Here is a 57,671-nt window from a genome sequence, read left to right on the forward strand (position 1 = left end):
TATTTGTAGTTCAAATCTCCCCATCCAATGTAGTTAATCTCCATTGTTGCGTTGATGTCTTTTTGAAGCTTTTTGTTGAGCTCTTTCATAACGTTTGGAAATTCAGCTGGTGCATCACCCAAAAGATAACCAACAATCTTGACAGGTTTTGACACATCAATGCTCGGGTCAAAACCGGGTGCAGTTCTTTTCGCCTTTGTTTGCGCACCAAAACCAACCGCAAACATTGAAATTAAAAGAGTTGAGAGGACAAAACATACTGTCAAGGTGATCGCTAAAAGCCTGAAGTTCTTTTTCATCACGCAATCAACCTCCCTGATTCATTTTAATCTATACCAACAGGCATTATAAAAAGTACCTGTTGATACCATTTTTTAGCCTTTTACAGCACCAAGTGTAATGCCTTTGACAAAATACCTTTGAACAAACGGGTACAAGAAAATTATTGGACCTGTTGCAACAACTGTCATCGCAAGCTTTAAAGTCTCTTTTGGCATGTCTATTCGCACAACATTTTGCAGAATATTTGCCGCAACATTGACACTTGACAGGATTAAATACAGCGTATACTGTAGAGGATACAAGCTCTGTTTTTCGATGAACATCATCGGCGTCCACCAGTCGTTCCAGTAATTGAGAGCTATAAAAAGTCCAATAGATGCCAAAGCTGGTTTTGAAAGTGGCAAAACAATTCTCAAGAATATTGTAAAATCTCCTGCGCCGTCAATCTTTGCTGACTCTATCAAAGAGTCTGGAATAGAACCTCTAATAAAGTTGCGGAGAATCAAAATGTAAAACACATTGAAAAGTGGCACAAGTATGAGAACAAGTACATTGTTTTTTAAATGATAGTAATTTGCCAATATTATATAGTACGGAGCAAGGCCGCCGTTAAAAAGTGTTGTGAAGTACAGGAAGAAAGCTAATATATTTCTATATTTTACATCTTTTCTGTACATAACATACGCAGCCATTGTGGAAAGAAACAACGACAAACTTGTGCCAACGCTTGTTACTACAATGGTTACCAAGTAAGCTCTGAAAATTCTTTGAGGGTTTTGGAAAATGAGCTTATATGCACTGAGTGAAAATTCTCGTGGAATTAGAGTGTAACCGTGGTTTATGATATAGTTTTCTGAAGCAAACGAACTTACCACAAGCACAACAAAAGGTATGAAGGTAAATAGCCCGATTATTGTTATAAATATATATCCGACAATGTTAAAGAGGATATAATCCTTACCCTTTCTCAACGTTCTCTCCCCTTTTAAGTCAAGATTTAGAACAGTGCATAGTCTTTGTCATATCTTCTGACAAGCCAGTTGACAAGCATTATAATCACAAAGCACAGCACAGACTGATAAGCACCTGCTGCTGACGCCATCCCAATATCCTGAACCTGCATGAGACTTCTGAACACAAGAGTGTCTATGATATCTGTATAGTCAAGCAAAAGACCGTTATTACCTATTATCTGATAAAACATATCAAACTCGCCACGTAAAATTCTTCCAAGCGCAAGTAAAATTAATATTATCATTGTTGGTTTTAACATCGGGATTGTGATATAAAAGATTCTCTGGAAGATATTTGCGCCATCAATTATTGCTGCCTCATAACACTCTTCGTCAAATCCCATTATAGCTGCAAGATATAAAACGCTTCCGTAACCTACCCATTTCCATACATATAACATTGGCAAAAGGAAATACCAGTAAGTAGGATTTGAGTAGATATCTATAGGCTCACCACCAAGGTTTTTTATCAAGGTGTTAATAAGACCATAATCATAGTTGAAAAAGTTATACATCATAGCTGCCACAACAACCCATGATACAAAATACGGTAAAAACATGACAGACTGGATGAACTTTTTAAATATCTTACCTGCAAGCTCGGCTATAAAAATTGCGCACGCAACTGAAAATACTGTGTATGCAGCTAAAAAAGCTAAGTTGTAAAGAATAGTGTTTTTTGTGACAAGCCAAGCTCTGCCCGAAGCAAAGAAATACTCAAAGTTTTTGAAGCCGTTCCATGGACTGAAAAGTATTCCATCTCGATAGTTGAACTCTTTAAAAGCAAGAACAATTCCACCCATCGGTATGTAGGCAAACAGAATGTAGTAAATTGCTACTGGTAAGAACATGGCATAAAGTACCTTGTTCTTTTTTATTTCATACCAAAAACCATTCTTTTTCAATTTCTGCCACTCCCTTTGTAGTGATTGAACAAATCATTTATTTTCGCTTCTTCTATTTCTTATTATAAAAGGTCAGTTAAAAATTCATATCAGACAAAATTAATATTTTCTTTGTAAAATTAAGATGATAAAAATTGCAAAAAAATAAAAGCTGGCCTTTCAAAACCAGCTTTCCTATCTTTTTGAGCATTGCAAGGAGAAAAAATTATAATGCTGCTGTGGCTATTCTTCCACAGGAAACAGGACTTTTGCAACTGTTTTCTCGTTGATTTTGCTCTCGTAAAACAGTCCAGCTTCATTTCCAAAATAGATTTTCAATCTCTCGTTTATATTTTTTATACCAAAACCATGTCCTTTTGACGTCTCAACCTCTCCCTTCTTTATCTTTTCAAGAACTTCTTTAGAGATTCCAACGCCATCATCAATAACATATATCGCAGCCATTTTGTCATCTATTATTTCGCCTTTTATGATTATAGTACCTTTCTGCTCGTCTTTTTCCAAAATTCCATGGTGAATAGAATTTTCAACAAGCGGCTGAAGTGTCAGTTTTGGTATCCGCGCTTGTAGGAGTTTTTGTGGAACATCTATCTTAAGGTCAATGCAGTTGTCAAACCTGTAATTTTGAATCATCACATAGGCTTTTACATGTTCTATCTCATTTTCCACTGTTACAACATCCTCACCCTTGCTAAGACTTAACTTATAAAACTGAGAAAGAGAGGTTACAAGCCTTGAAATATCTTCATTTTTGTTCTTAATTGCAATCCAGTTTATAAGGTCAAGGGTGTTGTACAAAAAATGAGGATTTATCTGTGACTGAAGAGCTTTGAGTTCCAAATTTTTCTTCTCCTTGCCAAGCTGGTACTGCTCATGCAAAAGTTCTTTTATCTTCTTTAGCATATAGTTGAAGGTATATATGAGCTGCCCCACCTCATCTTGAGAGTGGGAATCCAGCTCTATATTGAAATCACCTTTTTCGATAACCTTTTTCATATTATGAGTAAGTCTTTTAATTCTTGATGTGCTTGACGTCGCTGCCCAGAAAGCAAATATCAATGTAAAAGGTGCAATCAAGAATATCATGAAAAAGACCTGTTTAATAGTCTTTATATTAAGCTCATGAATCTCTTTGTAAGGTGTAACCAGTACAAGATACCAATCTGTATCACTAATACTCCTTGTTCGAACAAGAAGTTTCTCTCCCCCTACCTCCATCTCAACAACATTTGCCTCTTGAGATGATATATTCTTTTCTATCCCTTTTATTATCTCCCCAATGGATAAATTTGTTCTATTTAAAGAACGTGCAACCACTTCACCATTTGAATTGACAATAAAAGCAAGTGTTCTGCTTGTAAACAAAGCCTGATTTAGAATTCTTTCAATTTCAGCAATTGAGATATCCGCTCTGAGCGCAGCTCTGTATTCACTAATATTCTTAGGGTCTGGAATCAGTCTTATCAAAGACACAACATCTTTTCGCGCAACATTTAGCATTTTGGGAGTAACCCAAGCAAAAAGCTCCCCTTTTAAAACCATCTGCTGATACCATGGAAGCTTTTCAATCCGCTCAAAGAGAAAATAGCTATCTGTCTCGCTGAGCTTAGCCAATCCCTGTGTCATATAAATTGAGATGCTGAGTATGTCAAAATTTTGGCATGTGCTGTAAAAAAGTCTTGTAAATCTCTGGGAGTCTACAAGCCAGTTACCTATATTTTCGTAGTAATAGTCATCAGGCCTGTTTACAAGCTCTTGCACAGTTGAATCAAGAGCTAAAATGTTCAGTACATTTTTGACTGATGACACCCTGTTTTCTAAGAAAGAAGCTGTCTGGTCCACAATCTTGCCAGAAGAATAAATAGCCTGTTTTTCGACATCCCTTCCAACAATAACGTAGTTCATAAAAGAAAATATGCCAAATGATATTAAAATAACAAACATATATGAAGCAAACAATTTGTATTTTATACTCATATTTGAAAAAGTATTTGCAATCCTTTTCATACATAATACCTCTCTCTAAATTCAGATGGAGTCATTCCAACCTTCTTTTTGAACAGGGCTGAGAAATAATTCGGGTCTCCAAATCCAACTCTCTCTGCAATCTCATATAGCTTGATGCTATTATCTTTTAGAAGCTGCTTGGCTTTTTCAATTCTGACTTCAGTTATATAATCGTTGAGTGTCTTACCAGTTGCTTTTTTGAACATACTACACAAATAATTTGGACTGAAATAAAAATGGTTAGCTATCTTTTGAACACTCAGATGCTTGTCATAGAAGTTTTCTTCAATAAACCTCATTATCTGATACACCTTTCGATTTAAATTGCCACGTGTTGTAAATAGCTCAAATATTCCATCAAGCGTCTCATAAATAACCTCTTTTAACTGGTTTAAAGTAAGCTTTTGTTCTATTTCGCGCCATTTTTTTGCTCTCCCAGCTTCATCTAAAAGCTGTGTTATTTTTCTTTGTCTCCCTACTTGGTATGCAATCAAGAGCATCTCAAAAAATATATTTTTTACCTTTTCAATCTCAACGCCTTGATTTGACTTAAGCCAAAAATACAGCTTCTCTATCTCATCTTTAGCCCTCTTTACATCATCCCTTTTTAGATATTCCTCAAATTTTTCAAAGTCAAAATTAATTTCCTGTTCTCTTTTGTCTACAAAATCCTCATATGTATACGAATTGCCAAAACCATTATAAAATACATTTTTCTTGAGTATCTTGAGCATATTTTCAATGCTCTCTTTTACTTGACTTGCCTTTATCGAGGTAGCAACCATCAGGCAAATCTCTCCTTTTTGTAAAAAAACCTCTTTTAGTATATTCGCTGCCTTGTTTATATCAATCTCACTTTTTTCGCTGTAAATAAGAACAAAACTGTTCTGTGATAAAAACGAAAATAACACAGCAATTCTTGATGTAAAGTCTTGACCCAAAACTTGGTTATATATTTCTTTTGATACTATTCCATCCAGATGGTCCTCTTCAGCCTTCCAGTCTACAAATCCTACAATAACATCTAATGTTGAGGTTAAAAAATGTTCGGCAGCATACTTTTGGAAAATGCTATAATCTGTGTGGTCTTTTAACAGCTGCTGAACAAGCTGTGTAGCAGCGTAATATATACTCTCATTGTAATGTTCTTTCAGCCTTTCTTTTTCTTCCTCTTCTTTTCTCTCAAACTCTATAATCTTCACAACTTTTTTCATTGTGCTTTTAATCTTTTCTATATCGAGAGGTTTTTCAATGTAGTCAATTGCATTCAAACGGATGGCTGACAAAAGATACTCCTTTTCTGCATAGCCACTTATAAAGACTATTTTACATTTTGGAAAAATATTTTTTAACCTCTTTGAAAATTCAATGCCATCCATCCGTGGCATTCTTACATCGCACAGCAGAATATCGGGAGTGTAACTTTTTACAATTTCCAAAGCTTCTTGACCATTTTTAGCACTCTTAATTTCTCCAATCCCAAGCTCATTCCATGGTATCAATGTTTCAAGACTTTCTCGGGTTATCCTCTCATCTTCTACAATCAAAAGCTTAAACATTTTATTAGCTTTCCTCCCAACAGAGAAAAAAGGTTAAACTTGCACAACTTTTTGTAGGCTTTCTACTTGAATATTATACACCATGTGAACTCTTTAAGTAGCTAAAAAATAAAAAAAAGCCTGTCCATCTTCCTTTGCACCTTATAAAGTGGACAGGCAACAAGTTTTTTAAGTGCTTATTTTGCTTTGTAAAAGCAACGTTTTGGTGACTCTATCAGACCTTCACTTTTTAGTTCCTTGATAGCTTTTTCAACCTCTTTTTTGTCAAGCCCTGTCTTTTGAACAATATCCTGAGTTTTCATCGGCTCTGGAGAACTCTTCAAAGCCTCTAAGACCATCTCTCTTGCGCTCATAAAAGTCATCTCCCCTCTAATATAAATTCCTTACAGTATCTTTTGCTTTCAATACATTTTTATACCACCATTTTGCTTCTTTATAACAGCATCTTCACCTTAAAGTGATATAATTATATATGTAAACTCTGCAAAAGAAGGAGATGATGAGCATGAAAAGCTTATTATCTTCTTCATACATTTTGATGTTTGATGAGTATTATTCTTTTCAGCCAAGACTTAAAGAGATGTGCACTTGCATTGACCTCAAAGACCTTTCTTCAATTAGATACATGTGTTCAAAAAAGGTGCTTGACTCAATCTCAGAAAAGATAAAAAAAGTTGAAAATTCCTTGTTCTTTCTTGGCGCTGGCGAATATCATCACTTTACATATATGCTCTTAAAAAAATTTGATAAAACCCTTTCTTTAATAGTCATAGACAAACACGTTGACTATTCAGATACATACCAAGGATTTATAACATGCGGTTCATGGTTAAAAGATGCAGCAGGATTAAATCAAATTGTCGAAATCTTTGTTCTCTCAGAGGAGAAAAAAAATGTGCACAACAGTAAAATCAAAATTTTTTCACCACTTGAATACAAAAAAATAAAACCTCGCCTACCAGTTTATATAAGCATTGACAAAGACATCTTGACAAAGTCCTCAATAAACACAACTTGGGACCAGGGACACTGCCAGCCAAAAACCTTAATCGAAATAGTTTCACATTTCTCATCAGCTTTTGAAATAGTTGGAGCAGATATTTGTGGTGAACCACCTGCGCAGTTTTTCTCACCTGAACACAAAAAAAGCGAAGATATAAATTTAAAACTCCTTCTACTGCTCACAGCAAAATCTCAAAGTATTGTCGCATGAAAAAAGCTGGAAGGAGCTTCCTTCCAGCCTTTAGTTTACAATATTGGTCTTATTCAGTGAACATATATTTATTTAAAATCATCTCAAGAAGTTCTTGCTTGCCAGATTTATTTTCTATCTTGTCAAGAGACAGAGCATATTCCTCTAACATCTTGAAGTTTGCTTCACCGCTTACAATCTTAGCGCCGATTCCTTCTTTGTAGCTCTTGTATCTCTCATCTATAAATTTATCAAATACGCCATTTTTAACAAGCTTATACGCAATCTTGAAGCCTTTAGCAAAAGCATCCATACCAGCAATGTGACCAATTACTAAATCTTCAAGCTCAAATGAACCTCTTCTTACCTTTGCGTCAAAGTTGAGTCCGCCTTTGTCAAAGCCGCCCATCTTGATAACCTCATACATAGCAAGCGTGGTAAGTCTTACATCTGTTGGGAACTGGTCTGTATCCCAGCCCAAAAGCAAATCGCCCATGTTAGCATCAATTGAACCAAGCATGTTGTTTATTCGCGCAAATCTCAACTCATGGTGGAAATCATGTCCTGCTAAAGTTGCATGGTTTACCTCTATGTTGAGCTTGAAGTATTTGTCAAGATCATACTTTTTCAAAAATCCATATACATGAGCAGCATCAAAATCGTACTGATGTTTAGTTGGTTCTTTTGGCTTTGGTTCAATCAAAAACTGACCGTCAAACCCTATCTCTTTTGCATAGTCAACTGCCATGCGCAAAAATCTTGCCAAGTTGTCAAGCTCAAGCTCCATGTCGGTGTTCAAAAGTGTCTCATAACCTTCTCTTCCGCCCCAGAACACATAGTTTTCGCCGCCAAGCTCCTTTGTAACCTCTAACGCCTTTTTCACCTGCGCTGCTGCATATGCAAAAACATCGGCATTGCAGGATGTTGCAGCACCATGAACATATCGCGGATGTGAAAATAGGTTTGCTGTTCCCCACAAAACTTTTGTTTTGCTTGTCTTTAAGTATTCTTTGATCATAGAAACTATCTCATCCAAGTTCTTGTTTGTTTCTCTTAAATTTTCTCCTTCAGGTGCAATGTCTCTGTCGTGGAAGCAGAAAAATGGAACATTTAGCTTTTCAAAAAACTCAAATGCGGCTTCAACTCTTGCCTTTGCGTTGTCCATTGGATTTGAGAACCTGTCCCACGGACGAACAATTGTAGGTTGTCCAAACGGGTCAGCTCCAGTTGCACAGAATGTATGCCAGTAAGCAACTGCAAAACGAAGGTGGTCTTTTAAAGGCTTGCCGTCAATGATTTCGTCAGGATTGTAATACTTGAAAGCAAATGGATTGTCTGATTGTGGACCCTCGTACTTTACTCCTGGAATATCTTTGAAGTACTTCATTTTATAAATTCACTCTCCTTCTATAATAAATAATTTTTTTAACTAAACCTTATTTTTTAAACATGCCAGTACGCGTACTTAGTTTGTTTATTAAACAAACTAACATCATTATAATATATATTCTTCATTTTTTCAAAAAATCCTTCTTTCAAAACAAAGATTATTTTGCAAAAAATAATGGCAGATTGTCAGTTCAACTTGCACGATGAATGTATTTTGTTTATAATATAACTATAAATTGAATAGAATTTAGGTGTAATATGAGGTGATACAAATGGAAAAAGAGGTTTTAAACTTTGAAGAAGCGGCTGAGTTTCTGGAAATCTCCACAAAAACGCTCAATCAAATTTTAAAAGATGAAGATATACCAGCAAGAAAGATAGGCAGAGAGTGGCGTTTTTCTAAACACGCTTTGCTTGATTGGCTTGGAAGAGGATCATCAAAAGATTATTTTAAAAACCAGACCATATCTCGTTTTGAAGAGACAAGAAAAGGAAAGACTGAAAACCTCATTTCTCATGCAAAAGAGATTCTTGACACAATTTCCCGTGAAAAGTCAATTACCATTGAAGATCGAAAGTTTGATTTTCCAGATAATGTGGAAATGGAAGTCAAAATCAAGAAAAGAAGCGACAGTATAAAGTTTGAGCTCGAATTTGAATGGCAAACTGATGAGAAAGGAGAGATTGAGAGTGAAGAATGAAAAGAACAATCTTGAGGAAAAGAAGATTCTTGGCATACCCTGGAACGCTTTTATATTCGGTTTTGTAAGTTTTCTCAACGACTTCTCAAGTGAACTGACAATCAGAGCTCTCCCTCTCTTTTTGAAAAACGTTTTAAATGCAAAAACCTCTGTAATAGGTCTTATTGAAGGTGTAGCAGATTCGACCGCAACAATCCTAAAAATCTTTTCAGGGTACCTTTCAGACAAGCTAAATCAACGAAAGTGGCTTGTAACCATAGGTTATGGTCTTTCTGCACTTTCAAAACCACTTTTATATTTTGCTAACAGCTGGGTATTTGTTTTGGTAATAAGGTTTCTGGACAGGGTTGGAAAAGGCATAAGGACCTCTCCTCGTGATGCCTTGATTGCCAACACAACCAGAAAAGAGGAACTTGGAAAGGCATTTGGATTTAACAGAGCAATGGATCCGGCAGGGGCAATTTTAGCTTTGATTGTTGGTAGTTTTATAATATACCATACATCTAAAAACACCTTGAAACTCACAGAGCATCTATTTCAGATTCTTGTTTTAGTATCAATTTTTCCAGTCTTTATTGCACTTTTTTTAATAATTGCATTTGCAGTAGATAGCAAAACTCAAAATCATTCTGCAGCAAAGGTCAACCTGTCTTTGAAAGGATTTGATAGAAAATTCAAATTATACCTTCTAACAATCTCCATCTTTACCCTTGGAAATTCTTCAGATGCTTTTTTAATCTTGCAGGCTCAAAACAGAGGATTGACAGTTTTAGAGATATTTTTGATGCTGGCTGCCTTCAATTTGATAACAACTCTTAGCGCTTACCCTGCTGGAATTTTGTCAGATCGAATAAAACGCCAATATTTGATTGTGATGGGCTGGATTGTATATGCCTTGATATACTTAGGCTTTGGACTTGCAACGAAGACATATCAAATAGTTGCTCTGTACATTTTGTACGGTCTTTACTATGGACTTACAGAAGGTGTTGAAAAGGCACTTGTTGCAGATTTAGTTCCCCCTGAAAAAAGAGGTACAGCTTACGGTCTTTACAATGGCGCTGTCGGAATTTTCGCATTTCCAGCAAGTTTGGTTGCAGGACTTTTGTGGCAATATATAAGTCCTTCTTCACCATTTATATTTGGTGCTATCCTTGCTATTTTTGCCTCAATGATGCTACTGAAAGTAGTGAACATGAAGCAAGAATAATTTTAAGTTCAAAAAAATGAGAGGGGCTATTTCTTGCGTGCCCCTCTTTTTATTCGCTTACTTTTTCACCTTTTAGTTTTGCACCTTCTTTGTATTCAGAAGGGCTGTAGCCAGTGTAGCGTTTAAAAAGCCTTGAAAAGTAGTGCGGGTCTGGAATACCAACCCTGTCTGCAACTTCGTACGTTTTAAGGTCGGTTGTGAGCAAAAGCTGTTTTGCCTTTTCTATTCTATACTCATTTATAAAGTCTGAAAGGTTTTTTCCTGTCTCTTTCTTGAACAGCCTGCTCAAATATGAAGGACTTACAAAAAATTTCTCTGAAATCTCGCTGAGTGAAATCTCGCCTGAGTTGTAGTTTTCTTTTATGTAATCTATTACCTTTTTTATTAAACTGCCCATTTTGTTTAGGTTGTGTTTTTGGACTTCTTCAATTGTACGCTGGATAGATATTCGCAAGATGCTACTTAGTTCTGACAAACTTTTGCATTTTATAATATCATTAAAATAATCAATGTGTTCAAACATCTCTGGATTGTCAGGTTTATTGATGGCCGAAGAAAGCTGAGCTTTTATCATATTTATTTCAATGAGCAGAAGATAGTAAAAATTGAAGATATACTGTTTATCTGCTTTTGACTTTTTCAAGGTCTCTTCGAGCTCAAGCAAGAGACTATTTATATTTGAATAATTTCCGTATCTGACGCTCAATAAGATTTCGTTTTTCAGGTTTTTCAACTTTCTGTCATCAACATACATAAAAAAGTGAGAAAGGTCCTTGTAATATATGATATCTTCTTCATCAAAGTAAAATCTGTAATTTATCGCATCTATGCATTCCTTATATTTGTCTGGAAGCTGCACAATGCCCCTGCCCCACGTACTTACTGCAAGTGTCAAATCAATATTAAAACACTCCACTGCTGCTTTTTTTAGCTGGCTCAAAAGCTCAAAGAACCTCTTCTCTTCTTCTTTTTCAAGTTCTTTCTTTGAGCTTACAATATACACTGCCTGAGAGTTATTTAAATAAATAGTATAGATGGTAAAATCGTGGCTCAAAAAATCATTTAGCATATTTGATATTCCCAAAAGGTACAAATGAGTATTCTGTCTTCCTCTTTCTTCTTTTGTACTGCACTCAGCTAAAATCATCAAGAAACTGCCAATCTCAATCTCATAGAACGAAGCCATCTGAAGAATTTCATCTTCATTTGAAATCATCTCAAATATGACATTGAACAAGAAATTCTCTCTTAAGATTGGTAGTTTTTCTTTCAAAATGCTATTTATCTTTTCCAGCTCCTCAACTATTGTCTTTTCTTTCTTTATCTCGTTTATAGCTTTTTGCACCACATTTATTATATCTTCTACCTTGGTTGGTTTTAGAAGAAAATCAAAAGCACCGTATTTTATAGCTCTCTGGGCATATTCGAACTCTCTGTAAGCTGTCAAAATTACAATCTTGCACTGGGGAATAATCTTTCTAATCCTATCAATGAGTTCAATTCCGTCCATATTGGGCATTTTGATGTCTGTAATAACAATGTCAGGTTTTATCTCTTCAATCACCTTTAAAGCCTCATCCCCGCTTGAAGCTTCAGCGCAAATTTCACACTCCAAATCTTTCCATCTTATTACATTTCTAATTCCTTTTCGAATAAGCATGTCATCGTCAACTATTACAATTTTATACATCTTCCTCTTCCCCTTCGCCAGAAAATTCCTGTAAGCTTTCTTCTACCGCTCTGCTGAGCGCATCTAACAGAATTTCAATTTTTATAGTAGTGCCTCTCTGTGGTAGGCTTTCAATTGAAAAGCTTGCATCCTTCCCATAGATGAGCTTTAGTCTCTTTACCACATTTACAAGCCCTATTCTTGTATAGGACCTTTCCTCCTGTTCAAGCAAGACCTCACTGTTATCTTCTAAATCTTGACGTATCCCCTTTAATTTTTCAGGTGGTATTCCCACACCATCATCTCTTACAATTATGGCAAGCTTATCGTTCCAAATATAACCACCCACAAATATTCTGCCAAAACCTTTTGGACGTATACCGTGAAAAATGGAATTTTCTACAAGAGGCTGTATAAGAAGTTTGGGAATTCTAAGTTTTAAAGCTTTTCTGTCCACATCCACTTCAAGTTTTAAATTCTCTTCACCGAAGTTTATCTTCAAAATTGAAATATAAGAGGTTATGTATTTTATCTCTTCCTCTAAGGTTAAAAACTTCTCTTCTTTTAGATTCACCTCTAAAAGCTTTGAAAGCGCAATTACAACATCGCTTATTTGGGATACGCCATTTAGCTGTGCAAGCCAGTTAATCGATTCCAAAATGTTAAACAAAAAATGGGGATTTAGCTGGGTTTGCAAAACTTTTAGCTCAGCCTCTTTTCGTGTTATCTGTTCCTTGTAAATTGAATTTATCAGATGATTTATTTTTACCACCATACTATTAAAGTTATCAATTAGAATACCAAGTTCATCCTTTCTGTCAAGATTCTCTATTATCTTGTATTCTCCTTTTCTTATTCTCTTTGTTGCTTCCACGATAGCATTAATTGGTTTTAAAAAGTCCATTGAAAGCATCAGCGACATTGCTGATGTTATCACAAACGACAAAAAACACAAAACTATAAGCCACATCCTGAGTTTGTCTATATCTCTGAGCAATACTTTAACTGGAATAGAAGTAACTATGTACCAGTCTACCTGTTTTATTGGCAGAATATTGACAATGTACTCGTTAGAAGTATATGTAACAACGCCGTTTTTATTTTTTACTTGAGACATAAACTTGAGTATTTTTTCTCTTTTTATTTCACCCTTTGTTGAAATAAATATGCCATTTCCTACCACCGCAATTGCCTGACTTTTTTCTGCAACAAGTTCAGAAAATGTCTTGTCAAAAAGCTCTGTGTTTATCATGACAGCTAAAATTCCTTCAAACTTTAATGTCTGGGGATTGTTTATGCACCTTGTTATCAAAACTGCCACTTTGCTTTCTTTGTCTTTTTTCAGTAAAGCTACATACCAAATAGGCTTTCCACTTCCTTTTGCAGCTATGTCATATACTTTTTCTAAAGAAATCTGAGACGGTATTATTTCGTCAAGTCCTATTTCTTTTGAAGTGTTATCAACTATACACAGCTTCTTCTCTTTTGTAAATACTCCTATTGACTGTACATCCAAATGCCCTAAGATTATTTTTCGAAACTTGTTTGTAAGTGAAGCAACATCATCATAGTAATCCACATTTTTCATTGATTTGTCCAAAACATTGTAAAGTTCTGTTTGATACAAAATATCCTGAGTTATGCTATTGAGTTCGTTTATCTTGTCAACAATGCGCAGTCTTGCTGTTTTTATAACATCAGAGGTGTATCCTACATATTTTTTGAATATCAAATCTGACGAAATTCTAAAGCTCAAAACCCCAATGAGGATTATTGGAATAAATATTTGAATGTATGAAACTGCTAAAAATTTTTTGTCTATGGAAATGGTACGATAATATTTTATTAAATTTCTAAAAATTGGCTTTATTTTAAACATTCTCATTCACCCAATTTTTCCATATTCTCTTCCCACGCTTTGATTGCTCTTTCCCAAAATAACTTTGAAGAAATTGTTCCCTGTAGATAATAAGGAATATTTTTGGTTATAACCTCTTCCCAAACCATTCTGTCAACAAAATGGTCAGGCGGTGCAACAAGCACATCAGCTTCTTTTATAAGCCTTTCCACTTTTGAACGCAGAGGATTTTTGACATTGGGCGGGTCTTTTATCTTTACATTTGAAATCAATCCCGTTCTTTCAACAAATATTCTTGCAACCTTTTCGGAGGTCAAAAATTTTAAAAGTTTTATCGCCCAGCTTCTCTTTGTTCTATCTTGCCAGGCTTGACTGCTGACATAAAATGTCCCCGCACCAAGACCATAAATCAAATGCTTTTTTCCAGTATCATTTACCTGGGGGAAAAAATATATGTCAACTGTTTGTGGGTCACATTTTGGTATGAACCATGAACCCTGAACAATCATTGCTGCCTTCTTTGTCAAAAACAAATCATTTCGTTGTTTGCTGGTAAGTGAATAGTAGTTTGCTGGAAAGGCACCTGCCTTGTAAAGAACTTTTAAATAGTCAAGGGCTTTTATGTAAGGTGATGAAAATTCACCACTCTTGATCGGATTTTCTACATCATGCTTTGTTCCTATCGAAACAATAATGTTCTGGTATATGTATGTCCCCTCTGGCTGGGCATTGAAAGCAATTGGAATAATCCCTTTGCTCTTTAGTATTTTTGAGACACTTATCAGCTCAGCTAATGTTTGAGGAACTTTTAAATTGTATCTTTCAAATATATCCTTGTTAACAAATAGGCACTCAACTATTGTTTCAAGCGGAACACCATAAATTCTTTTATTGAAAGTTACATACTTCCACATGTTTGGATAAAAACTTTGATACCATCTTATATCTTTTTTAAGTACATCCGTTAAATCAGTTATTTGGTGCCTTTGAATTAGTAAGTCTCTAATAGATCCTGGAAAAAGACCAAAAATATCTGGAGGGTTGCCAGATGCAAAGTCTGTCTGAAGTTTTATCAAAAAATCATCACCAAACAGAGATTCATTGACGATAGTTATGCCGGCATTTTCTTCTTGAAACTTTTGAAGTACAAACGAGAGTGTGTCGGCATAAGGGTCACTCCCACCCCATGGACTTAAAAATCTTATTTTTGTATTAACTTCTAACTCTTCATTTTCAATAGTCACACTTTCTTCCACAGTTTTTTGAGTATTCAAAATTAACACAATTATTAGCACAAGAGTAGTTACAAGAGGTACAAAAAAACTTATCGATAGAATATGTCTTTTATTAAATGAATCTTTCATAAAAATCACAACCCTAAAAACTTTAAATATGAGCACTTTTACTTTTATTTTAGCTCATATTGATACAAAATCACAATCTATTTCTTTTCAAATATTAGCAACAAACGGGATACCGGTGCTCTAACTTTAGCACCAGCATCCCGTCTATAAATTTTTTAACTATTTCTTTCTTCCTGTCTTCTTAAGAAACTCATCATACTGTCTTTGTGCTTCTTTTATAATAATGTCAACACCTGCTTTTTTGAACTTGTCAATTGCCTGTGGAATGTATCTGTCTGGATCAACGCTACCTGTTTCAAGCATTGGTATATATTGTTTCCATACATTCTTGCATGCTGCAACCTGTGTTTTTACCTTTGAGTCATCAAAGTTGAATCCAAGGCTAAGAAGAGGTAATGCTTTCTTATTATACTCTTCAAAGTTCTTCCACTTGTTCGGGTCTTCATTTTCATAGATGTAGTTTATAAACTGATTTCCAAACATCCAGCCAAGACCAGGGCTATAGTCTTTTGCTTTTGGTCCCGGAGCAATAATGCCTTTTGCCTTGTCTTTAAATACGTAGTGCTGACCTTCAATACCGAAGTTTACAAGGTTGTTAAGATACTTGTCTGTGTTGAAAAGTTCAAGGAACATTAAAGCTCTTTCTGGATTCTTGGATTTTGCATTGATTGCCTGCATAGAACCAATAGCTTCTCTTGTTGACATAACAGGTGGTGTGATGTCTATCTGTTTCCACTGGTACCCTGTTGAGATGGACATTTCAGCATCTTTGCCAGGCTTTAGCGATTGTGGCATTACAAAAACTTTTCCAGCTTTCAAATCAGACATCCAGTCTGTTACACTTGCTGCATCTTTTCTTATATAACCAGCTAAGTAATATTTTCTTACAGTCTTAAAGAGTGCCTTTGTATTTGGCTGCTCAAGCTCATTAACAATTTTTGTGCTCTTGTTGTTCGGGTAAAGTGATACAGGAACATCATCGTCAACAACCTTATCCCAGTCCAAAAGAAATCTTGGGGACTCACCAGCATATGCTCCAAGTGGATATATACCTGGCTCTTTTTGCTTGATTACTTTAAGATATGGCTCTAAATCTTCTAATTTTTTGACTTTTTTAAACATGTCTTCTAACTTATACTTCTTTACCAAGTCCATTCTAACAATGAATCCCCAGTTGTGAGCTTTCTCTTTATTTGCTGGAATTGCATACAGAATTCCATTAATGGATGCACCTTTTATAAAATCATCGCCAAGAAGTTTCTTTGTCTTTGGTGCATACTTTGAAAGAAGGTCATTTCCAGGTTTATTGAGCGGCAAAAAAGCACCTTTTGCCACATTTGTTCTGTAATTGTTTGTCCATATTGCTGTAAAACAGATATCAAATGGCTCACCTGCTGCAATCTTTGTCTGGAGCTTATCATTGTACTCGCCCCAGTCAAACATTGTCATCTTGATTTCAGCATTGAGCTTTGGTTTGATGTACTCATTAACCTTTTGATTGATTAAATCCCAGTCTTTTTGCGGAGTTCCGATGACATACCAAGTAAGCTTCACATAAGGAAGCTTTGAAGAAGATGCACCAAATCCTGTCATAACTCCAATCACACTTGTGAGCACAAAAGCCACAACAAGCATCCCTACAAGAAGTTTTTTGGGCTTCACAAAAATCAACCTCCCGCCTTTTATTTTTTTGTATATAAGCTTCAGCTTGCTGCAACCAAAACTGCAGCTCTGAAGCTTATACCCGTTTTAATACCATTACATATCAGCCTTTGATAGCACCAATGGTAAGCCCTTTTACAAAATAGCGCTGGAAGAATGGATAAGCTAAAACTATAGGACCCATACCCAAAACAGCCATTGCCATTCGCGCAGACTCTGCCGGCAAATCTTTGAACGGACTGTTACTTACAACAGAAATTTTTGCAGCTATTTCTGCTAAATACTGAATCTTTTGTTGAACTCTGTACATAAGATATTGAAGATTATACAGTTTTTCACTCTCCACTAGCATGAACGGAAGCCACCAGTCGTTCCAGTATGTGATAGCTGCAAACAGAGCAATTGTTGCAAGTCCAGGCTTTACAAGCGGCACAACAATTCTGAAAAATGTTGTAAACTCTCCTGCACCGTCAATTTTTGCAGACTCTATGATGGAATCAGGTAAAGACATCGAAAGATATGTCCTGAAAATCAGCACATACCACATATTCATCACATAGGGTAGAATCAACGCATATATAGTATCTTTTAAGCGAAGGACATTTACGCACACTATATACCAGGGAACAAGCCCGGCATTGATTAACATTGTGAAAAAACCGAAGAATGTGAAAAACTTTCTGTATTTAAAATCTTTTCTGAATAAAACATAGGCATACAATGAAACAACAAGAACACATAATATTGTACCTACAACTGTAACAAAAATAGTTAGAGCATAAGCGTGAACAATTGCTGCACCTTGTGCTAAAACGAACTCATATGATTTTACACTCCATTTAACAGGCCACAGTCTATATCCACTTTGTCTAATTTTGTTATCATCACTAAGAGAAATTGATATAACAGCCCACAGTGGAACCAGACACGCAAGTGTTACAATCCCGAAAAAGATGTGTAAAATTGCTTCTGAAACTGTAGATATTTGCAAAAATCTGCTCTTTGACTGCATATCTTATCATCACCTTTCTAAGCTGTTTGTTTGTCAATAAAAGTTTTTTCATTAAAACAGTGCTTTTTCCGGGTCAAGTCTGCGAACGATGAGATTGGATGTGAGCACCAGAATAAATCCCATTATTGATTGATAAAAGCTTGCGGCAGATGCCATTCCTATATCGTTCATGCCCATGAGAGTCCTATAAACATAAGTGTCAATCACATTTGTGACATCAAAAAGAGCACCGCTGTTCATTGGAAGCTGATAAAAAAGTCCAAAGTCTGCATAAAAGATTCTGCCAATACCCAAAAGGACAAGCACAACAACAAGCGGTGACAAAAGCGGAATTGTAATGTGTCTTATCTGTTGCCATTTTGATGCACCATCAATCAAAGCAGCTTCATAATATTCAGGGTCAATTCCTGTAATTGCTGCCAAATATATGACTGCATTGTAACCTGTATATTTCCACAAATTTGCAAGTATTAATATCACCGGCCACGGTTTTGTTTCAAAATACCAGGCAATTGGCTGCAAGCCCAGCTTCGGAAGAATCATTGTGTTGAGAATCCCCAAGTCTATACTCAAAAACGCAAATGCCATATATGCAACAACAACCCACGACAAAAAATATGGTAAAAACATTACTGACTGGTAGAACTTTGCCATAAATCTTGCTCTCATTTCACTCAGAGAGATAGCCGTTGCAATTGCTGCCAAGTTCCCAAAGACTATAAATGCAAAGTTGTAAAGAAGGGTGTTTCTTGTAATAATAAAAGCATCAGGTGTTTTGAAAAGAAACTCAAAATTCTTTAAGCCCACCCACGGACTTTTGAGTATACCCAAATCATAGTGTACATCTTTGAATGCAATGATGAGTCCAAACAGAGGTAAGTATGAAAATGCTATCAAAAGAACAACCCCTGGCAATGCCATTAAAAATAGAGGAAAGTTCTTGTTAAGTTCTCTCAAAAACCCGCTTCGATATGTGCGCTGACCGTTTGCCATTTTTGATGCCGTCTCCTTTCTCAACTTTTTTATTGAAACTTTTGACTTAGTTTTTCTTGAGGTTTTCGATTATAGTTTACATCCTATTTTTCTCAAAATGAATTGACAAAATTGCAGTCTTTTTGTGAATTGTTGATATTAAAATGTGCAATATTTTGTCATATTGGAGTGTCAAAATAATATAAAAATAGCTGCCAGCATTTAGCCAGCAGCATTTGTTAAAAATTTTTTTCAATTTCATGTATCATAGCTTGCCTGCTAAGTTCAAGAGGTTATAGAAAATTGTTGCCGCCTCCCCTCTTGAAACGCTCTTACTTGGTGCAAATGTTCCGTCTGAATACAGGTCAATAATACCGAGCTGAATAGCTAACTTCACGCTTTCTCTGTATTGAGGATTTATAAGCCCTTCATCGGCAATTTGAATATCGTCTGTGCTAACTTCTATTTTACCTGTCAATCTTCTGTACACTTCAATTGCCAAAGTTGCTGCTTCTTCTCTTTTCATAATCCTTTCAGGAAAGATTCTATTTTTCTCTTGTTCAAACAAACCATTTTTAAACGCCGTATAAACCACATCCGAATACCAGGCATCATTCTTTACATCAGAAAACCTGCCGTCATACTTTTCGATTTTCAGGTTCAATGCCCTGACACAAAGTGCAGCAAATTCAGCCCTTGTAATGTTTTTATCTGGCAAGTACTTAAATGCTGAAATTCCTTTTATGATTCCTTTAGAATAAAGTTTGGCGACAGCATCATAAAGGCTGCTCTCAAAATTGATATCTTCAAAAAGGACATTGGTACATCTAACATTATCTATAAACATTTTTCCCTTAAAATCGCTATTGCCATCTGCGATGACTACTATTACATCTCTCAAAAGTGTATCTTTGCCCAAGATTTTACCATCCTGTATTTTATCTAAGTCAAAAAATACATTGAATTTGTAAATTCCGTCTTCTATCTTTTTTGCACTTGAAAGTTTTGCCAAGTCGATATTAAAACTGTCTTGTACTTGAGCCCAGTAACCTAAGGAAGGTGGTGAAAAAGCTAAAAATATCTGAATCATACCTTTTGAAGCTCTATCTGGCTTTAAATAAAAATCAAAAGCTAAATATTTGTTATCTTCCCTTTTGGCATTTATCTCTTTAAGTATAAGTCTTGCAGCTGTTGCCCAGCCATCTTGTGGTTTTTTCTCTGGATACTCAATCTCAAAAGATAGCGCTTTTGAACCATTTACACTTTCGATGGTAATAGGGCCTTTCACACCAGACGGACTATCCCAGTCCCAGCCCTGACGCGTGTCATCTTCAAACGTGGATGGTAAGACTTTTTCGCCTAAAGGTGCACTTTGTCCTTCTTTTATTTGGCTATCCCTCTCAATTGGCTTATATGCAATTCCTTTTATCCTTGCTCTCACATACTCTCCAGATATACTCAGCTCCTTTATATCCCACACTTTATCATCGCCAGGATCAAGTGATGTGGCATCATGCATGCCACTTATATACGGAACAAAAGCAGCTGATGTTTCATTTTTGTTTGACAGTGACCAGTTCACCCAGCTAATATAGTTTGCATTTAAATACTCAAGCCACTTATCCGCCTCATCAAGATATGGTCCACCATCACCGCTTGCCAAACTTGTTCCCCATTCACTCACGAAAATTGGTACACCATTTTCAAATGCCTTTTTCATGTTTTCAAAAACATACCCATCAACCTTGTGAGTTCCAGAGTAAAAATGAACTGAATACATAACATTTTTATCATTTATAGGATCTTGAATTGCAAAGTCAGGTCTTTGGCTCCAATTGGGCGAACCTACAATTATAATGTTCTGATTCCCCAAACTTCTGAGCATTTGTATAATGAGCTGTGCATAAGCCTTTACCTTTTTCCAACCATCCAAACTATTTTCTACTCCCGGTTCATTTGGATTTGGTTCATTGCAAAGTTCATATATTATGTGATAGTCATTGGGAAACATCATAGCTATCTCTTTGAAAAAGTCTTTTGCTCCTTTATAAATTTCAGCATTCGGGTCACCGGGATTTAACACGTGCCAATCAACAATTACATACATGTCATTCTCAATAGCAAGCTTAATCCCTTCTATAACTTTTTCTTTGATACTCGGATTTGAAGCATAGCCGCCCTCACCAACATACATCGCAAGCCTTACAACATTGCACTCCCAATCTTTTGAAAGAGCCTCAAATGCATTTTTGTTTATAATATCACCATACCATTGAAGTCCATGTGTACTCATGCCACGAAGCTGGATTATTTCACCTTTCTGGTCAGCTAAATACTTTTTCCCGTCCTTTTCAATAATCTGCAGTCTGCCGGCAACCGATGGTTTTTTAACTGCCTGATTGCCAAGAAGATTTGGATATTTTTCCTTTTCATACGGTATGCTCTGGGCAAATACAGGTAAAACTCGTAAAATAGAAACAATCAAAATAACCACTATCAAGAGTAGACCAGACTTTAAAATAATTTCTCTCATAATGTGAATCCCTCCTATGTAATCGTTATCATTTTGTTATAAAATTAATATATTCCATGCTCAGGAAGTTTTAAATTAAAAAAATTTCATATCTGTTTTAAATTTTTGACCTGATATTTGTAGCATCTTGCTCTAAGACAAGGTAAAAATTTTGCAAAAAATAAGGCTCCTGTCCCAACAAAAATCTTTAACTATTTTAGGACATGGAGCCGCAAAAAATTCTTTTTTTATTTTACAACATCAACCTTGATGTGAAGCTCTCTGAGCTGTTTTGGTTCAACCTCAGAGGGTGCATCAGTCAGCGGGCACGACGAATCTTTTACCTTCGGGAACGCAATTGTGTCTCTGATAGAATCCAAACCCAAAAGCAGCATGCAAAGCCTATCAAATCCATAAGCTATACCACCGTGTGGTGGTGTACCGTACTTGAAAGCTTCAAGCAAAAAGCCAAACCTATCCTGTGCCTTTTCCTCTGTAAATCCAAGGGCTTTGAACATTCTCTTTTGAATCTCAGGTGAGTGAATTCTGATAGAACCACCGCCAATTTCTGTACCGTTTAACACAATATCGTATGCTTTTGATCTTACTTTTGCTGGATCAGTTTCTAAATATTCTAAATCTTCATCCATTGGCGAAGTAAATGGATGGTGTTTTGCAACAAACCTGCCCTCTTCCTCTGAATATTCAAAAAGTGGAAACTCTACTACCCACAAAAGATTAAACTTTGACTTGTCAAGAAGGTTTAACTTTCTTGCTATCTCAAGTCTCAAGTTTCCAAGAACATCAAAGACAATTTCATCCTTATCAGCAGAAAATAGCAGCAAATCTCCAACCTCTGCACCAAGTCTCTTTAGAATTTCATTTATCTCCTCTTCTTTTAAAAACTTAACAATAGGAGATTTCAGACCATCACTTTCAACTGCAATCCATGCAAGACCTTTTGCTTTAAAGTTTTTTGCAAACTCAACAAGTGCATCAATCTCACGCCTTGAAAATGTAGCCGCACAGCCCTTTGCATTGATAGCTCTTACTGACCCACCTTTGTTTGCTGCATCAGAAAATACTTTAAATTCGCAGTTTTTTACAATGTCAGTAATATCAACAAGTTCCATTCCAAAACGAGTATCTGGTTTGTCTGAGCCAAACCTTTCCATTGCTTCCTTGTAGGTAAGTCTTGGAAGAGGAAGTTTTAAGTCTATCCCCAGCATCTCTCCAAAAATGGTCTTGAGAAGTTTTTCATTTATCTCAATAACATCGTCAACATCAACAAACGACATCTCAATGTCTATCTGGGTAAACTCAGGTTGTCTGTCTGCTCGCAGGTCTTCATCTCTAAAACATTTTACAATCTGAAAATATCTGTCAAACCCTGCAACCATCAAAAGCTGTTTAAAAAGCTGCGGTGACTGTGGCAGCGCAAAAAATTTTCCCGGAAATATTCTGCTTGGAACTAAGTAGTCTCTTGCACCTTCTGGAGTGGATTTTGTGAGCATGGGTGTTTCTATCTCTATAAACCCATTTTGAGAAAGAAAATTTCGCACAACCTGATAGAGCTTGTGTCTGAACATCAAATTTCTCTGCATATCAGGTCTTCTTAAGTCCAAATACCTGTATTTTAATCTTACTGCTTCATTTACATTTATCCCCTCTTCAATCGGAAAAGGAGGCGTCTCAGACTTGTTAAATATCCTCAGTTCTGTTGCTCTTACTTCTACCTCGCCTGTTTTTATCTTTGGATTTACTGTCTCAGGTGGTCTTTTCTCCACAATACCTCTAACACCGATACAGTATTCGGACCTTAATGAGTCAGCCTTGTCTAAAAGTTCTTCTCCCATCTTCTCATCAAACACAACCTGTACAATACCTGTTCTGTCCCTCAAATCAACAAAGATTATCCCGCCAAGGTCACGTCTTGTATCAACCCAACCTGTTAGCACAACTTCTTTTCCAACATCCTCAAGCGATACTTCTGCACAGTATTTTGTTCTTTTAAACCCCTTAATACCTTCCACACCTATCACCTTCTTTTAAATTTTTTAAAGTTATAAAAACATCCTTGTTATTTTTGAAGTTTTTCTTTTAAATACTGACAAACATTTTCTATTTCTACTATTTCCTCTGAAGATGTCTTCATATTTCTAATCTTACAAACACCTTTTGTAATCTCGTCATCTCCGATGATTATAGAAAACTGACAGCCAATCTTGTCAGCATATTTCATCTGGGATTTTAAGCTTCTTCCCATCTCTTCAATTATAGTGGAAATTCCTTCAAATCTGAGTCTACTTGCAATCTCAAAAGCTTTTTTGAGGCTATTTTCTCCTACTGTTGCCACAAACACTTCTGGGACCCGCGGTTTTGCAGGAAGAAGACCATTTTGCTCAAGCAGCATCAAGAGTCTCTCAACACCAATTGCAAAACCAATTCCTGGAATAGAATTCCCACCTATCTGTTCTATTAAATTGTCGTACCTTCCACCGCCACAGATTGCAAGCTCTTTATCAGAGACAGTAGCCACAATCTCAAAAACTGTCTTTGTGTAGTAGTCCAAGCCGCGAACAATAAATGGGTCAACCTTGTATAAAACCTTTGCCGAATCTAAATAAGTTTTCACACTTTCGAAATGGCTTTTACAATCATCACAAAGATAATCAATTGGTTTTGGTGCATCTTTTGCAACCAGCTTGCAACCCTCTTCTTTGCAGTCCAAAATTCTCATTGGATTTTTGTCAAGCCTCTGGTGGCATGTGGTGCAGAGCTTTTGAGAATTTGCCGAAAAATACTCCTTTAAATTTTTCACATACTCCTTCCTGCACACAGGACACCCGATGCTGTTGATATTCACAGTAATATTGTCAAGCCCAATGCTTGTAAAAAAATTGTAAGCAAGTGAAATTACTTCAGCATCTGTCACAGGCGAAGAAGAACCAAAATTCTCAATTCCAAACTGGTGAAACTCTCTAAACCTTCCGCCTTGCGTATTCTCATACCTGAAAGCTGAAATAATGTAGTAAAACCTTTGGGGCATCGGACGTGACGCAAAACCATGCTCGATAAATAGTCTTGCTGTGGATGCTGTCCCTTCTGGCCTTAAAGTGATGCTCCTTCCACCCTTGTCCAAAAAGGTATACATCTCTTTTTGGACAATATCAGTGGTCTCGCCTACACCTCTTTGGAAAAGCTCTGTGTACTCAAATGTGGGAAATCTAACTTCCTGATATCCATAAAGCTTGCAAACCTCTCTGAATTTATTCTCAACATATTGCCACATATAACTTTCTTCCGGAAGCACATCCTTTGTTCCTTTTGGTGCTTGGATTTTCATTTCCTACTCTCTCCTCAAAATAATTAAAAAGATTAGAATTTGCAATATTTAAATTATATATTAATTCAATTTGGGGTTTCAAGTGATGAGACCTAAAAAATAATCAAAATATAGTAATACTTAGACAAAGCTTGCTAACCAAATTCCCACACCAGCTGCAACTATTCCAAAAATGATAGAGACAAGTACATAAATAAAGGCTTTCATGTGTTTTTCTCTCTTTATATACCTTGATGTTTCAAGCATAAACGTAGAGTATGTGGTGAACCCGCCAAGAAGACCAGTCATCAGAAAAAGTTTGTATTCACTCGAAAGATGCTTTGTTGACAAATATCCTATTAAAAAACTCCCTATCACGTTTATAAACAATGTAGCAACAGGATGGTCTTTGTCCATTACCTCTCTAAATATTTTCCCAACTATATATCTCAAGATTGCTCCAATGATACCACCTGCTCCAACAATCAGATAGTTCATGCTGCCTCGTACTCCTCTTTTTGCTGTCTTTCTGAAATAACCCTTGCAAGTTCAAAGCCAAAAATTGAAGCTAAAAGCCCAAGTACAATGGATAAAAGAGGATAGACAATCGCAACAGTAAATTCTCCTTTCATTAAAAACCTCACAATTTCAAGTACAAATGTAGAAAAGGTTGTAAAGCTGCTTATAAAACCTGTTGTTATCAAGTGTCTTAAGGCGGTTGAAATCTTTATGTGTTCTACCGTTATCTCTGCAACAAAGCACAAAACAAAACTGCCAATAACGTTTATAAAAAGTGTTGCAAATGGAAAGCTGCCAAGGCTCAGCTGAGATATAAAAAATCTACAAATAGCACCAAAAAAAGCTCCAATAGCAATTGCAACAATGTTTTTCATATACCTTTGCCTCCTTCAGTAAAATCAAAGTAATCAGCAGGAAATTAGGCCTATAAAATACAAAAACTCCTACAGATGTTGCTCTTTTGCAGCATCTGTAGGAGTCATCAGCCCTCATTGGCATTTGTACGGCGGACTCCATCGCCGTTAGCAATATTATATCATCGAACACAGTGGATTTCAATATAGACTTTTTGTGACTCTTCCTACTTCTCATCCTCAGGTTCAATGTGGATTGTAATATACGAATTTGGCAGAACTGATTTTATATCCTTTTCTATCTGGTTACAAAGGTTGTGAGCGTCGATTAAAGTAGTTGAATTTTCCATTCTAATGTGAACATCAATCTCGCGCCTGTCTCCACTTTTCCTGGTTCTGAGCTTGTGAAAGCTTGTAACCTGAGAGTATCTTCTTATTATATTCTCAATTATCTCAATCTCGTTTTGAGGAAGACTCTTGTCAACAAGATCACATAGAGCTTTTTTAGTCAAATCAACAGAAGCTTTTATTATCATCAGGGCAACAATGATAGCAATTATCGGGTCTATAATGTACATATGTGTAAGTTTTATTGCAACAAGCCCTAAGAATACTCCAAATGAGGTAAACACATCTGTGAAAAGATGCATTGCATCTGCTTCCAAAGCCACAGAATCTGTTTTTTTAGCCACTTTAAAAAGTTTTGTGGATATAAAAAGGTTTATAACGGCCGAGATTAGCATAACCAAAAGCCCTGTTTCTATTTTCTCAATTTCTCCCCTATTTATAATCTTTTTTATCGCTTCATAAATAATCATAGCTGCTGCTAAAAATATTAATATTGCCTCAAATGCACCAGAAACATTTTCAAACTTGCCATGACCAAAAGGATGGTCACTATCTGCTGGTTTTCTTGCCTGTTTGATGGAAAAATATGCAACCAAGCTTGCTAAAAGGTCAATGCCAGAGTGAATTGCCTCTGATATAACAGACACAGAACCCATAATGCTACCTGCAATAAGTTTGAATAAAACCAAGGCTGTATTAGAAAAAACTGATAAAAGTGCCGCACCCTGCTTTTCCATATACCTTCACTAAAACCCCTTTCATCATAAGCTTCTTCGCCAACACTATTAAAACAATAAAAAAATCCTGCCAAGACTCATGTTTTGTGTAAAAACATGGGTCCCGCAGGATTTTTTCATCCCTGCTGCCTGGTAAAATTCCCAGGCCCGAAAAGAGCTTTTGAGCGCTCTTTTCTGACCACTTCGAAAATATTAAATTTTTCATATTACTTGAGCTTTATTTTAACATCAAAGAGGTCTTTTGTAAAGACATTTTTGGCATCTGAAAAACTATTTATGGTTGTAAAAAGAAGCTTTTCACAAATGATTTCAACCATGTTAATAGGCAAATTGATAAAGGGTGTCACGTTATATATACATATATCTTTCAGAGGAAGAAAATCAACACAAATCTCAGAAAGAAAAAAGAACTTCTTCAAAAATTCAAAATCTTCTACCACACCCTTTTCAGGATAGCACACTATCCCTCTTTTTAACGCATAAGCTGTCTTGTCTAACTCTCTGAACACAAACACTATATCCGCATTTTCAAACAATTTCTCTTCTTCCCAGCAGTTTATTATAACTGTTCCGAACTCTCCCAAAAGTTCATCAGCTATTTTTGTCTCTTGAAATGAAGCAAATGAAGTATAAAGAATATCTGTATTTTCCGCAAGCTCATATAAAAGTCCATTTTTTTTAGCTTTTTCAAGTCCAATTATTCCTATTTTTCTATTTTTTAAACGTTGACCGTATTTTTTTAATATTTCTCTTACAATATAATATGCAATAAAACAATTAATGTTAATATTTTGTTCATATGTCCAATCAAAGTGTATTACTCTTCCTCTTCTTTGCTGGTCAATAAAATGTTTTATTTTTTTATGTTTCTTTGAAACCTTTTCCATTTTCGGAAATATGAAAAATTCTAATCTCATCTCTATTCCACTAATTAGCCTTATATACTCTTCGAACTTAGGCTGGGAATTTGCAACTAAAATTTTTCTTAAAAATAGAGGAAAAAACCTTGCATATTCTGGAAGAAAAATTCTACGTTCACCTTCTAACACAAAAGTAATAGTATAAATTTTTATCAACCCAAGAAAATATCTTCTACTAATAGAATATTTCTACCCTGGGTTTAAAATCAATCTCTTTTATGAGCTTTTCTATCTCTTCTTGACTCATATTTTCCAACTTTTTACCTGTTAGAGCAACTAAAATTGCCTCAACAACATTTGTCCCAAAAGATCTTCCGTCAAACTCAGGCGTTGTAGTAACAAGCATCTTTAGCTTTCTTCTTTTAAGCTCTTCAACATCCTCTTTTGTAATGGTATTTGTGATAATTATCTTTCCTTCCAAACTATCTGGCATGTACTTTTGAATGTATTTATAATCTCCCGCAATGATGTCTGCTATTTCAAAATATTTCCAATACTTTCTAAGCTTTTTAGGGTTTTCTTCTTTTTTGTCATCATTGGGATACAACATCCTAAATGGTAATTTTATTATCAATGGGACAAGCAAAGCTGCAAGATAGTAAAATACCTTGAGACTCTTTATCATAAGTGGAATTCCTAAGGCAAACAGGGCATCACCAAGCAAAAGCTTACATCCAGCTTCATATAGTCCCTCTGCAAGCTTGTATCTATCAAGCGCGCATACAACAAGTGCAGTTTTTCCTTTGAAATCTATTATGCTGTTGTCTTGAAGATATTTTATAACCCATTTTTCAAAGGTATTTTTAACACCTGTGCCATCAACAAGAGGCGTCTTTTTAGCAGCATTTTTTATAGGAATAGCCTCTCTTATGACATAATTTTTACCTCCACCGTAAAGTACAATGTCAATTCCTCCCATACCAAAGGCATCTACCTTGCCATCTAAGGACTTTATAATCTCTATTGCCTTTTTTATATCTCCATCTGTCCCTATTCTTTCAATCTCAAAGTCAATACCCATTATTTTGGCTTGGGTTTTGTGATCTCTCTTGCTCGAACCAATGCTGACACTCACTACCCTTTTCATGCAAAAAACATCTCCTTTTCCTTCTTGCTACTTCACAATAGAATCTAAGATTTTTTTCAGCTCTTCAACATCAACTTCAACATCATATTTGAGCGGAGATTTTCCCAGAGGTATTGTAATGACCTCACAATCAAGAAAAGCTTTGAACCAGTTTAGTCTAAAGTCCGAACCCATGGCAATTACAATGTCAAACATTTTAAAATTATTTATATATTCACCCATGATATTCAAAAGTTGAGCAGCAGAAAGGGAGTTTATAAAACTATTTCTTTCTTCTTCTGTCATTAAAAGATAGTAGTTTATTCCGTAGCTCTTCAATACCTGTTCTACTTCATCTTTGTTTTTTACAGGAAATCCGATTGCAGCAATATTTTTGCCCTTGCGTACTTCTCCAAGCCCTTCAAGCTTTGAGATAAAAGACCTATCTATTTTCAGCTTTTCGGAAACCTCAATCTGCGAAAATCCTTTTTGACGAAGGTCCAATATCTTCTTGACTTCATCCACTATTTTTTGAAGACTTAAGACCTTATCACCAATCCTGTAAAAGTCCATTTCTTCATCACACTCAACCGCCATTTGTTTTATTCTATATTATCACAAAAGCCTTTTTATGTTAACATTTTTGTGCACACAGTTTTTAAAAAAATTTTAGCTTAGCAGTTTTTTAATATCCTCTTCAGAGACCTGTGAAAAGTCGAGGTAAAACTGTCCAACTGCCCAAAATGGCTCGCTACTTACAATATAAAAAATGCCATCACATTCTTTTTCCAGCTCTTTTAACGTCGAAGGTGCAATTACCGGTGTTGCAACGTATATTTTTTTAGGATTTAGTTTTGAAAGAAACCTTATGCATGCTTTTGTTGTTGCACCTGTTGCAATTCCATCATCCACTATTATTGCCACCTTGTTTTCCAAGCTTTTATACTCAACAGATCCCCTGTACCTAATTATTTGGTCTTTTAAGCTTTCTAAGACTCTTTTCTTTTGGTGTTCTATATATTCGTCTCTCATAGAGAAATATTCTACATATTCATTATTTAAAACCACATCTCCATTTATATCCACTGCGGCAATAGCAAACTCTTTGTTAAAAGGGACACCTATCTTTTTTGCCAACACAATATCCAAAGGGATTTTGAGCCTATCTGCAATTACTTTTGCGACAACCACCCCACCTCTTGGAACTGCAAAAAGAACCACATCCTGCCTTTCTTTAAATAGCCTCAGCTTTTCTGTGAGCTTCTCACCCGCATCAACTCTATCTTTGAAGAGCATTTTCAAAATTCACTCCTTTTTTATAAAAAAACAAGCTATTGATTACAACAAAAAAAGGCACCTACATTTATTTTACCACATTGGTGCCTTCTAAAAATCGCTTTAATTTTGAAACCCATAATTTTACACTTTAACAAAGAAACTTAGTCTTCAATCAACACCACCCTTGCAGGTGCACCGTCACAGTCTTTTAGTTTCAATGGTAATGCCACATACCTGTATTTCCCTCTACATACCTGTGAAAGGTCTAAACCTTCAATAATCACCACATCATTGGAAAGAAGTAGCTTGTGAACAGCAAAATCGTTTGAGTTAAATTCCTCTATCGAAAGACAATCAATCCCCACAACCTGAACTTTCTTTTCGATGAGAAACTGGGCTGCATCTAAGCTCAAATAAACATACTTTTCACAGAACTCTGAGGTGTTGCTAAGATACTGAGAATTTTTGGTCTTGAAAAATATCCTATCACCATACTCTATATCCTTGCTTTCAAGAAACTCTCTGGTTATACTATCGTCTTCATACACCTCGAAAACCTTGACTTCTCCTATCAAGTATTCCAAAGGAATCTGGTCAACTGTCTTACCATCCTTTATAAAATGAGCTGGTGCATCAATGTGCGTCCCTGTGTGGGATGAAAGTATGAGCTTGCTGACATTTGCCACTTCTCCTTTTTCAATGCTATAAACCCTTGATATTTGCGGATTTGGGTCACCAGGAAAATATACCATACTATTAGAAATTGGAATACTGACATCTATAATCCTCATTTTCAAGCCCTCCTTGAAATTTAACATTTTTTAAAATAATAAAAAGGGGCTTCTGTCTAAAGCCCCTTTTGCTGACAAACATTTCAAACTTATATTTGGTATTTTGCTTTTTCTTCCTTGATTAGATTCATTACAAACTCTATTGCTTTCTCAATTTCAACTTCAAAAGATTCTTTTGTTCTTCTATTTCTAATCTCGAGCTTTCCTTCTGATATTTTCTTCCCAACAGTAACTCTGAACGGAATTCCTATCAAATCTGCATCCTTGAACTTAACACCCGCTCTTTCATCTCTGTCATCAATCAAAACCTCAACTCCATTTTTCTGAAGGTTTTCATAAATCTCAAATGCAATCTTGTTCTGATTTTCATCCTTTACATTTACAGGCACAACAATTACCTCATACGGTGCGACTGTAATTGGCCAGATTATACCGTCCTCATCGTGCATCTGTTCAATGATAGCTGCAGCTGTCCTGTTAATACCAATACCATAACATCCCATTATCATGAGCTTCTTTTCGCCTTTTTCATCTGTGTACACGCAGTTAAATGCCTGTGTATACTTTGTACCAAGCTTAAATATGTGTCCAACCTCAATTCCTCTTTCAATTGTCACCTTTTGAGAGCGGCATTTTGGACAAAGGTCGTCTTGGGTTATATTCCTGAGGTCTGCAAACTTTGTTACTTTAAAATCTGAGAGATTAACATTCTTTATATGATAATCTGTCTTATTTGCGCCCACCACAAAGTTTTTGAGATATTTTATCTCGTTGTCTGCATACACATCTATCGAAAGGGCAATTGGTCCGGCAAATCCCACCTTTGCACCTGTAATTCTTTCTACATCCTCTGCCGATGCAAGCTCAAGGTCTGTAGCTCCTAAAAGATTTTTTAGCTTTGTCTCATTTACCTCTCTATCTCCCCTCACCAGCACTGCAACAAACTTGTCATCTGCCTTGTAAATCATTGTCTTTACAAACCTTGTGCTGTCAATGCCCAGGAAGTTCACAAGCTCCTCAATTGTCCTCACATTTGGAGTGTAGACTTCCTGTTTTTCTTTAAGCTCCTCATTGTTTTCAACAGGCTCATCCAAACACTCTGCCTTTTCCAAGTTTGCAGCATATCCGCACGCTTTGCAATATGCAATCTCTGCCTCACCAACAGAAGATGGAACCATGAACTCGTGTGAGCTTGCTCCGCCCATTGCACCTGTGTCTGCTTCCACAATCTTTACATCAAGCCCACATCTCTTGAATATCCTCACATACGCATCATACATCTTCTGATATGATATGTCCAAGCCTTTTTCATCAATGTCAAAAGAATAAGCATCTTTCATTGTAAATTCTCGGCAGCGCATAACACCAAACCGCGGCCTTCTTTCATCGCGAAACTTTGTTTGAATTTGATACAAAATTTTTGGAAGGTCCCTGTAAGATGAAATCTCATTCCTGACTATATAAGTAAATGCTTCTTCGTGAGTAGGTCCCAAACAGTACTCCCTTTCATTTCTATCTTTTATTCTAAACATCTCTGGTCCAAATACTGCCCATCTACCAGACTCTTCCCAAAGCTCTTTTGGCATAAGTGCAGACATATGAACCTCTTGAGCTCCGCTTCTATCCATCTCTTCTCTGACAATGTTTTCTATTTTTCTTAAAACTCTGTAGCCAAGCGGAAGATACACATATATGCCAGAGGAGAGCTGTCTCATAAAACCAGATCTTAACATAAGCTTATGTGATTCTATCTCTGCATCTGAAGGTGTTTCTTTTAGAGTTGGCATGAAAAGCTCTGAAACTTTCATCTTCCCTTGTTACTACCCCTTTCTAAACTTTAGTTTTTTAGCTTACAAAAAGCTTTTCAATTATCTTTTTTCTCATCGCCCTCTCTAAATCCCAGTGGCGAAGAGGTTTTGTCTCTGTCACAATTCTGAGTGTATATTCTATCCAGTTTGTGTCCACAATACCCACAATCTGTGGTGGTGTTACAATGTCTTCTTTGAATTCTTCTTCAATCTCTTTGAACACCTCTTGGAGCTTCAAAGACACCTCATCAAAGTTCATCTTTGTGTTGAGCTTAACATCCACAATTGCCTTTGAGTTGTGTCTCGACCAGTTTGTAATGGCACCTATGGAACCATTTGGAATAATATGGATTGAGCCGTTGTAGTCCTGAATTTTAATTGTCTTTATTCCCATTTCTTTTACAGTACCACTTCTTCCATCGATGGTAACATAGTCACCGACAGACAGCTGATCTTCTATAATCAAAAAAAGACCTGCTATCACGTCGCGAATTAAACTCTGTGCACCAAAACCTATCGCAAGTCCACCTATCCCTGCAACAGCTAAGATTGTTTTGATTGAAACGTTAAAGTTTTCAAGAATGAGCACAATCACTAAAAAGTATATAGAGTATTTTATAATACTTTTGAAAAGTGCTGCAAGAGTGTCTATCCTCTTTTGATTAATTGGAAATACAGAACTTCTCTGTTTTTTCTTCCATTTTTCCAGTATTTTGTTAGAAAACTTTAAAAACAAAAAACCAATAACCAAGATGACTATCGAATAAATTATTTTCCCACTATATTTCAAAATTATTTCAGACAGCTCCCCAATACTCAAATACATCACCCTTTCAAAAACCTCTCAAAAAGCCTTTTTTGAAGAAGATCATCCTTTACCATAAGCTCGGGATGCCACTGCACACCTACAAAAAAGCTTCTGTCTTTTTTTGAAATTGCCTCCACAATGCCATCTGTTGATACTGCCTCTATTTCAAACCCAGGTGCTACCTCTTCTATTGCCTGATGGTGAAAAGAGTTTACCAGAATCTTTCGGCATCCAAAGATGCGAGTGAATAACCCTCCAACAACTTCTACAGTGTGATATCCATACATACCATCAAGATTCTGGTAATGAGAGATGGAGGATTTTCTCTCTATGTCCTGTATCAAAGTCCCACCAAACGCAACATTCATAACCTGCACGCCCCTGCAGATTGCCAAAACTCTTCTGTCCATCTCATATGAAATTCTCATTGCTTCAAACTCTATTCTATCTCTCAAAAGATTGATTCTTCTTATTCCTACTTGAGGTTCTCTGCCATAAAATTTAGGGTGAACATCCTCACCTCCGCAAAAAAGAACACACTCACACATCTGTATGTACTCTCTTAAAAGCTCGGTTGATAAGACACTTATAGGAAAAATTATGGGTTTTGCATTTAACATTAAAAGTACTTCTATGTACTCATTCATAACATAAAGTTTTCTATTGTCTGCATCAAACCCGCCAAATATAAGAACTTTCATTTGACTTGCCTTATTCACTTTGAGTTCTTTAATTTCCATTCTATGATTCTCTTTGCCACTTCTTTAATAGGCATCTGGTGGTCCATACTGAGCTTTTGAAGCTTTTTCATAGCACTTTCCTCATCAAGCTTTAGCTCCTTCATCAAAATCCCTTTTGCCCTTTCAACAAGCTTTCTTGTTTCCAAATCATCCTGAAGCTTTCTTATTTGCTCTTCTAACTTTCTTAATCTCATCCAATTTTTTACAATAGTCTCAACAAAAGATATGAATGCCCATTTATTAAATGGACTGTACAAGAAAATGTTGAACTCATCATCTTCTAAGATTACACTTTCTATATTAGACCTTTGTGCCTGGTTTGCCAAGATGACAACAGGACATATTCTATCATTTTTTAGAATATCTATCATCTCCACCATACTGCCAACACTAAATCCATACTCCATAACAACAATATCTGGTTTTAAAACCCTTATCTTTCTTAGGCAATCTGCAAAGTCCGAAGCAGTGTCAGCAATGGTATAGCCATTTTCAATAAGGGTACTTTTTACAACAGAAAATAATTTTTGGTTCTTTATAGCCAAAATGACCTTGAACATCTCTATTCTTTGCTCCCTATCAAGCTTATTTAATAATTTTAACACACTCCTTTTTCTTTTTCTATAAAAACATCACTAAACCTTTTTGGGCTAAATTAATCAGTTTTTCCACTATAGTAGTATCGAACTGGCTGCCGGCACACCTTTTCATCTCGCTTAAAGCTGTCTCCTTATCAAAAGCTTTTCTATAGGGTCTATCAGAAGTCATTGCATCATAAGCATCGGCAACAGCTACAATCTTTGCAAGAAGGTCTATTTCTTCATCTTTCAATCCAAACGGATAACCTCTGCCATCCACCCTTTCATGGTGCTGAAGCACAACCTTTTTGATTCTGTCCGTAAACTCTAAATCTTTTAAAATGTTGTAACCTATTAAAGGATGTTTTTGTATTTCCTCATACTCATGAGCTTCTAAAGAACCTTTCTTGTTCAGTATATCCTCTTTCACACCAATCTTTCCTATATCATGAAGCAAACACGCAACCTTTAGAACATCTTTTTCTTCCTCTGAAAGCGAAAGCTCATCGGCAATCTTTAAAGCAATGCTTTGCACTCTTTCGCAGTGTCCTTTTGTATACACATCCTTGTACTCAATTGCTTTGGACAAGCATAAGATTGTTTCATAGAAGAACTTTTCAATTTCTTGATTTTTCTTCTCCAGTTCTGCCTTTGATTTATTTAACTCCTCAATTGTCTCTTTCAGTTTTTCGTTCATGTAAGTGCTTTTTTCATACAAATCTTCTATTTCTGATTTCTGTTTTTTGAGATTTGAATAATAAATGGCATTTTTTATGGCTATAGTAATAAAATTGCACAGGCTGATATAATATTCAACATCTTCGCTTGAAGTGCTTTTGCATTCAATTCCATAAAAACAAATACCTTCACATCTCTCTTCTGAAACAATCGGAATAGCTACTTTTACCAAGTTATTATTTTCTATCTTGTAAGCAATATTGATATCCTCTCTTGCTCTGCTCAGAAGCAGCTGTTCATGTACATCTTTTTGCCCAAACTCGCTCAAGATTTTGAATCTTTTATAATCACTATCATGATAAATGCTCATGCGAAAAAATCTTAAACTTCCATGGCTATACTCACCTATAACCTCAACTATATTTTCTACATTCGAAAGACTAATAATCTTAGTTGAGAGCTCAAAAAAATTTTTAAACCATTCATTTTTTTCTCTTAAGTCCCTTTCTGTCTCAATTAATCTTTTTACAATATTTGTCATCTCTTTGTTCAGTCGGATACTATCAATATAATTTTTTTCAATACTATCTTTTTCCTCTTTTAGCTTTTTAATTATGACCTTTTGTTTTTTCTCAAACACTCTATATCTTTTCAATATACTGCCATATCTGAGAATATAAAAGACTGTAAAAAATACCATCGCAAAGAACAGAGTTACAATTTGAAGATATTCAATGATAGGTTTTTTAACATGAAAAAAAATTTCGGCAACCTGAACTGCCAGTGGAAAACATATCAAGAAGAAGAGAAAAAACTCAAAAATCCTCATCCATAAATTCTTTTGTAGTTTCAATCTTCAGTCCCCCTGTCAAAAAAGTCACACACCTTATTATTTCGACAAAAGGCACAAAAATCCTTCAAACAAAATGACAAAAAAGAGAGCCAAACACGGCTCTCTTACATGTTAAATAAATCTTTTACTCTTGGATATATGCTATTATAAAGTTTATAAGTCTTTCTATATACTTCAAATAAGTCTTTATTTGGACTACAGCTTTCAACCTTCTGAATCATAGTATCGCAAGCCTCTTCGACCTTATTATACACCCCTGCACCAACAGTTGCCAAGATAGCCGCACCAAACGCAGGTCCTTCTTTGGAATTCAGTGTCCATACATCCATCTCAAATATGTCTGCCTGCATCTGTCTCCAGAGCTTGCTCTTTGCACCACCACCTGAAACTCTCACCTCTTTTACCTCAATGCCCATCTCATGTAAAATATCAAGACAGTTTTTAAGTGAAAATACAACACCTTCCATGACAGCTCTAATGAACTCTCTTCGTGTATGCTTTGCCGTTATCCCAAAGAATATCCCCTTTGCGTACGGGTCCAAAATGGGCGTTCTTTCCCCCATCAAATATGGCAGGAAGACAAGTCCATCTGAACCAGGGTTTGCAAGTTCTGCCTCCTGGTCCATCAAAATGTATGGGTCTTTGTCAATAAACTCAAACGCAGCCTTTTCGATATGAGCAAAGTTGTCTCTAAACCACTTAAGAGAAAGTCCGGCACCTTGTGTTACACCCATAACGTGCCATTTTCCCGGCACTGCATGACAAAATGTGTGAACCCTTCCCTGTGGGTCAATCTTAAACTCGTCAAGATGGGCAAAAACAACGCCAGACGAACCAATTGTAGATGAAATCACACCCGTCTTTACTATGCCATTTCCAACAGCACCTGCTGCCTGATCTCCTCCACCTGCAACAACAAGCGTCCCTTCCCAAAGACCTGTAATCTCACTTGCTTGCCTGCTCACTTTTCCTGTAACCTCTGGCGACTCATAGACTTTTCCAAGAAGATCTTTGTCTATCTCAAGCTTTTCAAGTACCTCATCAGACCAGCACCTGTTTTTAATGTCCAAAAGCTGCATACCGGATGCATCCGACACATCTGTTGCAAACTCGCCTGTAAGCTTAAATCTTATATAGTCTTTGGGAAGCAAAATCTTGTAGACCTTCTCATAGTTTTGGGGCTCGTTGTTCCTCACCCACAAAATCTTTGACGCTGTAAAACCTGTCAGTGCAGGGTTTGCTGTAATTTCAATAAGTCTTTCCTTGCCAATCTTTTCTGTTATTTCATCACATTCTTTTGCCGTTCTCTGGTCACACCAGATGATTGATGGTCTTATAACGTTGTAGTTTTTGTCAAGCATCACAAGCCCGTGCATCTGCCCGGTAAGTCCCACAGCCTTAACTTCCTTGGGATCTACCTTTGACTTTTCAAGCACAGCTTTAATTCCTTTAACGCTTGCATCCCACCAGTCTTCTGGATTTTGCTCAGCCCAGCCAATCTGAGGCTGATAAAGAGGATACTCAAATGTTGCTGTTGCCAAGATGTTCCCTTTGGAGTCAGTTAAAATGGTCTTTGTCCCAGATGTTCCAACGTCAATTCCAATAAAATACATCCAAAACACCTTCCTTTCTTGAATTTTTTCTTGAATTTTTATATTGAAAATATATTTTACGCAGACTGTCTTATTATAAGCTGAGTGTCAAGAATATATTCACTTTCAAATTTTTTGGTCGGGTCATCTATTTTTTCAAAAAGAATATCACAAGCTGTCTTTGCCATAAGGTCAATTGGCTGGCGAACTGTTGTAAGTCTTGGCATTTTGCTGAGCTGAAGCCCTACCAAATCCACATCGTCAAACCCGACTACCTTCACATCATTTGGAACAGATATTCCCATCTCATCCAATGCGTACATGCTTGCATATGCCATAAGGTCGTTTGCTGCAAATATGCCATCTATTCTTTTGTTTTGTAAAAGCTTTTTCGTATTTTCATATGCCTTTTGAAACATAAAATCTCCCTCGATGACAAGTTCCTGATCAAATTCTACTCCAAAGTCTCTTAATGCTGCCTTGTATCCCTCATATCTTGCAACACTTTCAAAAGACTCAAGTGGACCTGATATATGTACGATTTTCCTGCAACCTTTTTCGATAAGGTACTTTGTTGCAATGTAGCCACCTTGCAGGTTATTTACATTTATCCTCGGAACATTTGTAAATTCAGTGTTGTTTTCTGCAAGAACAACTGGAACATTGTTAGCATGCAAAAGTTTTAACGCTTGCTTATCAATGCTTTTATATCCAAAAACTATGACTCCATCCACTCTACCTACCAAGAATTTGAAGTAGTCAATATTGTCTATCAGCTGACAAAATATAGCCCCGTATCCCCGCTGGGTTATATATTGGTTGAGTAAACCCACAACTTCACTGTAAAACCAGCTGCTGAGCTGTTGGATTATGATTCCTATTGTATCTGTCTTTCTTCTTGCTAAATTTTTAGCTGTTACATTTGGAGTGTAATTTAAAGCTTTAATAGCTTCCAAAACAGCCTTTTTCTTTTTCTCAGATACATTCGCTGTTCCATTTATAACTCTTGATACAGTTGCCTTTGAAACACCAGCTCTTTTTGCAACATCCTCAATTGACGGCAAATACTCTGCCCCCTTTCATTTTACTTTTTTAATTTTATCAAATACAGGTGTTGTAAGCGATTTCGATTATTCTTTGATATATACTTTATCACATTGGTAGTTGGTTTTTCAACAAAAATTAATAAATGATATCTAAGGATACTAAAAAATTTGAGCAAAGAAGTGATATTGATAATTGCGGATATTTCTTTTTTTAAATAAAATGGAAGTAAACATAATACAGCAGAAGTTTTTCACACGCTTTGTAGGAGGATTTTTAAATGAATGAAAAACTAATTAAAATTTATAGAATATTTTTCTATTCTCTTGCTACATTAGCAGTTATTGGTTCGGTGATTAGTTCAGTTTTTGCAAAAAATGTTTTCTATACTTTAGGAACCATTGTTTTGGCTATCGTTTTAATTGCAATGATAGAATTTATTCTTTTCCCTTTTGTTTTTGGAACAAAGTTTACGAAAAATTTTAAAAAATTTTTAGGGTTATTTTTAGCTTTTGGCATAATTTTGAGTATAATTGTGTTTTTGATTGTAGGAATTACAAGCAAAAAATTCGAACTAATTTATCTTGGCCTTCCATTGTTGGCCTTAAGCCTTGCTGTAGTTTACAAAGTTTGGATAAGGTAAATTTTGCTATTGAAATTTTGAAAACTTATGAATATAATGAAGTATAAAATCGAATATAAGCTAATGGTAAAAGTCCATCCTTCGGGGCGGGGTGAAATTCCCCACTGGCGGTAAAAGCCCGCGAGCAAAAGCTGTCCTACTTGCAGCTTTTGCAGAACCGGTGAAATTCCGGTGCCAACGGTTACAGTCCGGATGGGAGAAGGAGTGGATGTGTAAGGAAGATTTTCTTATACATCATAAAACACAAGCTTGCAAGCCTCGAAGGTGGAAAAACACTTTCGAGGCTTTAATTTTTTTGTGTACAAATTTCTGGCAGAGGGGAGGATACTTTTGAGGTCCCTTTCGCACAGTTATTACATGAACATGGCACTTGAGCTTGCAAAGAAAGCCTCACCTTTGGTGCTGCCTAACCCAAGAGTGGGATGCGTGATTGTAAAAAACGGAACAATAATTGGAAAAGGATATCATCAAAAGTATGGTGAAAAGCATGCAGAAGTTTTGGCAATCGAGGATGCAATAAAAAATGGCTATAGTCTCAAAAACGCAACAATGTATGTCTCTTTAGAGCCCTGCTGTCATTTTGGCAAACAGCCACCTTGTACAGAAGCAATTATAAAAAGTGGGATTAAAAAGGTTGTGATTGCCACAAGAGACCCAAATCCCTTTGTCAATGGCAAGGGTATACAAATTTTAAAACAACATGGAATTGAGGTTGTAGAAGGCGTGTTGGAAAAAGAAGCAGAAAGTATCAACAAAGATTTTTTTAAGTACATGAAGACAGGCATTCCCTATATCGCTATAAAAGTTGCCCACAGTATTGATGGAAAAATTGCAACACCCTCAAATAAGAGATTTCTGTTTAATACTGAAGAAGAAAACGTCTTTGTGCACAGCCTTCGTCAGAAATATATGGCCACTTTGGTGTCTGTAAATACTGTAATTTCAGATAATCCAATTTTAAATGCAAGGTATGGCCAGATTGTAAGGCAGCCCATAAGAGTTGTGCTTGATTCAAAACTTCGAATTCCTTTTGAATGCAATATTGTAAAAACCTCTGATGAGTATTCTACCTACATTGTGTGCAGCGAAAATGTAAATGATACTCAAAAAATAGATCTTCTTTCTCAAAAAGGAATAAAAATAATTTTTGCAAAGTCGTCAGAAGATGGTCATCTTGAACTTTCAGATGTGTTTTCAAAACTTGCACAGCAAAAGATAGTATCAGTCCTTGTTGAGGGAGGAAGTTTATTAAACTTTTCTCTTTTGAAACAAAGAATTGCAGATTACTGGTATTCATTGATATTCAATGTTTTCATTGGTGGGCAGCACACAAAAGGTGTGGTAGGCTCAGAAGGCTTTGAAGACCTTTTCCCAAAGCTTGTAAATACAAAAGTCACAACCTTTAAAAACTCTACCATTATTGAAGGAGATATAAGTTATGTTTAGCGGTATTGTTGAAGAGGTTGGCAGGGTTGTTTCAATAAGAAAAATTGAGGATATTGTAAAGCTGAGTATAGAAGTGAAAAAGATAGATGCAAAAATTGGTGACAGTATAGCAGTTGATGGTGTGTGCTTGACAGTTACAAATATTTCAAATAGAATTTTTGATTTTGACCTGTCACCTGAAACAATTGAAAGAACAACACTTAAATTTTTAAAAGAGGGGATGCCTGTAAACTTACAACCTGCTTTGAAGATGGGAGACAGAATTGGCGGTCATATTGTTCTTGGCCATGTTGACTGTATTGGCACAATCTGTATGCAAAAAATTCAGGGAAAAAGTAGAATAATTGGGATAAAGCCATCTGAAGATTTCAAAGGCCTTGTTATCAAAAAAGGTTCTGTTGCAATTGACGGTATTTCTCTTACAGTTGTAGATGTCTTTGACACATACTTTACAATATCTTTGATTCCACACACTATTGAAAATACTACCTTGAAGTACAAAAAGGTTGGTGACTGGGTAAACATTGAATTTGACTACATTGCAAAGATTGTGAAAGAAAATTTGAGGTGATATAAATGTACGGCTTGAAAAATGTAATAGAAAGTTTTAAAAATGGAGAATTTGTCATAGTATTTGACAGCCAAAACCGTGAAGATGAGGCAGACTTAATTCTGCCCGCTCAGTTTTCAACACCTGAAAAGATAAGTTTTGTCTTAAATCACGCTAAGGGAATGTTCTGTGTTGCTATAGACAAAGAAATTCAAGAGCGCTTGAATTTATACGTTCCTTATAACACTAAAGACAGTTGCACTTTCACAGTTACAGTTGACCACAAAGACACAAAAACAGGTATAACTGCTAAAGAAAGGAGCAAAACAAGCAAAGAGCTTGCAAATCCAAATGCAACGGCTTCTGACTTTAAAATTCCTGGGCATGTAAACCCTGTTGTTGCTCATGAAGGAGGTGTTCTTGCAAGAAAAGGTCATACAGAGGCTGCTGTAGAACTTTGCAGAATCTCAAAGCTTTTTCCTGCTGCAGTGATGATTGAAATCTTAGACGAAAAAGGAGACAGTCATAACAAAGAGTATGTAAAAAGCTTGGCAAAGAGGTTTTCAATACCTGTTACCACAATTGATGAGATTGAAAAATATATTCTATTAAGCCACTCCACAGTCCAAAAAGAAGCTGAGGCAGACCTTCCCACACAGTATGGAAAGTTTAAAATTTTTGCTTTCAAAAACTATTTTTCTCAAAAAGAACATGCTGTGCTAATAAATGAGACCTTTAATCCAAGCCAGCCGGTAAATGTAAGAATACACTCTTCGTGCAAAACGGGAGATGTTTTTCACAGTTTAAGGTGCGACTGTCATCAGCAGCTTGAATTTTTCTTGCAGTTTATGGCAGAGAACAAAAACTGCATGCTCATTTATCTTGACCAGGAAGGAAGAGGAATTGGATTTGCCAATAAAATAAAGGCATATGCACTTCAACAGCAAGGTTTTGATACCTATGAGGCAAACAATCTACTGGGCTTTGACGATGATTTAAGAGATTACTTCGATGCTCTGCATATTTTAAGGTTCTTTGGTATAAGCAAAATTAATCTTGCAACATCCAATCCTGAAAAGGTTTCTTTTTTGCAGGATTGCGGAATTGAGATTTTAAAGAGAATATCTATTCCGATTGTTATAAATCCATATAATAGGAAATATATACATTCGAAAATATTAAAGAAAAAGCATGAAATCTTAATAAAAGGAGAGGATGGCTTTGAGAACTTTTGAAGGTAGCTTTCAAGGAAAAGATTTGAAATTTGCAATTGTCATTTCAAGGTTTAACTCATTTATCACAGATGAGCTTTTAAAAGGATGCTTAGATGGTCTTAAGCGGCATGATGTGGACAGTGAAAATATCGACGTATATTATGTACCAGGTGCTTTTGAAATACCACTTGTTGCTAAAAAGCTTGCAAAGTCAAAAAAATACAATGCAATAATTGTACTTGGTGCAGTGATTCGCGGCAGCACACCACATTTTGAGTATGTAAGCGCAGAAGTATCAAAAGGCATTGCAAACGTCTCCTTAGAACAAGAAGTTCCAGTCATATTTGGTGTTCTGACATGCGACACAGTTGACCAGGCAATCGAAAGAGCGGGCACGAAAGCAGGAAACAAAGGATTTGACGCAGCTCTGTCTGCCCTGGAGATGGCAAATTTGATGAAAAATATTTCTTTTTAGAGAAAAAGTTGGCTCAATAAAAGAGCCAACTTTTCTTTTATACTTTTAAAAATGACATTTGGTCACTTTGGAAAGTATTTCATTTGAGCTGAATAAAAACCTGGCTTTATAATGAAAATATATTAAAACTTTTGAAAGAGGCGGGGTTTTTATGAAAAGATTATTGAGACTTTGGCTGTTTGTTACTACTGCTATAGTCTTATCTTTAGTCATAGTTTCTCCTTCGTTTGCCTCTGATATTCAAAAAGAAGAAGCTCTATTTTTTGATGCAAATGGCAACCCATCTTATATCACCATTATTAACAAAAGTTCAGTAGCATATCTCTCTCCTTATGAACTTTCAAGGATACTGGGTGGAAGTTTTGCTTTCGATCCAAAAGACTATAACTTTCTTCAGTCAAAGCTTATCGTTGACCAAAATGAACTTATATTCAAGCTCGATAGCAATGTGGTGACATTCAATGGAAAAAACTTTTATATGGACGGACCAATGCAAATCATACAAAATAGAATTTGTGTACCTTATTCTACTTTCAAAACTTACTTGAATTTATTTGAATATCGTCATTATACATCAGGAAAACGAATGATATTCAAGCCAAACGGAAACTACATAGTCTACAGTGTTCAAAGCGGTGACTCTCTCTGGATATTGTCTCAAACTTTCGGAACATCTATTGAAACTATTAAAAGCCTCAATAGCCTTACAAGCGACACACTCTATGTTGGACAAAAGCTAATTGTAAAAAAGGTAAGTATTAACCCTGTCCAAATTACTGGAATAATAAAGTGGTGGACATATGTAAAAGCTTTTCCATCTTCGTCAGCACAAAATCTATTTTATCTTACCCAAGGACAAACTGTAAACATCATTGGAAAGCAATCAGAATTCTATAAAATTTCATCAGCAAAAGGAACTGGCTTTGTTTCAATCTGGGCAGTAGATATAAAACAAGATATTTCTGACGTCTCAAAACCAAGTAGCTATTTTTATTCTTATATACCTGTTGATACTTCAGGTGACTATGTAAGCTATACATACTACAAGGTGCAAAGTGGAGATACAATATGGTCGATTGCAGTAAAATTTGGAATACCCGACTATGAACTTATGTCGGCAAATAATTTGAATGAAAACTCATACATCTATGCAGGACAAACCTTAAAAGTGCCTGTTCACACAGTTGCTGTGCATTTAAATGAGTACGGAGTTGAAATGCTCGACTGGTTTTCGCAGGGAAATTATGTATTCCCAATCGGCAGCGTTGGCAAGTTTATTGACATCCAGACAGGAAAATATTTCTTTGCAAAAAGGACAATGGGTGCAAGCCATGCCGATGTAGAAACCTTGAGCTTTAAAGACACTCAAATCATGAAAGAGATATTTGGTGGCAGCTGGACATGGGAAAGACGTCCGTTCATACTTGAAGTAAAAGGAAGAAGAATAGCCGTGTCAGTTTCTGGCATGCCACACGCAGGGGTGGACGGCGTTCCTTACAATCAAAATGTTGCAAACAGAAGCGGTGGATATGGCTACGGTCCAAACCTTGATACAATTGTAAATGGAATGGATGGACATTTTGATGTGTATACATTCAATGGACTTCGCCACAAAGACAATCAAATTGACCCTCAGCATCAGCTGACAGTTTCGGTTGCAGCAGGCTTAAGATAAAGAAGGAACGAGTAATACTATTAAACAAAATTAAAAGGGATTAGTAACTTCTTGTCATTACTAATCCCTTACTCTTTATATTAAAATACACTAAAACAGTAGTTTTTGTTAAAAAATCTTGCACTGCATCGCCCTATATGGTCTCATACTTTATTTTCTCACTTTCACTCTTCACACAATTTCTCCCTGCTTTCTTAGCTTCATAGAGCAGATCATCTACACGTACAAGAATACTATCAATTGTATCTTGCTCTTTGAATCCTGCTACACCAAAGCTCGCAGTCACATGCCCAACCACTGGTAGTTTCATACTGCTTATATGTTCACGAAGCTCTTCGGCCACTTTTACAGCATTATTCACCGAAGTCTCTGGCAATAGAATTATAAACTCTTCACCTCCCCACCGTGCAAAATAGTCGGTTTTGCGTATCCTTCTCTTTACCGTCTCAGCAACTCTCTTGAGCACTACATCTCCCATGGCATGTCCAAAATTATCATTTATTTTTTTAAAGTGGTCTAAGTCAAACATAATAAGAGAAAATGACTTCCCATTTCTCTTCGTTCGCTCTATCTCTTTTTCTAACATTTGCATAAAAAATCGACGATTGTAAATGTTCGTTAATGAGTCAGTAATAGATTGCTTATAAATTAGTTTTTCGAATTTCTTTCGTTCAGTTATATCACGCAAAATTCCTATTGCATGCCATGCATTATTAATCTTCACAGCAGAAAGAGAAAGTTCAACATAGATTTCATGACCTTTTTTGTGTTTCGCCTTCAATTCTATTGTTTTCCCTAAAACAGCTCCTTTGCCAGTTTGTTGAAATTTCTTAAAACCCTCTTTATAAAGGTGGTACACTTTTTCGTCATTTATAACTAATCTATGTAACTCAGCCCCCATTACTTCCTCTTTGGAATAGCCTAATAGTCTTTCTGCCGCAGGATTCCAAAATGTTATACACCCTTCACTATCAAGCATTATAATAGCATCGTGAACATATTCGGTGATGATACTTAAGATCTTGTTTTGTTCCCTTAGCTCTTTCTCCATCTGGATGCGTTCACTTATATCAATTATAAAGGCTATACATAACTTTTTACCCATATATTGTACAAGTTGGAGATGGACTTCTACTGGATAAAGAGAGCCATCTTTCCGGCGGTGAACAGTAGTGAAAACAATGTGGTTGTTTTCACTATAAGTTAAGTCAGAAAGCAATTTTTTGAAACTTTCCAAATCAAATTCAGGTTTTAAATCAAGTGGAGTGAGAGCTTTTAGTTCCTCCTCAGTATATCCTAAATTTTTTCGTGCTCCACGATTTACAGCGAGAAACTTTAGGGTTTCAGGAGAAAATATATATATATTTCGTTGAGTGAATCTTCAAATAAACGTTTGTAAAGCATCAGTTCTTCTTCAACTCTCCAGCGCTCAGTAATGTCAAATATTATTAAATATAACACCACCTTATTTTCATGATGTATATAAGATGGATAAACTTCTACTATTCGCTCTTCTCCATTTGCCAATCGATGAATACAAATCAGTGAATTATTACCATTCCTTAAGGTTTCTTCGTATTTCTTCAAAGCTTCTACTCTGGTAGAACAAAGAATTGCTTCTACATTCATTTGCAAAAATACTTCCTTAGGATAACCATAAAAATTGCAAGCTGCTCTATTTGCACCCATAATCTTTCCTGTTTCAGGATCAATAATCAGCATAATTGCATCACTTGAGTCAAATAAACTATGAAAAAGCTCCTGTTCTTTTTTTACTCTCTTGTTTGTCTCATACAATTTAAAAGCCATTTCTATAATAGAGATAAGTATATGCTCATCCATTCCTTTTACTACATAGCCATACCCCGTAATTGAGCGGATTTTTTCCATAATCTCTCTACTTGTGTTAGCAGTAAGAAGTGAACTACCGCCCACCTATAGAGGTGGTGGCTTTGTGAGAAGTTTGGTAGGCTTTCAAGCTACCCTTATTCTCACAGGGTGGTTCACACACCCACTACTGGTTATCTGCTTCTTCACAGACTCACCAGCTACTTTCTCAACTATATTTATTGCCCCATTTATATCTGCATTAACTACATGCCCACATCTTCTGCATACGTACAATCCCCTGTGTTTCCTATTGCTCTTATCTACTATCCCACATCTGCTGCATCTTTGTGATGTATAGCTCTCATCTATTTCCATGTACCTTATACCATAGTGCTTGCATTTTGCTTCCAATTTTCTCTTGAACTTGTCATATGGTATACTCACAAAATTTTGATTATTCACCCTACCAAGATTTATCCCCTGTTTGATATCTTCTAACTGCCCTACCACTATATTACCTATCCTCTTTTCTAAACAGTGCTTAATTACAAAATTCACAGTCTGATTTAAAAAATTGTCAATTATATGCTGTCTTTTTAGAGAAATCTTTGCAAGTTTTGAGCCCATTTTGATTCCCTGTTTTGAGTATACACTTTGAAGTCTTGCCCTTTGTTTGTTGTACCATCGGTTGACTGATTTTAAAAACCTACCCTCTATCAAAAAGGCAGTCCCAATGGTATCAACAATAGCAGCAAAATTGTTTACTCCTAAATCTATCGCTAAATATCTGCTCGGGTCAAGAATGTTCATCTGTTCTTTTTCCTCATACACATACTCAATCTCAAACCATCTGCCACAAAACTTCGGTATTATCCTGACTTCACTGAGCTTTTTGTCTGAAATAATTTGTGGCAGTTCAAAATACAAGTATCTTACACCAAACTCTTTCGCAAAACCCCTACCAAGACTCAATCGTACTTTTTTGCCTTCCATTTTGAACTGATCCTTAGGAAAAACAATTTGGTACATCCCGTCCTTTGGCAGATATTTTGGTATTGAAACTTTTTTATCTGTTTTCTCTTCTTTTTTGGCTTTCAAAAGACCTAAAAAGGATTTAAATGTTTCATCTACAGAAATAAGTGTTTGCTGAGCAACCTGTGATGGCAAAAGTCTGTAATTTTCGTTTTCTTTCACAAGATGATATACACTTTCATATCGCAGATATTCCTGAGTTTTAAAATAGTGTTGCCTTACTTGATACAAAGCATAATTGTACAAGTTTTTTGAAAAATGGCAAAGCATTCGCAGTAGTCTGTATGTTTGTTTATCACATCTTATATGATTTTTCTGAGTTTTGTACATTTAACATCACCTGAAGAATATTGTACCATATTTTTAGCAATTCATCTCCATCTTTTAGAAGATGGAGTCTTCTTGCTTAATTCTCGATAAAATAGGAATATCCGAAAACTGTTGAATTAAGTAAGTAGTTTCTATCCCGTCAATCTTCCCTTCAAGTTCAATATCCGTAAGAATTAGATCAATATCATTGCGGCTCTTCAGTCTCTCAATAGCATCTTCCCCTGTAGTTACTATCTCTGCACAATAACCGTACTTGCCTAAAATTTCTGCGGTAATCTGGGCACTTAGTCTACTGTCCTCTACAATTAAAATCTTTTTACAGCTAACTCCATCCATCAGTAGTGCTACCTCTCTCCTCATACCCCACTTTTAATGACTTAAAATTTAATACTTACAATTTAATTTATTTTCTTCTTTTGTATCAGCAATTGAATTTGACTTTTCATTTGTAAAGTCGTTAAGTGAAGATAAAATGGTTATGTTCAGGTTTTTTGTCAACTCTAATAAATATGGTTCATCAACAAAATCATCTTTTATTTTTAATACCTTTACATCTGGCCTCAAAGGAAAACTTCTATGGTTCCTAACTACTATTCCAACCATCCCATTACTCAGTTGCACAATCGTCCCTACAGGATAAGGGAAAACTCGATGCATAAATCCATTGACTACTTCATTATCAAAATGAATTCCTGCCTGAGAGATTATGTATTCAAAAGCCTCATGGGGTGGAAAAGCCTTTCTGTAAGTTCTGGTAGATATTAAAGCGTCATACACATCTGCTACAGAAATAATTCTGCCATAAAGGCTAATCTGCTTTCCTTTTTTCTTATTAGGATAACCTTCTCCATTGTATTTTTCATGATGGTCTATTATCCCACTACATACCAACAGGGAAAAACCCATATCCTTTGCATATTTATAACCCCATATAGGATGCATCTTTACCTTCTCAAACTCTTCTTCTGTTAACTTTCCTGGTTTATTTAGTATTTCTTGACCTATAAATTTTTTGCCAATATCATGTAATAATGCCGACATTCCTAAATTGTATAACTCGTTCTTATTTAACTTCATTTCGATACCTATCAATAATGAAATTAACGTAGTATTCACAGAATGAGAGTATAAATATTCATCAATTGATTTTAATTCAACAATATTAAGATAGGCATCAGTTCTTGTTAATTCTTCCACTACATCAATTATAACCTTTTTAATCTCTTCAATACTCGAGTCGTAAGATAATTCCTTTTCAGCAATAAGATGTAATATTTTCATCATTTTCAACTTTAACTGCTGAGGAATCACATCTGAAGGAATTATCCCATAGGAGATTTCATCTTCGATATATATACCATTAAATTTTTTCTCCTTTAATCTTTCTATGTAGAAATCATTGAGCACCACACCAGCTCTGAGAAGAATATTTCCATTTAAATCTACAATATCTTTTCCAACAATCATTCCTTCTTCTAAATGGTCGATGTCAACAAACCTCATTTGCTGTCTCCTCTTTTTCTAAAATCTAAGGTAAACGTTTTGTACCACGGTACACTTTTATACTTTACCCGTTTTTAGAAATTATACTATACTTTCAAGTACACTAACAATCTCTTTATTGAACAGTTCAGTATCTTTTAGAATCCTCAAAGCTGCTTTTTTGCTCTTTGGAAAACGATAAGGTCTGTAGCTCGTAGTTGCTTCAAACACATCCACCACAGCAACTATTTGTACAACTATTGGTAGTTCATCTTTTTTCTTCTTCCAATATCCTGTTCCGTTTAATCTCTCATGATGATATAAAGCTGATAAACATACTAATTCATTAACATTTGATTCTTTTAATAAATCATATCCATATTGAGTATGTTGCTTCATAATTTCAAATTCAGTTTTGGTTAAGCAACTTCTTTTGTTAAGGATTCTCTCATCAATATAAAGTTTCCCAATATCGTGAAACAAACCACAAGTGAAAAGAAGCCTTCTATCGAGGTCAAAAGGTTCTGCAAATTTTTGACACAATTTGGCTACATTGATTGAATGTGTCATAACACTGTTGGGCAGGGAAAAGAATGCCCACATTACATTTTTATCCATTAAAAAACACCCTACATGTGACATAAAATATTTCTTTAGAGCTGCGGCTGGGGCAGCATCCCATTTTGCGCAAAGCTGTAATACTCATCTTTGGCCACTATAAAATGGTCATTTACGGCAACACCTATTGTAGAAAGAGCATTAACAATCTTCTGAGTTGTCTTAATGTCATCCATTGAAGGTCTTACCGACCCACCTGGATGATTATGAGCCAAAATTACACTGCTTGCATTGTAGCGAATAGCACATTCAACAACTTTTCGCGGATATACCACTGCTTCTTTAACTGTACCCTCAAAAAGTGGCACAGAATATATCACATTTAACTGGGTATCAAGGCAAATAACGTAAAACACCTCATTTTTCCTGCCAACAAACAAACTCTTTATGTACTCTGCTGCTACTTCTACATTCCTCAGCTGAAAGGTTTTTCTATTTTTATCAACAAGATACCTTCTTGATATTTGAGAAATAAGAGATATCAAAATAGCAGAATTTTCTCCAACGCCTTTTACCTTTTGAAGTTCTTTTGGGTGAGCTTCAAATACATTTGATATGCTTCCAAAAGTTGAAATTAACCTGTGTGCAATCTCATTTGTGTCTTTCCTTGGAATGCTGAAAAATAAAAGAAGCTCCAACACCTGATGATCTTCAAAACCATCAAGCCCTTGTTCGATAAATCTTCTTTTGAGCCTTTCTCTGTGCCCTTCATGCACGTTTTGAGACATTCTTATGCACTCTCCATAAAATGGGTTCTTTTTGAAATTTTAATCTTATTATATCATCTTTGATTTGAGGAAAAAATAATCAAAATCTTTATTTTTGGGTAATAATCATTATGAGAAAAAAATTTCTGATTGCTTTAATTTTACAATAATGTTATAATCAAAATTAGTTTTGTCTGTTTTATATAATCAGACTCAAATTGTTTTAATTAATTTGCTTATTATATTTTGCATTAAATCTGTTACTACACTGTGCACATTCAACCCATAACATTTCAAAATCTATTTGATGGAGGGGTATGTGTTAATGATAAAAAAAGTGAAATCTACCATTTACCTGTCTGACATAAAAAAATTTGAATCAGGAGAGCACTTCGAAAGTTACAAGTTCTTGGGGAGCAGGGTTGTAAACTATAGAGGCAAGGTTGGAACAGTTTTCTGTGTGTGGGCACCAAATGCTAAAAGCGTGTCTGTTGTTGGAAATTTTAATAATTGGTGCGGCGAAAATCACAAGATGATGAGAGTTTATGGCAGTGGACTTTGGTGGCTGTTTGTAGAAGGCATTGGTGAAGGAGAGCTCTACAAATATGAGATTATTGGTGCTGATGGGAAAAGGGTTTTAAAAGCTGACCCGTATGCAATCTACTCTGAGCTTCGTCCCAACACAGCATCAATCGTAAGGAATATCCCGGACTATGAGTGGCATGACCAGGAATGGATGGAAAAAAGAAAAACAACTCCACCATATGACAAGCCAATCAACATTTATGAGGTGCATCTTGCATCATGGAAAATGAAAAAGGATGGAAGTTTAGAGAAGGCCGGTGAGTTTTATAATTACCGCGAACTTGCCCACATGCTGGTAGACTACATAAAAGAAATGAACTATACACACATAGAACTTCTGCCAGTTTTAGAACACCCTCTTGACATGTCATGGGGTTACCAGCCAACAGGTTACTTTTCTCTCACATCACGCTACGGTAGTATTGAGGATTTTATGTATTTTGTAGATATTATGCACCAAAATGGAATTGGAGTAATAGTTGACTGGGTACCAGCTCATTTTTGCAAAGATGAGCATGGACTTTATAGGTTTGACGGAACATTTTTATATGAATATGAGGATGAGCTTTTGAGAGAAAACTACACATGGGGTACTGCCACATTTGACTTTTCAAAACCACAGGTGCAAAGCTTTCTTGTCTCAAGCGCCATGTTTTGGTTTGATGTTTATCACATTGACGGAATAAGGGTAGATGCTGTTTCTCACATCATCTACATGAACAACAACCAGAAAAATAGATATGGCGGACATGAAAACATAGAAGGAATTGAATTTATAAAAAAGCTCAACAAGGCAATATTCTCAAAATATCCAAATGTCCTGATGATTGCCGAAGAGTCAACTGCATTTCCTCTGGTCACATATCCAACATACGACGGAGGGCTTGGCTTTAATTACAAGTGGAACATGGGATGGATGAACGACACTTTAAAGTACTTGCAAAAACATCCCAACGAGAGAAAACATCATCACAATCTTTTGACATTTTCCATAATGTACGCATTTTCTGAAAACTTTATTCTGCCGTTTTCACACGATGAGGTTGTTCATGGAAAAAAATCTTTGCTTGACAAGATGCCAGGTGATTACAACCAGAAATTTGCAAACATAAGACTTCTTTATGGCTATATGTACACACATCCGGGCAAAAAGCTCCTTTTCATGGGTGGTGAGTTTGGTCAGTTCATTGAATGGAGATTTTATGCATCGCTTGACTGGCTACTTTTGGACTACCCCATGCACCGCATGCTTCAGCAGTATGTTAAAAGCTTAAATAGATTCTATTTAGAAAACAAAGCTCTATGGGAGCTTGATAACAAAATGGATGGTTTTAGATGGATAGACGTTCACAACTGGCAACAGAGTGTCATATCATACCTGAGATTTTCAAAAGACCCTGATGATTTCCTTGTTGTCATTTGTAACTTTGGTCTTGCTTCATATGAAAATTACAAAATAGGCGTGCCAAGAAAGGGTATGTATTTGGAAGTATTTAACAGTGATAAAGCTGAATTTGGTGGTAATAATATAGTAAACACAGAAAAACTTAAAACAATTGATGAAGTATGGCATGGATATAACCAGTGCATAGAATTTAGGCTTCCTGCGCTTTCGTGTTTGATTTTCAAACCAATTGAATTTTTCAATACTCAAGAAGAAAAGAATCAAAATGACAACAATATTCAGACATAGGGTGGTGATTAAAATGAACGGTCCCAAGCGTGAGATTATAGCAATGATTTTAGCTGGCGGGCAAGGAAGTAGGCTTAAAGAGCTTACCAAAACAAATGCAAAGCCTGCTGTGGAGTTTGGGGGAAAGTATCGGATAATTGACTTTACACTAAGCAACTGTACAAACTCATCAATTGACGTTGTTGGAGTTTTGACTCAGTACCAGCCTTTTACATTACACTGTCACATTGGAATCGGGACTGCATGGGATTTGGACCGCACAAAAGGCGGTGTTTACATCCTGCCACCTCACACAAATGACAGTGGCGGAAATTGGTACAAAGGCACTGCTGATGCTATCTACCAAAATATGAACTTTGTGGAGTTGTTCTCACCTGAGTATCTTTTAGTACTGTCTGGCGACCACATCTATACCATGGACTATCAAGAGATGTTTAAATTCCACAAGGAAAAGAAAGCTGATGTGACAATTGCATGCATTGAAGTACCTATCCAAGAGGCTTCAAGATTTGGAATCATGAATACAAAAGAAGATGGTAGAATATACGAGTTTGAAGAAAAGCCAAAACATCCAAAAAACAATCTTGCGTCAATGGGAATCTATATTTTTAACTGGGAAAAATTAAAAAAATACCTAAAAGAAGATGCTAAGGATGAGGAATCTGCCCATGACTTTGGAAAAAATATAATTCCAAAAATGCTAAAAAGCGGCGAAAAGTTATATGCATATAAATTTAGAGGATACTGGAAAGATGTAGGAACAGTTGAGTCTTACTGGGAGGCGAACATGGACCTTTTGAATGAAGAGTGTCTTTTGGATGCGCCAAGTTGCACTTTAGACCTTTATAACCAAGAAACAAAAGTTTATACCTCATCAATTGCATATCCACCTCAATACATAGCCCCTTGTGCAAAGGTCAAAAAGTCGATGGTAGTAGAAGGTTGTAGCATATGGGGTGAGGTTTACAATTCAGTTTTGTCATACAACGTGTACGTAGGACAAAATGCCAGAGTTATAAACTCTGTTTTACTTAGCAGCGCCTCAATCGAAGATGGTGCCATTGTTGAAAATGCAATTGTGTGCTCAGGGGCAAGAGTTACAAAAGGTTGCAAAGTTATTGGAAAACCGGGGGAAATTGCAGTTGTTCCTGAAAACAAAAAGGTGACTTCTGACATCATAATTTCAGAATAATCGAGTGGAGGAGATTAAAATGCTTACAAATTACTTAGGTATTGTGAGCCTTACAGAAAATGAAAGTAAACTCAAAAGCCTCACAGCAACAAGGCCTTTAGCGTCAATTCCTATATTTGGCAGATACAGGGTTATTGATTTTGTGCTTTCAAATCTTGTCAATGCAGGCATCACAAACGTTGGGATTCTGGCTCCAACCAAGTCAAGGTCTTTGATAGACCATGTTGGAACAGGCAAGCCCTGGGATTTGAACCGCAAGGTTGATGGCCTTTACATTTTCAACTATTCGTATGAACCGCCTTCCATAAGTGATATAAAACTTTTAAAAAGCAATATGGAATTCTTACTTCGCAGTAGAAAAGAAATGGTAATTTTTACTTCATCTTATATGATTTGTAATATAGATTTTGAAGATGTAGCAAAATTCCATGAAGAAAGCGGGGCTGATGTGACAGTTGTGTACAAAAAGATTTCCAATGAAGATGACCTTTTTTTAGACCTTCCTACCCTGATGATTGACCAGAACTCAAATGTAATGGGAGTTGGGAAAAACATAGGAAGGCGCACAACTGTAAACATATCTTTGGATATGTTTGTACTCAGCAAAGAATTCTTGATTGACTGTATTTTGACATGTCTTGAAAATGGCAACTGTACAACATTCAGAGATTTTATATACAAAAATGTCCAGAATATTAACTTAAAAGCTTATGAGTTTAAAGGATATGTAGGATGTATAAACTCTATCTCCTCATACTTTAAAGTATCAATGGACATGTTAAATGTTGATATCCAGCGTGAACTTTTTTCAGAGGAAAGACCCATTTACACAAAGTCCAATGATTCACCACCAACAAGGTATTTTTCCACATGTGAGGTTGAAAACTCATTTGTGTCAAACGGATGCCTTATTGCAGGCAAGGTAAAAAATAGCATAATCTCAAGAGGAGTTGTAATAGAAAAAGATGCAATTGTTGAAAACAGTATAATATTTTCAAAATGCATTATTAAAAGCGGTGCTATATTGAAAAATGTCATTTTAGACAAAAACGTGGTAATAGATGAAAATGCCACATTGATCGGGCATAACAAAAATCCTCTTGTGATGGAAAAGCAAAGTTTTATAAATTTAAGCCAGTTAAAAGAGGTGAAAAGGGTATGAAAGTTCTGTTTGCAGTGTCTGAAGCATTCCCTTTTGCTAAAAGTGGGGGACTTGCAGATGTGGCATATTCTCTGCCAAAAGCGCTAAGAAAACTGGGAATTGATGTCAGAGTCATTATGCCCAAGTACGGTGATATTAGCTCCGACTTTTCCACAAAGATGAAACATCTGTGTCACTTTACAGTCCCTGTTGGCTGGCGAAACCAGTACTGTGGTATTGAGTATTTAAACTTAGATGACGTTCCATTCTATTTTATAGACAATGAATATTACTTCAAAAGACCGGGATATTACGGCTACTATGATGATGGAGAAAGGTTTTCATTCTTTTCAAGAGCTGTATGTGAAGCTGTGTATCATCTTGACTTTGACGTGGATATCATTCACGTAAACGATTGGCACACAAGCATAATCCCGGTTTTATTGAAAGCTCATTATATGCATTCTGAAAAGCATCGGAAAATAAAGACAGTTCTCACGATACACAATTTGAAATATCAGGGTGTCTTCCCAAAAGAAGTTATGCATGATCTCCTTTCCCTTCCTGATGAATACTTTGATGAAAACAGGCTCAAATTCTATGATGCAATTTCATTCTTAAAAGGAGGCATAATCTACTCTGACAAGGTTGTAACTGTGAGCAAAACATATGCAAACGAAATCAGAACACTTTCTCACGGCGAAGGACTACATGGGCTTTTGTCTGGGATTGGAGAAAAATTAATAGGCATTGTTAACGGAATTGACTATGAAGTTTACAACCCTGCAACGGACAAATTTATCTTTGTAAATTATGATGCAAATACATTTGAAAGCCGTAAAAAGGAAAACAAATTTAGACTCCAGCAAATGTTAAATTTACCTGTTACAGATGAAATTGTAGTCATTGGTATGGTCTCAAGACTGACAAAGGAAAAGGGAATTGATCTTATAGAAAAAATTTTAAGCAGGCTTTTGACACTACCAGTTCAGCTTGTTATCTTAGGGGCTGGTGATTACCATTATGAGCAGATGTTCAGACACTATGCTGCAGCATACCCCTCTGAAGTGTCTGTGAACATATGTTATAGCGAAGAACTCGCACGAAAAATTTATGCCGGCTCTGACATGTATCTTATGCCATCTTTGACAGAGCCTTGCGGAATATCCCAGCTGATTGCCATGAGGTATGGAAGTGTGCCGATTGTCAGAGAGACAGGTGGACTTAAAGATACAGTAAAACCTTATAATCAGTTTACAGGTGAGGGCTGGGGATTCTCTTTTGCAAACTATGATCCTGCAGAACTTTTTGCTATCATAAAATATGCACTTTCCATATATCCCGACAAAGCTCAGTGGAGATCTATTGTTTATCAGGCAATGACAAGAGACAATTCGTGGAATGCTTCAGCCTACGAATATCAAAAGGTTTATGAAAGCCTTTTAAACTCATAAAAATTCAGACTCAGGAGGAAAATTTTTGATGATAGGTGGAATTAAGGGTCTTTCAAAAGAAGAACTCAAAGAAAAGATAAAGCAGGATTTTCAGCGAAAGATTATATCCCTCTTTGCAATTGACCCAAAAGAAGCAACAACTTATCAGCAATACCTTGCTCTTGGCGAGGTTATAAAGGAATACTCTTTTGAGAGATGGCTTCAGACAAACAAGTACTACAAGCAAAACGATGTAAAACAGGTGTATTACTTTTCGATAGAGTTCCTTCTTGGGAAACTTCTTGTTAACAATCTCATAAACTTGGGAATACGTGATGTCTGCAGAGAAGCTTTAAACGAACTTGGCATAACTCTTGAAGACATTGAAGAGGCAGAAAGAGAACCAGGACTTGGCAACGGCGGACTTGGAAGGCTTGCTGCATGTTTTCTGGACTCTATGGCATCAATGGGTCTTCCCGGTCATGGAAACGGGATAAGATATCGATACGGTCTTTTTGAACAAAAAATTCAAAACGGGTATCAGGTTGAGGTGCCTGACAACTGGCTTTCTGAAGAGTATGTATGGGAGGTAAAAAGAAGCGATAGAGCCTGCATTGTAAAGTTTGGTGGAACAGTGCGTTTTGACATTGTTGATGGAAAACTGAAAGCCTTCCACGAAAACTATGAACCTGTTTGGGCAATACCTTATGATATTCCTATAATTGGATATGGCTGTAACACTGTAAACACCCTGAGACTTTGGAGTGCAGAACCGTTCGAAAATGTATTTGATTTTGCTTCGTTTTCAAGAGGTGACTATATTAAAGCTGTGGAATACAGGTATATGGTGCAGTCTATCACCCAAGTTTTGTATCCAGAT

The 57,671-nt window shown here is 36.1% G+C and carries 50 protein-coding genes, 1 pseudogene and 2 riboswitches (2 of these 53 cut by a window edge); of the genes and pseudogenes, 14 read left to right on the forward strand and 37 right to left on the reverse strand.

What is annotated here, in order from left to right; translation table 11 throughout:
• The 6 genes from CALHY_RS10370 to CALHY_RS10395 all read right to left on the reverse strand — a co-directional run.
• Positions 1-299: the start of an ABC transporter substrate-binding protein gene (locus CALHY_RS10370; protein WP_013403904.1), read on the reverse strand. The gene continues 1,288 nt to the left of window position 1, outside the view; 299 of the gene's 1,587 nt are visible here — the first part of the coding sequence; it begins with the start codon at positions 297-299; the stop codon falls past the left edge of the window.
• A 75-nt stretch (positions 300-374) separates the two neighbouring features.
• Entirely contained in the window at positions 375-1,253 is an 879-nt protein-coding gene (locus CALHY_RS10375) for a carbohydrate ABC transporter permease (protein WP_013403905.1), read from the reverse strand.
• Between the two features lie 26 nt (positions 1,254-1,279).
• Positions 1,280-2,200, reverse strand: a complete 921-nt coding sequence (locus CALHY_RS10380) for an ABC transporter permease (RefSeq protein WP_013403906.1) — start codon at positions 2,198-2,200, stop codon at positions 1,280-1,282.
• A 222-nt stretch (positions 2,201-2,422) separates the two neighbouring features.
• Positions 2,423-4,207, reverse strand: coding sequence for a cache domain-containing sensor histidine kinase (locus tag CALHY_RS10385; protein ID WP_013403907.1), 1,785 nt, complete (start codon positions 4,205-4,207; stop codon positions 2,423-2,425).
• On the reverse strand, positions 4,204-5,766 hold the full coding sequence (locus tag CALHY_RS10390) for a response regulator (protein WP_013403908.1): 1,563 nt from the start codon (positions 5,764-5,766) through the stop codon (positions 4,204-4,206). Before CALHY_RS10390 ends, CALHY_RS10385 begins: the two co-directional genes overlap by 4 nt.
• Positions 5,767-5,942: 176 nt before the next feature.
• Positions 5,943-6,119: a helix-turn-helix domain-containing protein gene (locus tag CALHY_RS10395; protein ID WP_013403909.1), complete on the reverse strand. Its 177-nt coding sequence runs from the start codon at positions 6,117-6,119 to the stop codon at positions 5,943-5,945.
• 152 nt (positions 6,120-6,271) lie between these two features.
• Between CALHY_RS10395 and CALHY_RS10400 the strand changes: the two genes are divergently transcribed.
• A complete protein-coding gene (locus CALHY_RS10400) occupies positions 6,272-6,979 on the forward strand; it encodes an arginase family protein (RefSeq protein ID WP_013403910.1) in 708 nt (235 codons plus the stop codon).
• Positions 6,980-7,028: 49 nt separating this feature from the next.
• Here CALHY_RS10400 and xylA read toward each other — a convergent pair whose 3' ends face one another.
• Positions 7,029-8,345 (reverse strand): xylose isomerase, encoded by a 1,317-nt coding sequence (gene xylA, locus CALHY_RS10405; RefSeq protein ID WP_013403911.1) that lies wholly within the window; start codon positions 8,343-8,345, stop codon positions 7,029-7,031.
• Between the two features lie 274 nt (positions 8,346-8,619).
• On the opposite strand from xylA, the gene CALHY_RS10410 reads away from it, so the two are divergent.
• Both CALHY_RS10410 and CALHY_RS10415 read left to right on the forward strand, forming a co-directional pair.
• Positions 8,620-9,048 (forward strand): helix-turn-helix domain-containing protein, encoded by a 429-nt coding sequence (locus CALHY_RS10410; protein ID WP_013403912.1) that lies wholly within the window; start codon positions 8,620-8,622, stop codon positions 9,046-9,048.
• The gene (locus tag CALHY_RS10415; RefSeq protein WP_013403913.1) at positions 9,038-10,258 is read left to right on the forward strand and encodes an MFS transporter; all 1,221 of its coding nucleotides are present in this window, start codon (positions 9,038-9,040) and stop codon (positions 10,256-10,258) included. The genes CALHY_RS10410 and CALHY_RS10415 overlap by 11 nt, the downstream gene beginning before the upstream one ends.
• Before the next feature lie 49 nt (positions 10,259-10,307).
• Here CALHY_RS10415 and CALHY_RS10420 read toward each other — a convergent pair whose 3' ends face one another.
• The 24 genes from CALHY_RS10420 to CALHY_RS10540 form a co-directional block, all read right to left on the reverse strand.
• Positions 10,308-11,948, reverse strand: a complete 1,641-nt coding sequence (locus CALHY_RS10420; RefSeq protein ID WP_013403914.1) for a response regulator transcription factor — start codon at positions 11,946-11,948, stop codon at positions 10,308-10,310.
• Positions 11,941-13,812, reverse strand: coding sequence for a sensor histidine kinase (locus tag CALHY_RS10425; RefSeq protein WP_013403915.1), 1,872 nt, complete (start codon positions 13,810-13,812; stop codon positions 11,941-11,943). The genes CALHY_RS10420 and CALHY_RS10425 overlap by 8 nt, the downstream gene beginning before the upstream one ends.
• Complete coding sequence (locus CALHY_RS10430) at positions 13,809-15,149, reverse strand: ABC transporter substrate-binding protein (protein WP_013403916.1); 1,341 nt, start codon at positions 15,147-15,149, stop codon at positions 13,809-13,811. The genes CALHY_RS10425 and CALHY_RS10430 overlap by 4 nt, the downstream gene beginning before the upstream one ends.
• Before the next feature lie 159 nt (positions 15,150-15,308).
• Positions 15,309-16,811 carry an ABC transporter substrate-binding protein gene (locus tag CALHY_RS10435; protein WP_013403917.1) on the reverse strand — a complete coding sequence of 501 codons (1,503 nt, stop codon included), beginning with the start codon at positions 16,809-16,811 and terminating at the stop codon, positions 15,309-15,311.
• A gap of 103 nt (positions 16,812-16,914) precedes the next feature.
• Positions 16,915-17,823, reverse strand: coding sequence for a carbohydrate ABC transporter permease (locus tag CALHY_RS10440; protein ID WP_013403918.1), 909 nt, complete (start codon positions 17,821-17,823; stop codon positions 16,915-16,917).
• A gap of 51 nt (positions 17,824-17,874) precedes the next feature.
• A complete protein-coding gene (locus tag CALHY_RS10445) occupies positions 17,875-18,816 on the reverse strand; it encodes an ABC transporter permease (protein WP_013403919.1) in 942 nt (313 codons plus the stop codon).
• A gap of 244 nt (positions 18,817-19,060) precedes the next feature.
• Positions 19,061-21,328 carry a cellulase family glycosylhydrolase gene (locus tag CALHY_RS10450; protein WP_013403920.1) on the reverse strand — a complete coding sequence of 756 codons (2,268 nt, stop codon included), beginning with the start codon at positions 21,326-21,328 and terminating at the stop codon, positions 19,061-19,063.
• Positions 21,329-21,555: 227 nt separating this feature from the next.
• Positions 21,556-23,340 carry an aspartate--tRNA ligase gene (gene aspS / locus CALHY_RS10455; protein WP_013403921.1) on the reverse strand — a complete coding sequence of 595 codons (1,785 nt, stop codon included), beginning with the start codon at positions 23,338-23,340 and terminating at the stop codon, positions 21,556-21,558.
• A gap of 47 nt (positions 23,341-23,387) precedes the next feature.
• Positions 23,388-24,653, reverse strand: coding sequence for a histidine--tRNA ligase (gene hisS, locus CALHY_RS10460; RefSeq protein WP_013403922.1), 1,266 nt, complete (start codon positions 24,651-24,653; stop codon positions 23,388-23,390).
• Between the two features lie 120 nt (positions 24,654-24,773).
• Positions 24,774-25,130 carry a fluoride efflux transporter CrcB gene (gene crcB / locus CALHY_RS10465; protein ID WP_013403923.1) on the reverse strand — a complete coding sequence of 119 codons (357 nt, stop codon included), beginning with the start codon at positions 25,128-25,130 and terminating at the stop codon, positions 24,774-24,776.
• Complete coding sequence (crcB, locus tag CALHY_RS10470) at positions 25,127-25,525, reverse strand: fluoride efflux transporter CrcB (protein ID WP_013403924.1); 399 nt, start codon at positions 25,523-25,525, stop codon at positions 25,127-25,129. The genes crcB (CALHY_RS10465) and crcB (CALHY_RS10470) overlap by 4 nt, the downstream gene beginning before the upstream one ends.
• 91 nt (positions 25,526-25,616) lie before the next feature.
• Positions 25,617-25,680, reverse strand: a riboswitch (Fluoride riboswitch).
• Between the two features lie 51 nt (positions 25,681-25,731).
• Positions 25,732-26,589: a cation diffusion facilitator family transporter gene (locus tag CALHY_RS10475; protein WP_013403925.1), complete on the reverse strand. Its 858-nt coding sequence runs from the start codon at positions 26,587-26,589 to the stop codon at positions 25,732-25,734.
• A 206-nt stretch (positions 26,590-26,795) separates the two neighbouring features.
• The gene (locus CALHY_RS10485) at positions 26,796-27,665 is read right to left on the reverse strand and encodes a hypothetical protein (protein ID WP_013403926.1); all 870 of its coding nucleotides are present in this window, start codon (positions 27,663-27,665) and stop codon (positions 26,796-26,798) included.
• Positions 27,666-27,684: 19 nt separating this feature from the next.
• Positions 27,685-28,596 carry a hypothetical protein gene (locus tag CALHY_RS10490; RefSeq protein WP_013403927.1) on the reverse strand — a complete coding sequence of 304 codons (912 nt, stop codon included), beginning with the start codon at positions 28,594-28,596 and terminating at the stop codon, positions 27,685-27,687.
• A gap of 27 nt (positions 28,597-28,623) precedes the next feature.
• Positions 28,624-29,148 carry a hypothetical protein gene (locus CALHY_RS10495; protein ID WP_013403928.1) on the reverse strand — a complete coding sequence of 175 codons (525 nt, stop codon included), beginning with the start codon at positions 29,146-29,148 and terminating at the stop codon, positions 28,624-28,626.
• Between the two features lie 96 nt (positions 29,149-29,244).
• Complete coding sequence (locus CALHY_RS10500) at positions 29,245-29,871, reverse strand: phosphoribosyltransferase (RefSeq protein ID WP_013403929.1); 627 nt, start codon at positions 29,869-29,871, stop codon at positions 29,245-29,247.
• Between the two features lie 143 nt (positions 29,872-30,014).
• The gene (locus CALHY_RS10505) at positions 30,015-30,644 is read right to left on the reverse strand and encodes a cyclase family protein (RefSeq protein ID WP_013403930.1); all 630 of its coding nucleotides are present in this window, start codon (positions 30,642-30,644) and stop codon (positions 30,015-30,017) included.
• An 89-nt stretch (positions 30,645-30,733) separates the two neighbouring features.
• Positions 30,734-32,452 carry a proline--tRNA ligase gene (locus CALHY_RS10510; RefSeq protein ID WP_013403931.1) on the reverse strand — a complete coding sequence of 573 codons (1,719 nt, stop codon included), beginning with the start codon at positions 32,450-32,452 and terminating at the stop codon, positions 30,734-30,736.
• Between the two features lie 37 nt (positions 32,453-32,489).
• Positions 32,490-33,278, reverse strand: a complete 789-nt coding sequence (locus CALHY_RS10515; protein WP_013403932.1) for a mechanosensitive ion channel family protein — start codon at positions 33,276-33,278, stop codon at positions 32,490-32,492.
• Positions 33,278-34,000, reverse strand: coding sequence for a gamma-glutamyl-gamma-aminobutyrate hydrolase family protein (locus CALHY_RS10520; protein WP_041723193.1), 723 nt, complete (start codon positions 33,998-34,000; stop codon positions 33,278-33,280). The genes CALHY_RS10515 and CALHY_RS10520 overlap by 1 nt, the downstream gene beginning before the upstream one ends.
• On the reverse strand, positions 33,976-34,560 hold the full coding sequence (locus CALHY_RS10525; RefSeq protein WP_013403934.1) for an ANTAR domain-containing response regulator: 585 nt from the start codon (positions 34,558-34,560) through the stop codon (positions 33,976-33,978). Before CALHY_RS10525 ends, CALHY_RS10520 begins: the two co-directional genes overlap by 25 nt.
• Positions 34,561-34,621: 61 nt before the next feature.
• Positions 34,622-36,109 (reverse strand): HD-GYP domain-containing protein, encoded by a 1,488-nt coding sequence (locus CALHY_RS10530; RefSeq protein WP_013403935.1) that lies wholly within the window; start codon positions 36,107-36,109, stop codon positions 34,622-34,624.
• A 104-nt stretch (positions 36,110-36,213) separates the two neighbouring features.
• A complete protein-coding gene (gene xylB, locus CALHY_RS10535) occupies positions 36,214-37,722 on the reverse strand; it encodes a xylulokinase (protein ID WP_013403936.1) in 1,509 nt (502 codons plus the stop codon).
• Positions 37,723-37,778: 56 nt separating this feature from the next.
• Positions 37,779-38,765, reverse strand: coding sequence for a LacI family DNA-binding transcriptional regulator (locus tag CALHY_RS10540; protein WP_013403937.1), 987 nt, complete (start codon positions 38,763-38,765; stop codon positions 37,779-37,781).
• 260 nt (positions 38,766-39,025) lie between these two features.
• Here CALHY_RS10540 and CALHY_RS10545 point away from each other — a divergent pair, with 260 nt between their 5' ends.
• From CALHY_RS10545 to CALHY_RS10575, 6 genes are all read left to right on the forward strand, one after another.
• Positions 39,026-39,388 carry a hypothetical protein gene (locus CALHY_RS10545; RefSeq protein WP_013403938.1) on the forward strand — a complete coding sequence of 121 codons (363 nt, stop codon included), beginning with the start codon at positions 39,026-39,028 and terminating at the stop codon, positions 39,386-39,388.
• A gap of 73 nt (positions 39,389-39,461) precedes the next feature.
• Positions 39,462-39,596: riboswitch (FMN riboswitch) on the forward strand.
• 122 nt (positions 39,597-39,718) lie between these two features.
• Positions 39,719-40,834: a bifunctional diaminohydroxyphosphoribosylaminopyrimidine deaminase/5-amino-6-(5-phosphoribosylamino)uracil reductase RibD gene (ribD, locus tag CALHY_RS10555; protein ID WP_013403939.1), complete on the forward strand. Its 1,116-nt coding sequence runs from the start codon at positions 39,719-39,721 to the stop codon at positions 40,832-40,834.
• The gene (locus CALHY_RS10560; protein ID WP_013403940.1) at positions 40,827-41,405 is read left to right on the forward strand and encodes a riboflavin synthase; all 579 of its coding nucleotides are present in this window, start codon (positions 40,827-40,829) and stop codon (positions 41,403-41,405) included. The genes ribD and CALHY_RS10560 overlap by 8 nt, the downstream gene beginning before the upstream one ends.
• 5 nt (positions 41,406-41,410) lie before the next feature.
• The gene (gene ribB / locus CALHY_RS10565) at positions 41,411-42,619 is read left to right on the forward strand and encodes a 3,4-dihydroxy-2-butanone-4-phosphate synthase (RefSeq protein WP_013403941.1); all 1,209 of its coding nucleotides are present in this window, start codon (positions 41,411-41,413) and stop codon (positions 42,617-42,619) included.
• Positions 42,606-43,073 carry a 6,7-dimethyl-8-ribityllumazine synthase gene (ribH, locus tag CALHY_RS10570; RefSeq protein ID WP_013403942.1) on the forward strand — a complete coding sequence of 156 codons (468 nt, stop codon included), beginning with the start codon at positions 42,606-42,608 and terminating at the stop codon, positions 43,071-43,073. Before ribB ends, ribH begins: the two co-directional genes overlap by 14 nt.
• A 151-nt stretch (positions 43,074-43,224) precedes the next feature.
• Positions 43,225-44,748: a LysM peptidoglycan-binding domain-containing protein gene (locus CALHY_RS10575; RefSeq protein WP_013403943.1), complete on the forward strand. Its 1,524-nt coding sequence runs from the start codon at positions 43,225-43,227 to the stop codon at positions 44,746-44,748.
• Between the two features lie 133 nt (positions 44,749-44,881).
• On the opposite strand, the pseudogene CALHY_RS13930 reads toward CALHY_RS10575, so the two are convergent.
• The 6 genes and pseudogenes from CALHY_RS13930 to radC all read right to left on the reverse strand — a co-directional run.
• A pseudogene (locus CALHY_RS13930) lies at positions 44,882-46,665 on the reverse strand (PAS domain S-box protein); the annotation flags it as partial.
• A gap of 57 nt (positions 46,666-46,722) precedes the next feature.
• Positions 46,723-47,940: an RNA-guided endonuclease InsQ/TnpB family protein gene (locus CALHY_RS10585; protein ID WP_013403944.1), complete on the reverse strand. Its 1,218-nt coding sequence runs from the start codon at positions 47,938-47,940 to the stop codon at positions 46,723-46,725.
• Positions 47,941-47,994: 54 nt separating this feature from the next.
• On the reverse strand, positions 47,995-48,276 hold the full coding sequence (locus CALHY_RS10590; protein WP_013403945.1) for a response regulator: 282 nt from the start codon (positions 48,274-48,276) through the stop codon (positions 47,995-47,997).
• Between the two features lie 48 nt (positions 48,277-48,324).
• On the reverse strand, positions 48,325-49,443 hold the full coding sequence (locus tag CALHY_RS10595) for an HD-GYP domain-containing protein (RefSeq protein WP_013403946.1): 1,119 nt from the start codon (positions 49,441-49,443) through the stop codon (positions 48,325-48,327).
• Positions 49,444-49,524: 81 nt separating this feature from the next.
• The gene (locus CALHY_RS10600) at positions 49,525-50,040 is read right to left on the reverse strand and encodes an HD-GYP domain-containing protein (RefSeq protein WP_013403947.1); all 516 of its coding nucleotides are present in this window, start codon (positions 50,038-50,040) and stop codon (positions 49,525-49,527) included.
• 35 nt (positions 50,041-50,075) lie between these two features.
• Positions 50,076-50,768: a RadC family protein gene (radC, locus tag CALHY_RS10605; RefSeq protein WP_013403948.1), complete on the reverse strand. Its 693-nt coding sequence runs from the start codon at positions 50,766-50,768 to the stop codon at positions 50,076-50,078.
• A 304-nt stretch (positions 50,769-51,072) separates the two neighbouring features.
• On the opposite strand from radC, the gene glgB reads away from it, so the two are divergent.
• The 5 genes in view from glgB to CALHY_RS10630 are tightly spaced (at most 28 nt apart) and all read left to right on the forward strand, a layout consistent with a single transcriptional unit that may run on beyond the window.
• Positions 51,073-53,025 (forward strand): 1,4-alpha-glucan branching protein GlgB, encoded by a 1,953-nt coding sequence (glgB, locus tag CALHY_RS10610; RefSeq protein ID WP_013403949.1) that lies wholly within the window; start codon positions 51,073-51,075, stop codon positions 53,023-53,025.
• A gap of 13 nt (positions 53,026-53,038) precedes the next feature.
• A complete protein-coding gene (locus tag CALHY_RS10615; protein WP_013403950.1) occupies positions 53,039-54,217 on the forward strand; it encodes a glucose-1-phosphate adenylyltransferase in 1,179 nt (392 codons plus the stop codon).
• 19 nt (positions 54,218-54,236) lie between these two features.
• Positions 54,237-55,379, forward strand: coding sequence for a glucose-1-phosphate adenylyltransferase subunit GlgD (gene glgD / locus CALHY_RS10620; protein WP_013403951.1), 1,143 nt, complete (start codon positions 54,237-54,239; stop codon positions 55,377-55,379).
• Positions 55,376-56,812 (forward strand): glycogen synthase GlgA, encoded by a 1,437-nt coding sequence (glgA, locus tag CALHY_RS10625; RefSeq protein ID WP_013403952.1) that lies wholly within the window; start codon positions 55,376-55,378, stop codon positions 56,810-56,812. Before glgD ends, glgA begins: the two co-directional genes overlap by 4 nt.
• Before the next feature lie 28 nt (positions 56,813-56,840).
• A protein-coding gene (locus CALHY_RS10630; RefSeq protein WP_013403953.1) for a glycogen/starch/alpha-glucan phosphorylase crosses the window boundary here: on the forward strand, positions 56,841-57,671 show its beginning. The gene runs 1,632 nt beyond the window's last position; only the first 831 of its 2,463 coding nucleotides appear in the window; it begins with the start codon at positions 56,841-56,843; its stop codon lies off the right edge, out of view.

The sequence above is a fragment of the Caldicellulosiruptor hydrothermalis 108 genome, from assembly GCF_000166355.1.
Lineage (GTDB): Bacteria > Bacillota > Thermoanaerobacteria > Caldicellulosiruptorales > Caldicellulosiruptoraceae > Caldicellulosiruptor > Caldicellulosiruptor hydrothermalis.

Bases quoted from the DNA above. Each gene is read 5' to 3' on its own strand.
- CALHY_RS10385 (WP_013403907.1), bottom strand. From the start codon at position 4,207: ATGAAAAGGATTGCAAATACTTTTTCAAATATGAGTATAAAATACAAA.
- CALHY_RS10390 (WP_013403908.1), bottom strand. From the start codon at position 5,766: ATGTTTAAGCTTTTGATTGTAGAAGATGAGAGGATAACCCGAGAAAGT.
- CALHY_RS10395 (WP_013403909.1), bottom strand. From the start codon at position 6,119: ATGAGCGCAAGAGAGATGGTCTTAGAGGCTTTGAAGAGTTCTCCAGAG.
- CALHY_RS10400 (WP_013403910.1), top strand. From the start codon at position 6,272: ATGAAAAGCTTATTATCTTCTTCATACATTTTGATGTTTGATGAGTAT.
- xylA (WP_013403911.1), bottom strand. From the start codon at position 8,345: ATGAAGTACTTCAAAGATATTCCAGGAGTAAAGTACGAGGGTCCACAA.
- CALHY_RS10410 (WP_013403912.1), top strand. From the start codon at position 8,620: ATGGAAAAAGAGGTTTTAAACTTTGAAGAAGCGGCTGAGTTTCTGGAA.
- CALHY_RS10420 (WP_013403914.1), bottom strand. From the start codon at position 11,948: ATGTATAAAATTGTAATAGTTGACGATGACATGCTTATTCGAAAAGGA.
- CALHY_RS10425 (WP_013403915.1), bottom strand. From the start codon at position 13,812: ATGAGAATGTTTAAAATAAAGCCAATTTTTAGAAATTTAATAAAATAT.
- CALHY_RS10430 (WP_013403916.1), bottom strand. From the start codon at position 15,149: ATGAAAGATTCATTTAATAAAAGACATATTCTATCGATAAGTTTTTTT.
- CALHY_RS10440 (WP_013403918.1), bottom strand. From the start codon at position 17,823: ATGCAGTCAAAGAGCAGATTTTTGCAAATATCTACAGTTTCAGAAGCA.
- CALHY_RS10445 (WP_013403919.1), bottom strand. From the start codon at position 18,816: ATGGCAAACGGTCAGCGCACATATCGAAGCGGGTTTTTGAGAGAACTT.
- CALHY_RS10450 (WP_013403920.1), bottom strand. From the start codon at position 21,328: ATGAGAGAAATTATTTTAAAGTCTGGTCTACTCTTGATAGTGGTTATT.
- hisS (WP_013403922.1), bottom strand. From the start codon at position 24,653: ATGAAAATCCAAGCACCAAAAGGAACAAAGGATGTGCTTCCGGAAGAA.
- crcB (WP_013403923.1), bottom strand. From the start codon at position 25,130: ATGAACTATCTGATTGTTGGAGCAGGTGGTATCATTGGAGCAATCTTG.
- crcB (WP_013403924.1), bottom strand. From the start codon at position 25,525: ATGAAAAACATTGTTGCAATTGCTATTGGAGCTTTTTTTGGTGCTATT.
- CALHY_RS10475 (WP_013403925.1), bottom strand. From the start codon at position 26,589: ATGGAAAAGCAGGGTGCGGCACTTTTATCAGTTTTTTCTAATACAGCC.
- CALHY_RS10490 (WP_013403927.1), bottom strand. From the start codon at position 28,596: ATGAAAAGGGTAGTGAGTGTCAGCATTGGTTCGAGCAAGAGAGATCAC.
- CALHY_RS10495 (WP_013403928.1), bottom strand. From the start codon at position 29,148: ATGGACTTTTACAGGATTGGTGATAAGGTCTTAAGTCTTCAAAAAATA.
- CALHY_RS10500 (WP_013403929.1), bottom strand. From the start codon at position 29,871: ATGCTCTTCAAAGATAGAGTTGATGCGGGTGAGAAGCTCACAGAAAAG.
- CALHY_RS10505 (WP_013403930.1), bottom strand. From the start codon at position 30,644: ATGAGGATTATAGATGTCAGTATTCCAATTTCTAATAGTATGGTATAT.
- CALHY_RS10510 (WP_013403931.1), bottom strand. From the start codon at position 32,452: ATGAAAGTTTCAGAGCTTTTCATGCCAACTCTAAAAGAAACACCTTCA.
- CALHY_RS10515 (WP_013403932.1), bottom strand. From the start codon at position 33,278: ATGTATTTGAGTATTGGGGAGCTGTCTGAAATAATTTTGAAATATAGT.
- CALHY_RS10520 (WP_041723193.1), bottom strand. From the start codon at position 34,000: ATGGAAATTAAAGAACTCAAAGTGAATAAGGCAAGTCAAATGAAAGTT.
- CALHY_RS10525 (WP_013403934.1), bottom strand. From the start codon at position 34,560: ATGTTCAAGGTCATTTTGGCTATAAAGAACCAAAAATTATTTTCTGTT.
- xylB (WP_013403936.1), bottom strand. From the start codon at position 37,722: ATGTATTTTATTGGAATTGACGTTGGAACATCTGGGACAAAGACCATT.
- CALHY_RS10545 (WP_013403938.1), top strand. From the start codon at position 39,026: ATGAATGAAAAACTAATTAAAATTTATAGAATATTTTTCTATTCTCTT.
- CALHY_RS10560 (WP_013403940.1), top strand. From the start codon at position 40,827: ATGTTTAGCGGTATTGTTGAAGAGGTTGGCAGGGTTGTTTCAATAAGA.
- ribB (WP_013403941.1), top strand. From the start codon at position 41,411: ATGTACGGCTTGAAAAATGTAATAGAAAGTTTTAAAAATGGAGAATTT.
- CALHY_RS10575 (WP_013403943.1), top strand. From the start codon at position 43,225: ATGAAAAGATTATTGAGACTTTGGCTGTTTGTTACTACTGCTATAGTC.
- CALHY_RS10585 (WP_013403944.1), bottom strand. From the start codon at position 47,940: ATGTACAAAACTCAGAAAAATCATATAAGATGTGATAAACAAACATAC.
- CALHY_RS10590 (WP_013403945.1), bottom strand. From the start codon at position 48,276: ATGGATGGAGTTAGCTGTAAAAAGATTTTAATTGTAGAGGACAGTAGA.
- CALHY_RS10595 (WP_013403946.1), bottom strand. From the start codon at position 49,443: ATGAGGTTTGTTGACATCGACCATTTAGAAGAAGGAATGATTGTTGGA.
- CALHY_RS10600 (WP_013403947.1), bottom strand. From the start codon at position 50,040: ATGGATAAAAATGTAATGTGGGCATTCTTTTCCCTGCCCAACAGTGTT.
- radC (WP_013403948.1), bottom strand. From the start codon at position 50,768: ATGTCTCAAAACGTGCATGAAGGGCACAGAGAAAGGCTCAAAAGAAGA.
- glgB (WP_013403949.1), top strand. From the start codon at position 51,073: ATGATAAAAAAAGTGAAATCTACCATTTACCTGTCTGACATAAAAAAA.
- CALHY_RS10615 (WP_013403950.1), top strand. From the start codon at position 53,039: ATGAACGGTCCCAAGCGTGAGATTATAGCAATGATTTTAGCTGGCGGG.
- glgD (WP_013403951.1), top strand. From the start codon at position 54,237: ATGCTTACAAATTACTTAGGTATTGTGAGCCTTACAGAAAATGAAAGT.
- glgA (WP_013403952.1), top strand. From the start codon at position 55,376: ATGAAAGTTCTGTTTGCAGTGTCTGAAGCATTCCCTTTTGCTAAAAGT.